Origin of the sequence: Thermobifida cellulosilytica TB100, from assembly GCF_001517975.1 — a bacterium.
GTDB classification, from domain to species: domain Bacteria; phylum Actinomycetota; class Actinomycetes; order Streptosporangiales; family Streptosporangiaceae; genus Thermobifida; species Thermobifida cellulosilytica.
Genome location: NZ_KQ950185.1, coordinates 179739 through 237075, shown reverse-complemented (window position 1 = coordinate 237075; position 57337 = coordinate 179739). Strand labels below are relative to the sequence as shown.

The window sequence follows — 57337 nt, the reverse complement described above, 5'->3', positions numbered from 1 at the left end:
CACCTACGGCGTGGGAAGCCGCTTCGACCTGCGCCGCGACAGCGGGGTGTTCCTCATCAGCACGCAGGTGGACGCGCCCACCACCGCCCACTCGATCACCGTGACCCTGGAGCAGATCGCCAAGCTCCAGCAGGAGGGGGTCACCGAGAGCGAGCTCCAGGCGGTCCGCGAGTCCCACACGGTGGGGCTGCCCGTCGCCTACGCCAGCGCGGGCCGCATGGCCTGGGCGCTGATCGAGATGGTCGTGTACGACCTGCCCGAGGACCACGTGGACCGGATGCGCGCCGGCTACGAGCAGTTGACCATCGAGGACCTCAACAGCTCGGCCCGGGAGTACCTGCGGCCGGACGACGCGGTGGTGATCGTCGTGGGCGACGCCGCTTCGCTGCGGGGGCCGCTGGAGGACCTCGGCGTCGGCCCGGTGGTCGTCCAGGACCCCGAGACGCTCTGGGCCTAGCCTGGTTGCGAACCGTTGCGAGGGGCAAAACTCTCCAAGAGGCGGAAAGTGTGACGTGTGATGCAGCCCGTAGGAGATAACAAAAGTGGACCTAGCCGGCTGTAATGTGGCAACTACCTGCCCTGACGTCTGTTGGCGTTGGTATAACCAGAAGACGCGTTCTCTGCCCGTCTCGACCGTCGTGAACAGTCCACAGGAGGCCGCCATGGCCCACGATCTGATGTTCTGAAGCCGTGTCCATCGAACAGCCTCCCACAGAGCGGCCGAAAAACGAGTCTGCCGAGCAGGCGCCCCCTGCCGTCGCAGTCGACGAGCAGTCCGGCGGCGAGCGTGTCCTCGCGGGCCGCTACGCGCTGCGTGAGCCCATCGGCCGGGGCGGAGTCGGCACCGTATGGCGGGCCACCGACCTCGTCCTCGACCGCGAGGTCGCGGTCAAGGAACTGCGCCTTCCCGACGACCTGACCGAGGACGAACGCGCCGCGCTGCTGCGCCGGACCACCCGCGAGGCGCGGGTGGCCGGACGGCTCAGCCACCCCAACGTGGTCACCGTCCTGGACGTGGTCAACGAGGACGGCCGCCCTTGGATCGTGATGGAACTGGTCGTCGCGCGCACGCTCGCCGAGATCATCGACATCGCGGGGCCGCTGCCCTATCCGCGGGTGGCCGAGATCGGCCTGCAACTGATCAGCGCCCTCAAGGCCGCGCACGACGAGGGCATCGTGCACCGGGACGTCAAACCCGAGAACGTCATGATCAGCGAGAACGGCCGGGTCGTGCTGACCGACTTCGGCCTGGCCGCCTGGACCGGCGAGTCCGCGCTGAGCAGTTCGGGGCGGATCATCGGCTCCCCGTCGTACCTGCCGCCCGAGCGCGCCAAGGCCGGTCCCGTGGGTCCGCCCTCGGACCTGTGGTCGCTGGGCGCGACCCTGTACGCGGCGGTCGAGGGGCACCCGCCGTACGACCGCAAGGGCTACATCGCGATCCTGCGCGGAGACCAGTTGGAGGAGCCCGCGCCCGCCGCCAACGCGGGGCCGCTGGCCCCGGTGCTGGCCGGACTGCTCAAGGTCAACCCGGACGAGAGGCTCACCGCGGAGAGCGCCACCGCGATGCTGCGGATCGCCTCCCTGGCGCCGTGGGCGCCGGAGACCAGCCCGGAGACCGCGGCGCGCAGCGCCGAGGCCGTGCGCCGGGAGGGCCAGGAGAAGCTGTCCGCGGTCGACCACTTCCGGGCGGGGGCCGAGGTCCTCCGGCACAACCTGCACGAGCAGGTCAGCCAGGTCTCCGACGCGTTGCAGCGGCACCGCCCGGAGTCGGTGAGCGCCCTGCTCACCTCCATCCGCGAGTCGACCAACGCGCTGGGGCTGACCAGCTCGGGCAAGCACCGCAGCGAACCGAGCCGCACGAAGCGGGCGGCGGTGGCCGCGTCGGCGGTGTGCGCCCTGCTGCTGCTCCTCGTGGTCCTGTGGGCGCTGGTGTTCCGCGGCTGAGCGAAGGACCGCGGGGCTGCCAGGCAGCGCCGAGAACGACAGAACCGGCCGGGGAAGCGGGAGAACCCGCTTCCCCGGCCGGTTTCTCGTGTAGGGCCGGCGGGATTCGAACCCGCACTGTACGGCACCTAAAGCCGCCGCCTCCTGCCGTTGGGCTACGGCCCCGGGCTCCCGTCTCCGGTGGCTGTCGGAGAACCGAGAGAGCTTCTGTCTGAGACTGGCAGTTTAGGCGGGGGAAATGCAAGTCGTGCGGGTGGACCGCCGATGGCGGTCTCGGGTGTGCGGGGAAGTCCGTGCGGGTGGTGCGGGGGGATCGGATCCGCGGTGCGGCGGGAAGTCGTCACAGTCCCAGGTCGCGCATGAGCCGTTCGACGTGGCCGGAGGCCCGCACGTTGTAGTAGGCGTGCTCCACGGTGCGCCCGGCGGAGACGACGAAGGTGGAGCGGATGACGCCCTGCACGATCCGGCCGTAGTTCTTCTTCTCCCCGAAGGCGCCGTAGGAGGTGAGAACCGAGCGGTCGGGGTCGCTCAGCAGCGGGAAGGTCAGACCTTCCTGTTCCACGAACTTGGCCAGCCGGGTCAGGGAGTCGGGAGAGATCCCCAGTACGGCCAGCCCGGCCTTGTCGAAGGCGTGCAGGTTGTCGCGGAAGTCGCAGGCCTGTGTGGTGCACCCCGGCGTCATGGCCGCCGGGTAGAAGTACAGCACCACCCGGTCGTGCTCTTTGAGCACTTCGCTGAGGGTGACGGTAGTGCCGTCCGCGCTGTCCAGGGTGAAGTCGGGGGCGATGTCACCGGGCTGGAGCCGGATCGTGTTCTCGCGCAACGTGGACTCCTCAGGATAGGGGACTCTGCGCCAGTTGTGTGTTTTCCCACCCTAGTCCGCAAAGAGGACGACATGGGCAAGAAGTCCGGAGTGGTCTGGCCGAAACTCCACAACCGGGGCAGAGGAGGCCCGGTCGCTGCGGTGGAGAGGGGAAACGCTTTGGCCACGACGGCCCGTGACGGATGTTCTTCGTCTTAAGGTTAACCAAGCCCTCCTGCGCCAGACCGGGCATCCGGGACGCGGGAGGCGGGCGCGCCGGCTTCGCGGTGAGGGCGGTCGCCGACGGGGTGGCTCGAAGCGTTCCCCAGGCTTCGTGTTCGAGGAGATGACGATGCCCAGCTACACCCTGGACCAGGTCCGCAGCCGCGTGTGCCGGGAGCGCGATTCCTGGTGGACGGTGTGGGCGGTCGATCCGATCGCGATCCGCCTGGTCCGTCTGGTCGCCAACCGGACGTCGATCACGCCGAACCAGTTGACGGTGGCGGTGCTGCTGCTGGGGCTCGCGGCGGCGGCCTGCTTCGCGGTGGGGCTGTGGCCCTTCCTGGTCGCCGGGGCGGTCCTCTACTACCTGTGCTTCCTCGTGGACTGCATGGACGGCAAGCTGGCCCGGCTGACCGACCAGGAGTCGCTCTTCGGGTCCTGGATGGACTACGTCTTCGACCGCTTCCGGGTGCTGGTGTGCGCGATCGCGCTCATGGGCGGCCAGTACGTGCTGACCGGACGGGTCGTCTTCGTCTGGCTGGCGCTGGCGGTGGTCTTCTGCGACATGCTGCGCTACCTGAACGCGCTCCAGGTGTACAAGGTGCGCAGGGAGATGCGGTCCCGCCTGGCCGGGGTGCTGGAGTGGGCGCGGGCGACGCTGTCGATGCTGGAACCCGGCGAGGCGGCCGCGGTGGGGCAGCCGATGAGCGACACGGGGGAGCAGGCGGTCCTCAGGCACGGCATCTCGGTACTGGAGCAGTTGCTGCGGTCGCAGACGGAACGGGAGAACCGCGCCGACCGGGACTCCGGCAAGCAGCCGGACGTGCGGCTGCCGCGCGTGGACCTGCACGAGGGGTTCCGGCACCGCTTTCCCTGGTACCAGAGGTTCTGGGAGTTCCTGCGGGCGCGGCGCATCCGCACCCACCTGGTGAGCGGGATCGAGTTCCAGATCGCGGTGTTCGTGCTGGCGCCGCTGGCGGCGGTGTTCTCGGCCACGGCGATCGTCTGGATCACCGTGGTGGCCGGGGCTCTGCTCCTCGCGTTCGAGATCTTGATCGTCTATAAACTGTGGTTGTCCACGCTGGACTTCTTCCGGGTGGTGGACGGGATCGAGAGCGCGCTGCGGTTCACGCGCACGCCTGGCGAAGAAGGCATCAACCAGACCCCGGATGAGAGTCCGCCGCAGGCCAGCCTGCGGTAGCGAAGGAGGCGGCGGTATGAGAGGACGCGGTTCCGCGAGGCGGCAGCGTGACCCGGCGGCCGTGCAGGCGGAGATCGAGCAGGTCCAGCGGCAACTGGCAGCGTCAATCGACGCGCTTGTCGACCGGGCCAGTCCCAGGAGCATCGCCAGGCGCGGGTTGCAGAAGGTGCGTCAGGCCGGCGGCCACCTGGCCGAGGAGGCGCGGGCGATCGCGGTCGGCGACCCGGTGCGGCGCAGGAGCAGCAGGCCGGTCGAGCCCCCGGAGGGGGCCGTCCTGGTCGGCGGCGAGAACGAGGTCGTGACCGAGTACGAGCTGCGCCAGCCGCCCTCTCCTGCGGTGCTGATCGGAGTGGGCGTCGGAGTGGTCGTGGCCGTGGGCGTGCTCATCGCGCTGCGACGGCGCAGCAGGCACTGAAGCGCTGACACGGCGGTGCCGGAGCGGTCCGGCACCGCCGTTCGTGTTCACAGGAACGTCTTGCCCTCGCCCCGGTAGGTGGGCACGGAGGCGACCACGCGCTCCCCGTCCACCAGGTGCAGCCGGTCGAAGTGCTCGCACAGTTCTCCGGCCTTGGCGTGACGCAGCCACACCAGGTCGCCGACGTCGAGGGTGTCGGCGACGGCGCCGAGCAGCGGGGTCTGGACCTCCCCCGCACCCTCGGACGGGCTGAACCGCAGCCCGGAGGGCAGGTAGGGCTGGGGCAGCCGGGTCCGGTCGGGGACGCCCGAGGCGAGGTAGCCGCCGCCCAGGGCGGTGGCCACGCCGGGAGCGGGGCGGCGGACGACGGGAAGCGCGAAGAGCGCTGCGGGACTGCGGTCCACCGACCGGTAGTGGTCGAAGAGCCTGGGCTGGTACAGGCCGGAGCCCGCGGCGACCTCGGTGACGGCGCGCTCCCGGCTGGTGGTGTGCAGGCTTCCGGTGCCGCCGCCGTTGACGAAGCGCAGGTCGGCGACGTCGCGGACGGCCCGTACCACGGCGGCGCGGCGGCGGGCCAGTTCCCGGCGGGAGCGGCGCTGCATCCAGCGCACGGCGGCGCTGTAGAGGGGACGGCCGGGGAGAGCGTCGCCCACCCCCGCGATCTGGGCCTCGTAGGCCATGATGCCGTCCAGGCGCAGTCCCGGGCGGCGGACGACGGCCCGGGCCAGTGCCGCGGCCTGCTGGGGGGTGCGGATCGGGGACCGGTGGGCGCCGATGCGGACGGCGGGGCCGAGCGGCTGCCAACTGGTGTCGATGTCGAGGCACACCCGCACGGGGGCGGCCGGGTCGGGTGCGGCGGCGGTGATGAGGTCCAGGTGGCGCACCGAGTCGACCATGAGGGTGATCCGGGCTGCCGCCTCGGGGGAGGCGGCCAGGCGGGCGATGGCGTCGGTGTCGACGGTGGGGTAGGCGACCAGGACGTCGGTGGCGAAGTCGGCGCTGCCGGGGTCGGTGGCCAGCCAGAGCGCCTCGTCGAGGGTGTAGGCCATGATCCCGGAGAAGCCCGGCATGGCGAGGATCTCGCGGAGCAGGGGGCGGCAGCGCACGGACTTGCTGGCGACCCGGATCGGGGTGCCCCGGGCGCGGCGGACCAGGTCGGCCGCGTTGGCGCGCAGGACGGCCAGGTCGACGATGGCGAAGGGGGCGCGGAGATGGGAGGTGGCCGTCTCGTACCGGCGGCGGAGGCTGCTCATGGGGGGAGCATCCCACATTTGTGTGAAAGTTATTCACATTCTGCTCGGCGGGACGGTCCGGGGCGCGGCGGGTTGGTCGTCACCCGGCACCGTGAGCCCGGTTACTCTGGAAGTTCCCGAGACCGAGGAACCGAGGATGGGTGCGGCCCGTTTCCCTGTCGAAAGTCCCCTTGGAACATGAGTGATCGCGAGTTCGTGCTGACGCTGTCGTGCCCCGACAGCCGTGGAATCGTTGCGGCGGTGGCCAGCCTGCTGACCGCGTACAAGTGCAACATCGAGGAGAGCCAGCAGTTCGGCGACCACTACACGGGCCGGTTCTTCATGCGGGTGCAGTTCGTCGCCGAGGATCCCGCGGTGGACGAGGACACGCTGCGGGGCGCCCTGGCGCCCGTGGCGACGGAGCACCGGATGGAGTGGAACCTGTGGCGGCGCGACGTGCGCACCCGGGTGCTGGTGATGGTCTCCAAGTACGGGCACTGCCTGAACGACCTGCTCTACCGGCAGCGCAGCGGCCTGCTCAACGCCGACATCACGGCCGTGGTGTCCAACCACCCGGACCTGGAGTTCCTGGCCGACTCCTACGGGGTGGACTTCCACCACCTGCCGGTGACCCCGGAGACCAAGAAGGAGCAGGAGTCGCGTCTGCTGGAACTGGTCCAGTCCTACAACGTCGACCTGGTGGTGCTGGCCCGGTACATGCAGGTGCTCTCCGAGGACCTGTGCCAGAAGCTGGCGGGGCGGGTCATCAACATCCACCACTCCTTCCTGCCGAGCTTCAAGGGTGCGCGCCCCTACCACCAGGCGCACGCCCGCGGGGTGAAGCTGATCGGCGCGACGGCGCACTACGTGACGGCCGACCTGGACGAGGGGCCGATCATCGAGCAGGAGGTCGTGCGCGTGGACCACACCTTCAGCCCGGAGCAGCTCACCGCCGTGGGACGCGATCTGGAGTCGGTGGCGCTGGCCCGCGCGGTGAACTGGCACGCCGAGCATCGCATCCTGCTCAACGGCAGCAAGACCGTGGTGTTCCGGTGACGTTGCGCTGATCCCGTCCGGGGCCTCCCGAGCCCCGGACGGGCGCTGTTCCCGCCCCTGTCCTGCGCCGACTCACGGTAGGCGGCAGCGGGTCGTCCCTCCTCCTGCGATAAGTTGATTACGCTGCGTGTTTGACTGGGTGTTGCGAGTGGCATAGGAGTCTGGTGCGTGGGTGAGTGGTGAAACTCACAAAGATTGGTGTGCCGTGGTAGGCGTAGGCGGCGGACCCACGGGCGAGAGGAGTCCGAGAGCTGTTCGGAATTTTGCCGCCCGGATCCGGTGGGCGGCCGAGGACGCCCCGGAGCACTGACAACGGTCGGTGTGGGTAGACGGAAGAGCAATGCTTCCCGCGGCACCGATCAAAAGACGGAAAAACGGGTAAAGCACACAGACTTCGCGAAGTACCGGGGCGGAAGAGCAAGCCGGGGCGTCGCCCGCACTCGACGCCCAGAGATTGGGGGGACAGGCATGACGACGGTGGAAGAGGTGCTGGGCCGTTCGGAGTCGGGCACCGCCGGACGGGCCGACCACGCGGCCGTGCGCACACTCCGGCCGTACCGGTCGTGGGCGATGGTGGCGGTCGGCGGGGTGCTCGTGGCGGTGACCGGACTGGCCGCCGCGGAGGTCGTCTCCGCGCTTGCGGGAAGTCCGCTCAGCCTGCTGCCCGTGGACCGGGCGGGCGAACAGGCGGCCCGGTGGAGCAACCCCGCAGTCCAGGCAGCCTCCGCGGTCCTCATGCTGGTCAGCCTGCTGCTGATCGCCCTCGCACTGGTTCCCGGCTGGGGGCGCGGAGCGACGTGGCAGCCCCAGGACCCGGCGTTCGCGGCCGGGATGTCCCGGGGGGCGCTGCGCCGGATCCTGGCCGCGGCGGCCTGCGAGGTGGACGGGGTGCGCGACGCGCGGGTCACCCTGACCCGGCAGCGCGTGAAGGTGCGCGCCGACGCCGAGGCGCACCGCGCGGCCGAGGTCACCCCGGCGGTCCAGAGCGCGGTGGAGCGCAAGCTCGTCGAACTGGCCCTGGCCGGGGAACCCAAGGTACGGGTCCACGTACGTCCCGCCAAGGCGTGACCGTGGGCGCGCGGCGGCCGGGACGGCACCGGGCCCCGCAGCGGTTCCGGTGCCGTCTCCGTGGACCCGGCGCCCCCGGGCGGTCCCGAAGGGGCGAGGACCCACGACCGCAGGGCCCCGCGCCGGCCGCGCGACGGCCGGAGCGCAGCTCCGCGGGCAGCGGGCGCGGAGGACGCGACGGGGCGCAGCCGCCGCGACGGACGCCCGCCGCCCCCGCCGCGGGAGGACGGCCATGACCCGCAAGAGCTTCGTGAACCTGCCCGTCAAGGACCTGAGGAGGTCCCTGGGCTTCTTCGCCGCCCTCGGGTTCCGCTTCGACCCCCGGCTCTCCGACGACGCCGCCGCCTGCATGGTCGTCAACGACGGCAGTTTCGTGATGCTGCTCACCGAGCCTGCCTTCCGGCGCTTCACCACGAAGGAGCTGGCCGACACGGCGAGGCGCACCGAGGTCGTCCTGTCGATGTCCGTCGACCGCCGGGACGAGGTGGACGAGCTGGTCAACAGGGCCTTCATGGCCGGGGCACGGCCCTCCCTCGACCCCGTGCAGCACGAGGGCGTGTACTCCTGGGGCTTCGAGGACCTCGACGGGCACCTGTGGGAGGTGCTCTGGACGGACCCCGACCTTCGCAACGGCCGCCGGACGGCGGACCGCTGACGACGAAGGGGGCCTGACCAGGTCAGACCCCCAGAAAGCCAGAACCGGGACGGGTTACAGCCCCGGGTAGAGCGGGTGCTTCGCGGCGAGCGCCCGGACCCGGGAGCGCAGCGCCGGGGCATCGAACTCCGGCTTGAGCGCCTCGGCGATGACGTCGGCGACCTCCGCGAAGTCGGCGTCGCCGAAACCGCGGGTGGCCAGGGCCGGGGTACCGATGCGCAGACCCGAGGTGACCATGGGCGGACGCGGGTCGTTGGGCACCGCGTTGCGGTTGACCGTGATGCCGATCTCGTGCAGCCGGTCCTCCGCCTCCTTGCCGTTGAGCTGGGAGTTGACCAGGTCGACCAGGACCAGGTGCACGTCGGTGCCGCCGCTGAGCACCCGGACCCCCGCCTCGGCGGCGTCGGGGCGGGTGAGCCGCTCGGCGAGGATGCGCGCGCCCGACAGGGTGCGCCGCTGGCGCTCGGCGAACTCCTCGCTCGCCGCGACCTTCAGCGCCACGGCCTTGGCAGCGATCACGTGCTCCAGCGGGCCGCCCTGCATGCCCGGGAACACCGCCGAGTTGATCTTCTTGCCCAGGTCCGCCTTGGCCAGGATGAGACCGCCGCGCGGACCGCCCAGCGTCTTGTGCGTGGTGGTGGTCACCACGTCGGCGTAGGGCACCGGGTTGGGGTGCAGACCGGCCGCGACCAGGCCCGCGAAGTGCGCCATGTCCACCATGAGCAGGGCGCCCGTCTGGTCGGCGATCTCCCGGAAGCGGGCGAAGTCGAGCTGGCGCGGGTAGGCCGACCAGCCCGCGATGATCAGCTTCGGCTGGTGCTCCTTGGCCAGCGCCTCGACCTCGTCGTAGTCGACCAGGCCGTCGGACTCGCGCACGTGGTAGGCCACGGCGTTGAGGATCTTGCCGGAGTAGTTGATCCGCATGCCGTGGGTCAGGTGCCCGCCGTGCGCCAGGTCCAGGCCCAGGATGGTGTCGCCCGGTTGCAGCAGCGCGAAGTACACCGCGGTGTTGGCCTGCGCACCCGAGTGCGGCTGCACGTTCGCGTGCTCGGCCCCGAACAGCGCCTTGGCGCGGTCGATGGCCAACTGCTCGACGACGTCCACGTGCTCGCAGCCGCCGTAGTAGCGGCGGCCCGGGTAGCCCTCGGCGTACTTGTTGGTCAGGACCGACCCCTGCGCCTCCAGGACCGCCCGCGGGGCGAAGTTCTCGGAGGCGATCATCTCCAGGGTGTCGCGCTGGCGGGCGAGCTCGGCGTCCACGGCGGCCGCGACCTCCGGGTCGAGCTGCGCCAGCGACTGGTTGAGCGGATTGCTCTGGGCGGTCATGAGTTTCCTAACCTTCGCCTTCGGTGAGCTGCGTGTACTGCTCCGGGGTGAGCAAATCGGCGGGCTCGTCCGCGAGCTCCACCTTGAACAGCCAGCCCCGGCCGTAGGGGTCGGAGCCGATCAGTTCAGGGTCGTCCACCGCGGCCTGGTTGACATCGACGACCTCCCCGGAGACCGGAGAATAGATCTCGCTGACCGACTTGTGCGACTCGATTTCGCCGCAACTGTCACCAGCGGTGACGGTCGAACCGACCTCCGGCAGTTCGACGTAGACGATGTCCCCCAGCGCCTCGGCGGCGAAGGCCGTGATACCGACGGTGGCGATGTCCTCGTTGACAGCCACCCACTCGTGCTCCTTGGTGTAACCCAGCTCTGCGGGAACGCTCAATTCGACTCTCCAGGAGTGTTGTCCATTATTCAGTAGGAGCGGACGCCGCCGTGCGCCGCCCCGGCAGCTCCGGTTCTGCCCCGCCCGGCAGGGCGGACCGTACCGGCAAGGGCGGGGCGCCTACGCCTTCCGCTTGTAGAAGGGCAGGTCCACCACGTCCACCGCCTCGGCACGGCCGCGGACGTCCACGGTGAACTCGCCGCTGGACAGGTCGGTGCCCGCGTCGACGGCCGCGATCGCGATGGGCTTGCCCAGCGTGGGGGAGGGGGCGCCGCTGGTGACGACTCCGACGTGGACGCCGTTGCGCAGCACCCCGTGCCCCTTGCGGGGCACCCGGCGGCCGCGGCCGACCAGGCCGACGAGGACCTGGGTGGGACCGGATGAGCGCCGCGCGGTGAGTGCCGCGCGGCCGACGAAGCCTCCCGGCTTGTCGAGCTTGACCAGACGCCCCAGGCCGGCCTCGTAGGGGGTGAGGTTGGTGTTGAGCTCGTTGCCGTACAGCGGCATCCCGGCCTCCAGACGCAGGGTGTCGCGGGCGGCCAGCCCCGCGGGCAGCAGGCCGAGCGGCCTGCCTGCCTTGTAGAGCGCCTCCCAGACGGCGGGCGCCTCCGCCGCGGGGCGGACGAAGAGCTCGAAACCGTCCTCCCCGGTGTAGCCGGTCCGGGCGAGCAGCACCGGGGCCCCCGCGACGGTGCAGTACCGGGCGGCGTAGTAGCCGAGGTCGGACAGGTCGGCGTCGGTGAGCGGGGCGAGGATCTCCGCGGCCCTCGGCCCCTGGAGGGCGATCAGGGCGTACTCGGCGGACTCGTCGGCCACGGCCACGTCGAACCCGCCGGTGCGCTCGGCCAGCGCGGCCGTGACGACGTCGGTGTTGGCCGCGTTGGAGACGACCAGGTACTCGTCCTCGGCCAGCCGGTAGACGATGAGGTCGTCGAGCACCCCGCCGTGCTCGGCGACGATCATGGTGTAGCGGGCGCGCCCCGGGGCGAGCGTGGACAGCAGCCCCACCAGCGCGTGGTCGAGGAACTCGGCGGCCTGGGAGCCGCTGACCCGGATCTCCCCCATGTGGGACAGGTCGAACAGTCCGGCGGCCTCGCGCACCGCCTGGTGCTCGGCGCTCTCCCTGGTGTAGCGCAGCGGCATCAGCCAGCCGGCGAAGTCGACCAGGGTGGCGTTGAGTGAGAGGTGCGTCTCATGCAGTGGGGTGGTGCGGGCACCGCCGCTCGAGGCCTGGGACATGGACACTCCCGAAAGAGGGTGGGTGTGAACGAAGGCTGCTGGACGTCATCCTCCCCCTCGGCCTCCACAGCCGGAGGACAGCGCCGCGCCGACGGTCCGTGCCTCCGGCGAGGGACGCGTCACACTGGGCGGTCCGCTCTGCCGGGGAGCTTCCGCCCGCGCGGCCGACGGGTCCGGAGTACGGGTGAAGACGACGGTTCGATGGATCGCTCAGGCCACCCGGGCGCTCCCCCCGCACGGGTGTCTGGTGTTCTCAGCCTAGCAGTGCGTGGTCGTCGGACAAGAAGCACGGGGAGGCGGCGGGCCGGACGTCCGGCCCGCCGCCTCCCCGTCACGCGGCAGGGCTCAGCCCACGGCCTTGCGGCGGCTGCGCACGGCGTCGGCCAGGTGGGCCAGCACCTCCTCGGTGGTCTCCCAGCCCATGCACTTGTCGGTGATGCTCTGGCCGTAGGTCAGCTCGGCCGGGTCGCCGAGCTTCTGCGCGCCCGGCACCAGGAAGCTCTCCAGCATCACCCCGATGATGCCGGTCTGCCCCTCGGCGACCTGGGCGGCGATGTCCTGCGCCACGCCCGGCTGGCGCAGGTGGTCCTTGCCGCTGTTGGCGTGGCTGGCGTCGATCATCAGGCGGCGCGGCAGCCCCGCGGCCTCGATGGTGTCCAGCGCGGCGGTGACGTGGGCAGCCCTGTAGTTGGGGCCGGAGCGCCCTCCGCGCAGGATGACGTGGCAGTCGGGGTTGCCGGAGGTGGACACGACCGCGCCCGAGCCGCTGGGGTCCACCCCGAAGAAGGTGTGGGAGCTGGCGGCGGCCGCGCAGGCGTCCACGGCGACCTGCACGTCGCCGTCGGTGCCGTTCTTGAAGCCCACGGGCATGCTCAGGCCGCTGCTGAGCTGGCGGTGCACCTGGCTCTCGGTGGTGCGCGCCCCGATGGCGCCCCAGGTCACCGCGTCCGCGATGTACTGCGGGGTGATCGGGTCGAGGAACTCGGTGCCCGCCGGGATGCCCAGCGAGCCGATGTCGAGCAGCAGCTTGCGCGCGGTGCGCAGCCCTCGGTGCACGTCGAAGCTGCCGTCCAGCCCGGGGTCGTTGATCAGGCCCTTCCAGCCCAGCGTGGTGCGCGGCTTCTCGAAGTACACCCGCATGACCACGCACAGCTCGGAGGAGAGGGAGGGGATCAGCGCCTTGAGGCGGCGCGCGTAGTCCAGCGCGGAGACCGGGTCGTGCACCGAGCACGGGCCGACGACGACGAGCAGCCGGTCGTCCTCGCCGTCCAGGACCCGTTTGACCGCGGCTCTGGACTCCTCGACCAGTGCCGTGCGCTCCGGGCCCATCGGCAGCTCGGCCAGGATGTCGTGGGGGGCGACGAGCGGCTGGTAGCTGACGACCCGTGTGTCGTTGGTACTCGGCATGGGCGATTCCTTCATCCTTCTCCCCTGACTGGCAGGCTCGGTGGCTGTCGCGAGCCCCGGTGAGACTCCGGGCGGACGCGTCACGGGATCTGTGCGTCAGCTCCGGCACCCGACGGTGACACACCCGCGCCCAGGCGTTTTGCGGCTGGGACGAAAAGCGTGGTCGGCAGACGCTCAAAAGAACCCTAACGCGCTCGTAACGCAGCCTATTGCGACAACTCTGCGTCTGTGACAGGTGCCGTGCAGTGAAGAACCCCTCTTCGCTCCGGGGGCGGTCTAGGATGGACCGACGGGCGCGTGGTGGTCAGACCGCACGACAGGCACGCTGCCCCGTCGCCTGTCGCCCCGGCCCCACCGACCGCACCGGTGGCGCCGCGCGGCCGGAGGACCGCGGCTCCCGTCCACATCGCGGCCGACCGCGCCGGGTCCGCTGCCCGCCCCCACGGACGGCACCCCACGCTCCCGACGCGGGACCCCGAGTCCTGCCTCCTCGCAGCGCCCGTGCCGAGAGCCCGGCGTCGCCGCCGGGGTGACGTCCGACCTGGCACGACAACCCCGACCCGAAAGAGGGGCGCTTCTTGATGCGCACGCTGTACCCGCCCATCGAACCGTACGACAGCGGGATGCTCGACGTGGGCGACGGCAACCGGATCTACTGGGAGCTCGTGGGCAACCCGAACGGAAAACCAGCGGTCTTCCTGCACGGGGGCCCCGGAGCAGGCTGCACCCCCGACCACCGTCGGCTGTTCGACCCCGAGCGCTACCGCGTCCTGCTGTTCGACCAGCGCAACTGCGGACGCAGCACCCCGCACGCCAGCCGGATGGACACCGACCTGCACGCCAACACCACCTGGGCGCTGGTGGCGGACATCGAGCGGCTGCGGCGCATGATCGGCGTGGACCGGTGGCTGGTGTTCGGCGGCTCCTGGGGCAGCGCCCTGGCGCTGGCCTACGCCGAGGAGCACCCCGAGCGGGTCAGCGAACTCGTGCTGCGCGGCATCTTCACGCTGCGCAACGAGGAGCTGCGCTGGTTCTACCAGAGCGGGGCCTCCTTCCTCTTCCCCGACGCCTGGGAGCACTACCTCGCCCCCATCCCCGAAGCCGAGCACGACGACCTCATCGGCGCCTACGCCCGGCGGCTCAACTCGCCCGACCCGCAGGTGCGGCTGGAGGCGGCCCGGGCCTGGAGCGTGTGGGAGGGCAGCACCCTGACGCTCTACCCGGACGAGCGGCTGCGCGCCGTGCACGCCGAGCCGGAGTACGCGCTGGCCTTCGCCCGCATCGAGAACCACTTCTTCGTCCACGGCGGGTTCTTCACCCCCGGGCAGCTCATCGAGAACGCGGACCGGATCGCCGACATCCCCGGCGTGATCGTGCAGGGCCGCTACGACGTGTGCACCCCGCCCAAGACCGCGTTCGACCTGCACCGGGCCTGGCCGAAGGCGGAGTTCCACCTGGTCGACGACGCCGGGCACGCGTTCAGCGAGCCCGGCATCCTGCACCGGCTGATCGAGGCCACCGACCGCTTCGCCGAGCAGTGACGCGCCGGGCTCAGCGCCCCGCCGCGGCCAGGGCGTCCTCCCAGGAGGTGGGTTCGGCCAGCAGCGGGCGGTAGCGCATCACCTTCGGGGTGGAGCGCAGCCCCAGGACGCCCACGAGCCGGCCCGCCCTGCCGAAGAAGGCCACGAACTTGCGGTCCTCCGCCGAGCCGTGCACGACCTCCACGGTGTCGGCGGGGGACGCCTGGCCGAGCAGTTGGATCTTCATGCCGTACTGGTCCGACCAGAAGTAGGGCACCGGCCGGTAGGGCTGCCGGGCGCCCTCTCCCGCCAGCAGGTTGTGCGCGGCCGCCCGCGCCTGCTCCTCGGCGTTGGTCCAGTGCTCCAGGCGCAGTCGGCCCCCGTAGCGCGGGTGGGGCCAGGACGCGAGGTCGCCGACGGCGTACACCCCCGGCAGGGAGGTGGCCGAGTACTCGTCGCAGCGCACCCCGCCCCCGGGGTCAAGGGCCACCCCCGACCCGGCCAGCCACTCGGTGTTCAGCGCCACGCCCAGCCCCGCCACGGCCAGGGGCGTCTCCACCGCGCTCCCGTCGGCCAGGCGCACCCGTTCCAGGCGGCCGGTGCCCTCGAAGGCGGTCACCGGGACGCCCAGGCGCAGCTCGACGCCGTTGTCGCGGTGCAGTTCGGCGAGGACCGCGCCGATCCGCGGGTCCACCACCCTCGTCAGGGGGGTGTCCGCGGCCTCCAGCAGGGTGACCTCGGCGCCCAGGCTGCGGGCGGACGCGGCGACCTCCGCCCCGACGAAGCCCGCTCCGACCACCACGACGCGTCCGTGGCGCAGCAGGCCGGCGCGGACCTCCTCGGCGTCGTCGAGGGTGCGCAGGACGTGGACGCCGGGCAGGTCGGTGCCGGGGCGGCGGGCGCGGGCGCCGGTGGCGACGACCACCCCGTCGGCGGTGAGCTCGCTCCCGTCGGACAGCTCCACCGCCCGCCCGCCGGGGCGCAGCGCGACGGCGCGCACCCCCAGGCGCAGGTCCAGGTCGAGCGCGGCCAGCTCGGCCTCCGAGCGCAGGTCCAGGCTGCGGCCCGAGCCCCGCCCGGTGAGGACCTCCTTGGACAGCGGCGGGCGCTCGTAGGGGGGACGGGCCTCCTCGCCGACGAGGACGATCGTCCCGTCGAAGCCCTCCTGCCGCAGTGCTTCGGCGGTGGTGAGGCCGGCCAGCCCGGCCCCGGCTACAACGATGGTCTGCAACTGTCGCTCCGCGGATCGGTGACGTCGTGCGCGGTGCCGAACGTACCAACAGCGCGGCGGCACCGGCGGACCCGCCCGGGCGCCGTCGGCGTCCGGGCCCCACAGGGGGCAACGCCGGCGCCTGCGGCGCCGCTTCCCCGACCCCCGACGGGGTGTTCCCGCACGTGCTGCTGGGCACAAGCGGCACGTGCGGAGGGGGAGCGTCACCGATGGCGGGTAAGGTCAGGGCGGGCCCGCGGAGTACTGCGCGACACGGGCTGCAGGACGAGGCGAGGAGACGGACGTGCCGCACGAGAAGCGCGCGGGCCACGAGGCCGTGCGAATGGGGGCGCTGACCCGGCGCCGGAGCGGGTGCCGCGCGCGCGACCTGGAATACGCGGTGCTCGACGTCGAGACCACCGGGCTGCGGCCCGAAGAGGGAGCCAGGGTCTGCGAGATCGCCGTGGTCCGGATGCGCGGGGACGGCACGGTGGTGCGCGAGTTCACCACGCTGGTCGACCCGCGGACCCCGGTCACCGGCCGGGAGTTCCACGGGATCGCCGACGGCGACGTGGTGGGGGCGCCCCGGGCCGGGGACCTCGTGGCGGAGTTGCGGGCGCTGTTTTCCGGGGCGGTCCTGGTCGGCCACAACCTGGAGTTCGAGAACACCTTCCTCACCAGCGAGTTCGTCCCGGCGGGGCTGCCGACCGGCCTGCCCGGCCTGTGCACGCTGCGGACCCTGCGCGCCCAGGTGAGCCTGGAGCGCTACTCGCTGGCCCGGGCCAGCCACGCGCTGGGCGGCGACTGGCCGACCGGGCAGCACACCGCCCTGGGGGACGCGCGGGCCTGCGCCCAGCTCCTGGCCGAGCTGCTGAGCAACGCGCCCGGGACGCTGTACTACACGGGGCCGACACCGGTGGAGCTGGCCGCCGGGCCGGGAACCGTGTCGGCCAAACCGCGCCGCGCCTCGGCCGGCGCGCTGCGGCTGGCGGGGCCGCAGCCCCGCCCGGTGCCGGTGCGGGGGCTGCGGCCCTGGCCCCGGGTGTGGCGGGAGCTGGAACTGGACCCGCGGCTGTGCGGCGGCCGGTTCGACGAGGCCGAGCGCGCCCGGGCGGAGACCCGTGCCCGCGCCGCGGTCCGGAGGCGGCGGGCGTTGCTGGCGGGGGCCGCGTTGACCGGCCTGGCGGCGGCCACGGCGCTGGCGGTGGCCCTGGCGCGCCCCCGGGGCGGCGTGCTGGCCACCGGGGTGCGGCGCGGGGGGCTCACCGTCCCGACAGGGTGAGGAAGAACGCGGCGATCAGCATGCTGCCGCCCAGCGTGGTCAGGGTGGCGCGGCCCCGCTCGGTGAGCCGGGCGGAGACGGTGTACGGGCGCGGCAGACGGCCGCGGGAGGAGCGGCGGCTCCACCGCGGAAGGCGGTTGGTGAGCGCGATCGTCACCAGGACGGACCCGAGTGCGGCCAGGAGGAGCGACACCGTCGGCTTTCCCTTCGTGGCAAACGGCACCGGTGGTCGTCGCCGGTCCCGCGGGGCGGGTCCGGCTCGCGGCGTCCCCGCTCAGGCGGGACGGGCCGCCGCGGCGGCGCGCTCCCGGTCCACGCCGAGCGCCCGCAGCGCGAACTCGGTCACCAGGGAGCGCGCTTCGTCCAGCCTGACCTCCCCGCGTACCAGGGGGAGGCGCTGGGAGCCGATGAGAGCCAGCAGCAGCTTGGCGGTGGGCTCGGCGGGCACCGGCTCGAACTCGCCGCTGTCCGTCCCCTGTTGCAGGATCTCCACCAGCAGCCGGTGCATCGGCGCGACGTGGTCGGCGAGCTTCTGGTACGCCTGCGGGCCCAGGCTCGCGCCGAGCTCGGCCGCCGCCGGGTGGGGGTGCTCGACGACGGCCTCCAACTGGAAGTCCACGAACCCGGCCAGCCGCTGCACCGCGGGGGCGTCCCGGGGCAGTTCCTCCCGGCAGCGCCGCACGAAGTCGGCGGTCACCCGTTCGGTGAAGGCCAGCAGCAGGGCGGGCTTGTCGGGGAAGTAGTTGTACAGGGCGGTACGGGTGATGCCGGACACCGTCGCCACGTCCGTCATGGAGATCTCGTCGATCCCCTGGTCACGGGTGAGGACGGCCACCGCGTCCAGGATGCGGTCGAGCACCTGGGCCCGGTGTGCGGCAATGGTGGGCGCCGAGATCTTGGGCATGACTCTATCGTGACACGTCTCACCGCGGAGAGTGTCCGAAATCGCCGTTATGCCTGGTGGGCCTCAGGAGGCCGGGACGAAACCGCTCAGTTCGTTCATCATCTCGGTGTTGAACCGGTAGGCCACGTGCGCCTCTTCGATGATCCGCTGCTGTTCGGCCTCGTCCAGGTTCAGGGCGTCCACGGCCGCGCGGTAGCTCTTCTTGAACCGGGGCAGGCTGCCCAACTGGTCGAAGACGTAGAACTCGATGCCCGCGCCGTCGTCGAAGCCGTAGGTCTGCTGCACCACCCTCTTGATGAACTGCCCGCCCGACAGGTCGCCGAGGTAGCGGGTGTAGTGGTGCGCGATGAAGCCGCCCGGCCAGTCGGCGGTCCAGCGGATGCGCTCGGCGTAGGCCCGGGTGGAGGGGAGGGGGGTGATGGTGTCGCGCCAGTCGGGACCGCACAGGAAGGCGAGGTCGCGTTCGAGGGCGGGGACCCGGTGCAGTTCGGGGAAGTACACGGCGCCGCCGACCGGGTGGGTCGCCAGGCTCTGGGCGACCTCCTCCAGCGCGGTGTAGATGAAGTAGTGCTGGACGGCCAGGGCGGTGTACCCCTCACGGGGGAGGGTGCCGGCGAGCAGGGCTTTGGCGAAGCTGTTGGACTCGGCGGAGTCGTGGTCCTGCCGGGTGTCGGTCCTGAGCCGCTCGGAGAGGGAGAGAGAGGAGTCGGGGCGCTGCTGCGTGGCCTGTGCCGTGCTCATGGGGCCGTTCTTTCTGTCGGCTGCTTTCCGGACAAAGGATAAGGGTCTATACGACATGATGTCGTTTAAAGTCGGATAAGGCAACACTTTGCTGACAAGCCGTCAAAAAGGCTGGTCTTCGTGGTGCGCTTCGGTACGTCACAGGAACCTCGGAGGAACGGCGAGTATCCTGGCCGGGGCGGACGGCACGACGTCCCATGAGCCCGGAGCCCGGCCGTCGTCCCCCGGCCGGAGGTCGGCCGCCCGCGGCCTGCGCTGCTGGCGGTGCAGAGAGCCGGGCCATTATCGTTTGACTGGCACGAACTGTTCGCGAACCAGCCTGGAGGGAGAGGAGTCGGGCTGGACCACCGCGACCCCCGGTGCGCTCGCCCTGCCAGGTGCCCAGCACGCCGGTGTCGGAGGGGAGGAGCCATGACGCCGGACCCCGCACGGATCTTCCTTTTTCCCGGGTGCTGAGAGACAGTCGACCTAGAGGCGATGTGGACATTGGAAAGACAGAGCACGAGTCGCCGAACGTGCCCTTATCCCCAGGCACGCCAAGCGCACCCCTCAGAGGCGCCGTGGAATCAGTAGACATCCTCCTGATCGAGGACGACCCTGCGGACAAGCTCCTCGTCGAGGAGTTCCTCGCAGACACCGCACTCAACGCCAAGATCACCTGGGTCACCACCCTGGCCGAGGCCCGTCCGCACCTGTCCGACTTCCGCGGCTGCGTACTGCTCGACCTCAACCTGCCCGACGCGCGCGGCATGGACCTGCTGCGCGAGGTCCTCGACGCCGCGCAGTCCGCCGCGGTCGTCGTCCTCACCGGACTGGACGACGAGCACGAAGGCATCGCCGCGGTGGCCGCGGGAGCCCAGGACTACCTCGTCAAGGGCCAGGTCGACGGCTCCCTGCTGGCGCGCAGCCTGCGCTACTCCGTGGAGCGCCAGCGCGCCGACGAGAACGCGCGCCAGTTGCGCGAGGCCGAACTGCACGCCCGGGAGAACATGCGTCTGGAACGGGGCCTCCTGCCGCAGCTGCTGCTCGGCGAATCCCGCATGGTGCCCCGGTCCTTCTACCGGCCCGGCCGCAAGCGGGCCCTGGTCGGCGGCGACTTCTTCGACGCGGTGGACCGGGAGGGCACCACCCACCTCATCGTCGGCGACGTCAGCGGACACGGCCCCGACGAGGCCGCGCTCGGCGTCAACCTGAGGATCGCCTGGCGTGCCCTGGTCATGGGCGGGGTCGCCGAGGAGCGCCTGCTGCCCGCCCTGGAGAAGATCCTCCTCTCCGAGCGCGCCCAGGAGGAGATGTACGCCACGCTCTGCCAGGTCAGCATCGACCGGGGCACCGAGGAGGCGCGCATCCGGCTGTTCGGCCACCCGCCGCCGCTGGTCCTCAGCCCCGACCTGCGCGTCACCGAGGTGAACGCCGAGCCCCGACCGCCGCTGGGGATGTTCCCCGACGCCGAGGCGGAGGTCGAGCGCTTCCCCTTCCCCCAGGGGTCGACTCTCATGCTCTACACCGACGGACTGGTGGACGCCTACGCCGGCAACGGCTCCGACCGGCTCGGCGTCACCGGTCTGGCCCGCATCGTCGAAGCCGCGCTCGCCGCGCAGACCCCGATCGGGGAGCTGCCCGAGCGCCTCGTGGACGAGGCCGAACAGCACAACGGCGGCCCGCTCCAGGACGACGTCGCGATGCTGCTCGTCACTTATGGGGAATGACTACGTGAACTCCGGCACCGAACCACGGGACGGGACCGTTCCGGCCGCGGGGGGGATCCTCACCCGCCCATGGTCGCTGCGGCGGCGCGTCACGGTACTGCTGATCTCGGTGGGCGTTGTCCTCATCGCCTCCATGGCCACCATCGTCATCACCGCGCTGGAGGCGCGCGAGGCGGTGGTCCGCCAGGTCGAGCAGCTCACCCCCGCCCAGAGCGCGCTCCACCAGACCATGGCCGCCTACTACAACCAGGACAGCGGTATCCGCAGCTACGCGGAGACCAGAGAACTCGATTCCCTGGAGCCCTACGAGCAGGGGCGCCGCACCCTGGAGGAGAGCCTGCCCCAACTGGAGCAGGCCGCCCGCGACAACCCCGCCATCGACTCCGAGATCGAGGCCCTGCTGGCCGCCGGGGAGGCGTGGAGCACCGAGTACGCCGCGCCGGTCCTGGACCGGCTGCGCGAAGGAGAAGACCCCGGTCCCGCCGCCAACCAGATCGGCGACGAGCGCTTCACCTACCTGCGGGAGGCGTCCAGCAGCGCCCAGGGGCGCATCAGCGCCGAACTACAGGAGGCCCAGGACGACCTGGCCTCGGCCACCCAGCAGCTCGCCGCGCTGCTGATGCTCGTCGGCGTGGTCATCGTGGTGCTGTGCGGCTTCCTGTGGGTGATGCTCCAGCACTGGGTGCTGCGCCCGCTGGACGAACTGGGCCGCCACCTCCAGCAGGTCTCGGACGGCTACTACACCCACCGCATCGAACTGGAGGCGCCGCCCGAGATCGAACGGGTCGCCCGCAACGTCGACGCCATGCGCGAACGCATCGTGCACGAGCTCGACGAGGTCGGCACCGCCCGGCGCACCCTCCAGGAGCAGTCGGAGCTGCTGGAACGCCAGACCGAGGAGCTGCGCCGCTCCAACCTGGAGCTGGAGCAGTTCGCCTACGTCGCCTCGCACGACCTCCAGGAGCCGCTGCGCAAGGTCGCCAGCTTCTGCCAGCTGCTCAAACGCCGCTACCACGGACAGTTGGACGAGCGAGCCGACTCCTACATCGACTTCGCGGTCGAGGGCGCCAAGCGCATGCAGACCCTGATCAACGACCTGCTGGCGTTCTCCCGCGTGGGACGGACCAAGAACTTCACCACCGTCGACCTCAACAGCGTCCTCGACGACGCCCTCGCCAGTCTCGGCTCGGCGCTGGAGGAGGCCGAGGCCGTGGTCACCGGGGACCAGCTCCCCGAGGTCCAGGGCGACCGGACGCTGCTGACCCAGGTCTTCTTCAACCTGATCGGCAACGCCGTGAAGTTCCGCGGCGAGGAACCGGCCCGCGTGCACATCAGCGTCCGTCGGGAGGGGACCGAATGGGTGTTCTGTTGCGCCGATAATGGAATCGGCATCGAGCCGCAGTACGCCGAGCGGATCTTCGTGATCTTCCAACGGCTGCACACACGCGACAAGTACGGCGGAACGGGGATCGGCCTGGCCATGTGCAAGAAGATCGTGGAGTTCCACGGCGGACGCATCTGGCTGGACCACGAGTCGGACGAGCCGGGGACCCGGATCTGCTGGTCGCTTCCGGTAGACACGGACAAGGACGACGACCTTCCCGAGGAGGAGGCGTCGCCGCTGACCGCGCCGCCCGGACGGGGCTCCGCTGGCGCCGACACGAGAAGGTTTCGGGATTGAACGAGGTCCGCATGGTGCAACCTATCGAGGTGCTGCTGGTCGAGGACGACCCCGGCGATGCCCTCATGACCCGGGAGGCGTTCGCGGAGCACAAGGTCGGCAACCGCCTCCACGTGGTCTCCGACGGGGTCGAGGCCCTGCGCTTCCTCCGCCGGGAGGGCGAGTACGCCCAGGCTCCCCGGCCGCACCTCGTGCTGCTCGACCTCAATCTGCCCCGCAAGGACGGGCGCGAGGTCCTACAGGAGATCAAGCAGGACGAGGACCTGGCCCGCATCCCGGTCGTGGTGCTCACCACCTCCGAGGCGGAGGAGGACATCGTCCGCAGCTACCAGTTGCACGCCAACGCCTACGTGACCAAGCCCGTCGACTTCGACCAGTTCATCAAGGTGGTCCGCCAGATCGACGACTTCTTCGTGACCGTGGTGCGCCTGCCGCAGCGGTGAGGGGCGGCGGGGCGGGGGACCGGCCGCGCCCGCGGAGCCGGGCGGACTCCCGCGCACCCGGGCGGGTTCTGGACTACGGTTGGTCCCATGAGCCTGCCCGAACCCCGTGACTCCTCCGGGCCCTACCGCATCTGCGTGGTGTGCCTGGGCAACATCTGCCGCTCCCCCATGGCGGAGAAGATCCTCATCACCGACCTCGCGCGTGCCGGACTCGCCGACCGGGTCGAGGTGGACAGCGCGGGAACGGGAGACTGGCACATCGGCGCGGACATGGACCCCCGGGCCGCGTCCACCCTGCGCAAGTACGGCTACCCGACCGGACACGTCGCCCGCCAGTTCTCCCCCTCCTGGTTCGCCGAACGCGACCTGGTGCTGGCCATGGACACCGACAACCTGGACGACCTGGTCCGGCTCGCCCCCGACGCGGAGAGCCGGGAGCGGATCCGCCTGTTCCGCTCCTTCGCCCCCGGAGCGGGCCCCAACCCCGAGGTGCCCGACCCCTACTACGGGGGCGACGACGGCTTCGTCGCCGTGCTCACCATGATCGAGGCCGCGTCCAAAGGGCTCACCGGCGAACTCGCCCCGCTGTTCGGTCCGTGAGAGGGGAGGGCCTGTGCAGTCCGTCGCCGCCAGGGTCGCCGAACTGACCGGCCGTGAGGTCGCCGCCGTCACCGAGATGGGCAGCAGCCACAGGTGGCGGCTGTACCGGGCCGAACTGGCCGACGGGACGCCGCTCTTCGTCAAGGCGTTCCCCGACGGGGACCCGGGAGCGGACGGGCTCTTCCGCGCCGAGGCGCTGGGCCTGGACTGGCTGGGCCGCTCGTTCGGCTCCCCGGTGCCCGACGTGGCCGGGTGGGACGACCGCGCCCTGGTGCTGGCCTGGGTGGAGGAGCGCCCGCCCACTCCTGAGGCGGCCGAGCGCTTCGGCCACCAGCTCGCCGCCATGCACCTGGCGGGCGCCGACTCCTTCGGTGCGAGCTGGAACGGCTACATCGGCCCGCTGCCCATGGACAACACGCCGCGGTCGACGTGGCCGGAGTTCTACGCCGAGCAGCGGATCCTGCCCTACCTGCGCCGCGCCGCCGACCGGGGTGCCCTCACCCCGGCTGACGTGCGCCTGGTCGAGAAGGTGCTCGCCGCGATCGACGACCTGGCGGGCGATCCGGAGCCCCCCGCCCGCATCCACGGCGACCTGTGGAACGGCAACGTGCTGTGGCAGGACGACGGCGCGGTGGTGGTGGACCCGGCGGCCCACGGCGGCCACCGCGAGGCGGACCTGGCGATGCTGGCGCTGTTCGGGCTGCCGTACCTGGACCGGGTGCGCGACGCCTACAACGAGACCGCGCCGCTGGGCGCGGGCTGGCGGGCGCGGGTCCCCCTGCACCAACTGCATCCGCTGCTGGTGCACGTGTGCCTGTTCGGGGCGGCCTACCGCACCATGGTGCTGGAGACCGCCCGGGCCGCGCTGCGGGCGTGACCGGCCGCGACCGGGGATTAGCCACGGCACGGAGGCTGCTCTAGAGTCGGGGACGTGAACCGGCCACACCCCCCGCAACCGACTCCTGACCCGTGGGGCCGCCCGACCCAGCCCCCGACACCGACACCCCCCGGCACGCGGGGAAGTCCCGCGCCGTACCTCTTCCTCGCGTTCGTGCTGGCCGCCGCCCTGACCGTCGCGATCGTGGTGGTCGTGGTCTCGCTGGGCGGGAGGACCGGGTCGCAGGCCGCACCGCCCCCGTCCCCCGAGCAGCGGCCCGTCGACACCGCCACGCCCGAGCGGACCGCCGAGCCCACCGAGGACGACGAGAGCCTCATGCAGCAGGGCTGGCAGCGCGCCGACGTCCCCAAGTGGGGACTGGTCTACGAGGTCCCCGGCGAGGAGGGGTGGCGGATCGCCAACCCCGTGGAGGTGCACAGCTTCGAGGGCGACGACGGCACCGCCCTGGGCATGAGCGGCGTCTCCACCTACCTCGACTCCCCCTGCGCGGGCTGGGGCAGCCGGGCGCTGCTGGGCGCTCAGGGCATCACCGACGCCGAGGACACCGACACCGAGGAGATGGCCGAGGCGACCGCGCGGGCCTGGGCCTACTACGGCTACCGCAGCGACGGCGAGAAGCCCGAGGTGACGACGCGCTCGGTGGCGGAGTTCTCCGCCAACGGGCTGGAGGGCCACCACGCCGTCGTGGACGTCACCGTGCCGGGCAGCGACGGCGAGTGCGTTCCCGCCGAAGCGGTGGTGCACGCCGTGGTCGTCCCGGCGCAGGAGGACGAGGAAGGGCTGCGGGCCTTCGTCATGCTCCTGGACCAGGGGCTGCCCGACACCCTCGACGGGGAGACCGTCGGCACCATCCTCTCCACGCTGCGCGACGCCGACCACGAGGTCTGAGCACGGTCCGCACGGGAACGGCCCCGGTCGGCGTGCCGACCGGGGCCGTCAGGAGAGGGATCAGCCCTTCACGCTGCCCGCGAGCAGGCCGCGGACGAAGTACCGTTGCAGGGCGAAGAACACGATCAGCGGGACCACCATGGACACGAACGCACCGGCGGTGAGCCGCTGCCACTCGTTGCCCCTGGTGCCCGCCAGCTCGGCCAGCCGGACCGTCAACGGCGCGGTGGAGACGTCGCCGCCCGCGAAGATCAGCGCCACCAGCAGGTCGTTCCACACCCACAGGAACTGGAAGATCGCCAGCGACACCAGGGCGGGCACGATCAGCGGCAGCACCACCCGGCGGAACAGCACCCCGTGCCCGGCGCCGTCCACCCGCGCGGCCTCGAAGAGGCTGTGCGGCAGTTGTGAGATGAAGTTGTGCAGCAGGAAGATGCCGAGCGGAAGACCGAAGATCGTGTGCGCCACCCACACGTTGGTGAACGCGAACGCCCCCGGCAGGTCCCACGCCGGCAGCACCTGGACGTCGCCGATGGTCACCCCCTGGGAGAAGAACCGCAGCAGCGGCACCAGGGACATCTGGAGGGGGACGATCTGCAACGCGAAGACCCCGAGGAACACCCAGTCGCGGCCGGGGAAGTTCACCCAGGCCAGGGCGTAGGCGGCCAGGGCCGCCAGGACCACCACGAACACCGTGGACGGCACGGTGATCACGAAGGAGTTCACGAAGTAGCTGGCGAGCTGCCCCTGGTTGGCCGAGAACAGCACCTCGCGGTAGTTGTCCAGGGTCAGTTGCGGGTCGGTGAACATCGTCCACCAGCCGGTGGTCTTGATCTCCTGTTCGGGGCGGAACGAGGAGATGAACAGGCCGGCGGTGGGCAGCGTCCACAAGGCGGCGATGACGATCGCGACGAGGCTCGCCGTGGTGGTGGACAGCCGCTTGCGCACCCGGGCCGCGGCCGACTCGCGCGACCCGGGGCTGCCGGACGCGGCGGGGGACGCGACGCGGACGCCGGGGCCTCCGGATGCGGGGGCGACCGGAGAGGACGCGCGGCCCCCCTCCTCCTCGGCGGCCGAGGACTGCGTCGTGCTCATCGCTGCTCCTCCCTCAGACGTCGGTTGGTGCGCATCTGCACGATGACCAGCGGAATGACCAGGATGAACAGGAACACCGCGAGCGCCGAGCCCATGCCCAGCTCGCCGTAGCGGAACGCCTGGGCGTACATCTCGTTGGCGATGACGCTGGTCTCGTACTGGCCGCCGGTCATCGTGCGGACGATGTCGAACACCTTCAGGGTCTGCACCGAGATGGTGATCAGCACGACCGTCAGCGTCGGCCACACCGAGGGCAGTGTGATGTTCCAGAAGTGCGACCACACGCTGGTGCCGTCGATCCGAGCGGCTTCGATGATGTCGTCGGGGATGGCCTTGATCGCGGCGGAGAGCACCACCATCGCGAACCCGGCCTGCACCCAGATCAGCACCACGATCAGCAGCAGCGTGTTGAGCGGGGTCTCCAGCAGCCACAGCCGCGGTTCGCCGCCGAACCACACGATGAGCTGGTTGAGCAGGCCGATCTGGTCGGCCTCGGCCGGACGGTAGGCGTAGACGAACTTCCAGATGATGCTGGCACCGACGAACGAGATCGCCATCGGCATGAAGATCAGCGACTTGGCCACGGACTCGAACCGCCTGCGGTCGACCAGCAGCGCGTAGAACAGTCCGATCGCGGTGGCCAGCACCGGTCCGAACAGCACCCACAGCAGGGTGTTGCGGAGGACGACCAGGATCTCGGGCTGGGTGAACATCCGGACGTAGTTGTCCAGACCGACCCAGGACGTGCCCTGGCCGTTCATGAAGGACAGCAGGGTGGTACGGATGACCGGGTAGACCAGGCCCAGCAGGAGCAGGACCAGTGCGGGTGCCAGGAAGAGTGCGGCCTGCCACCACTCGGTCTTCGTCTTCTTGGGGCCGGCGTCCACGAAGAACAGCAGGACGCCGATGACGGCCAGGAAGCCCGCGACACCGATCACCAGCCACAGGAGCTTGGGGAGCTCTTCGACAAGGGAGAAACCCATTCCCGTCCTCTTCCGATCGGGTCGGTCCGGGGCCGGAGGGAACCAGCCCCGGACCAGCGGACTGTGTCAGGAAGACCAGGAGTTCTCGATGTAGTCGAGGGTGGCGTCGGTGTCCTCGCCGTTGATCCAGTTGACCATGCCTCGCCAGAACGTGCCGGCGCCCACCTCGGCGGGCATCAGGTCGCTTCCGTCGAAGCGGAACACGGTGTCGGGGTCGCGGAGGATCTCCGCGCCCAGGCGGTCGGTCGGTACCTCCAGAATCTCCAGGTCAAGGCCCTGGTGTGCGGAGAACCAGGCGCCTTCGGCGGCACGGTTGTTAGCGTACTCCGCGGTGGCCAGATATTCGCGGACCGCGACGACCTCGGGCCGGTCGGAGAACGCGCCGACGAACTCGCCGCCGCCCATGACGGGAGTCCCCTGCTCGGGGTTGATCGGCGGCAGGTTGAACGCGTACACGTCGCCGGTCTCCGAGACCTCGGTGCCCTCCGGCCACTGTGCGGCGTAGAAGGAGCCCATCAGGTACATGCCGCACTCGCCGTCCAGGATGGGCAGCCCGGCCTCCTGGAACGAGGTGATGGCGATGCTCTGCACGTTGCCGAAGCCGCCGTTGACGTAGTCCGGGTTGCGCAGGATCTCGTCGGCCCGGTCGAACGCGGCGGCGATCTTGGCGTCGTTGAACGGGATCTCGTGGTTGACCCACTGGTCGTAGACCTCGGGGCCGTTCTCGCGCAGGATGACGTTCTCGATCCAGTCGGTGGCCGGCCAGCCGGTGGCGTCACCGGACTCCAGGCCCGCGCACCAGGGCTTGACGCCGTCGTCCGCGATGGTGTCGCTCAGCTCGATCAGCTCGTCCCAGGTCTGCGGGACCTCGTATCCGTTGTCGGCGAAGAACGTGGGCGAGTACCAGACGAAGGACTTGAAGTTGGCGCCCAGGGGAGTGGCGTACAGTGTGCCGTCGATCGTGGCGTAGTCCAGCCAGTCCTGGCTCCACCCCTCCTCGGCCAGTTGCTGGACGCTCTCGGGGGCCGCGACCAGGTCGCCGGAGGCGGCGAAGCGCTCGAGCAGTCCGGGTTGCGGGAAGAAGGCGATGTCGGGCGCGTTGCCGCCGTCCACCTTCACCTGGACCTGGGCCTCGAACTCACCGCTGCCCTCGTACTGGATGTCGATGCCGGTGCAGTCGATGAACTTCTGCCACGAGCGCCTGAGGCGTTCGGCCTCCTCGTCGCGGATGGAGGCGTAGATGGAGACGCTTCCTCCGATGTCCTGCCACTGGGCGTAGGGCTCGCACTCCGGGGAGTCCGGGTCCGCGCCCGCCGACCCGCCGCCTCCGGACAGGTAGGCGCAGCCTCCGGTCAGCAGGACCAGGGAGAGTGTCGCGGCGATTGTGGTGCGCGGGTTAGGGAACTTGGGCATTCATGTACCTCCAGTACAGCCCGGTCATTGTGTGACCTGCTCCGTAGACATCCGATGCAAGTGGTTCTGTGTGTGAATGTCCACACATTTGGCCAATGACTGCCGTAACGGTTTTGTCACGTAGGAAGAGTCCCAGTTGGTAACGGATTGCCGAGATAGCGGACGGTTAGTGCCGTGATCGCTGAGAGTGAACAAGGTTGAGCGGGTTCGAGGCCCGCTCCGCCCCGGGACCGGCCGGTGCGAAACGCCGTTTCCGACGGCGGATCCGCAGCTCAGAGCGGGTCTGTACCCGGGGACGGCCGCGGGGGGCGCCTCCGGGGCCGGGGGGAGCGCCACCGGCTCCGCGGTCGGGGTTCCGGAAGGACCCCCAAGGACCTTTCGGCCTTTTCGGTGTACGGGGTGCATCTCCGATAATCGGACCATGAACACCGACCACGGCACCGGGCCGGACCTGCACGTCGCCCTCATCGGCTACGGCAGGGGCGGAGCGGTCTTCCACGCCCCGCTCATCGACGCCACCCCCGGACTCCGTCTGGCGGCCGTGGTCACCGCCGACCCCGGGCGCGGCGCGGCGGTCCGCGCCCGCTACCCGCACACCGAGGTCATCACCTCCGTCGACGAACTGTGGCGCCGCGTGGGCGAGTTCGAGATCGTGGTGGTCGCCACCCCCAACCGGACGCACGCCCCGCTGGCCCGCGCCGGGCTGGAGGCCGGGCTGGCAGTCGTCGTCGACAAGCCGTTCACCGTCACCGCCGCCGAAGCCCGGGCCCTGCGGGACGAGGCCGAACGCCGCGGCCAGGTCCTCACCGTGTTCCACAACCGGCGCTGGGACAGCGACTTCCTCACCCTGTGGTCGCTGGTCGAGGGGGGCGAACTGGGCCGCGTGCACCGGTTCGAGTCCCGGTTCGAGCGGTGGCGGCCCCGGGCCGGGGACACCTGGCGCGACAGCGGCTCCGTCGACGACGGCGCGGGCCTCCTCTACGACCTGGGGTCGCACCTCATCGACCAGGCGGTCAACCTCTTCGGCCCGGTGCGCACCGTCTACGCCGAACTGGAGTCGCTGCGCGGCGGCGCCGACGACGACACCTTCGTGGCCCTCACCCACACCAGCGGGGTCCGCTCCCACCTGTGGGCGAGCGCCCTGGCCGCCCAGAACGGACCGCGCTTCCGGGTCCTCGGCGACCGCGCCGCCTACACCGTGTACGGACTCGACGGGCAGGAGGAACGCCTGGGCGCGGGGGAGCGGCCCGGCGGAGCGGACTGGGGGGTCGAACCGGAGTCGGCGTGGGGGCGGCTCGGCGTGGCCGGAGACACCAAGGCCGTGCCCAGCCTCCGCGGCGACTACCCGGCCTTCTACGCGGGGGTGCGCAACGCCGTCGGCGAGGGCGAGCCGGTGCCCGTCGAGGTGCACGAGGTCGTCCACGGGCTCGACGTCATCGAGGCCGCGCTGCGCAGTGCCCGCACCGGCCAGGTGGTCGAGCTGCCGCGGGACTGAGGACCCCGCCGCCCGCTCCGGGGCGCGCCGCACCCCGGCGGTGCACTAGAAATGGAGGGGTGGCACAGGTACTCGTCATCGCGGACGATCTCATCGGCGCGGCCGCGACCGCCGCGCGCTTCGCCCGGGCCGGGCAGCGCGTCACCACGGTCGCCCCCGAGCACGTCACCCGCGCGGCCGAGGAGTACGACGTCGTCGTCGCCAACCTGGACAGTCGGCACATGCCGCCGGGCCAGGCCACCGACCTCGTCGCCGACGTGGTCGAGGCGGTGTGGCCGGTCGGCCTGGTGGTCAAGCGGTTCGACACCACGCTGCGCGGCAACCTCGGCGCGGAGACGGAGGCCGCCTGGGCGTCGGTGCGGGAGCGCTGCCCGCGGCACACGCGCCTGCGGGTGCTGCTGGTCCCCGCCTTCCCCGCAGCAGGCCGCACCACCGCCGACGGCGTGCAGCTCCTCGACGGCGTCCCGGTGGACCGGACCGAGGCGGCGCTCGACCCCCTCACCCCCACCGTCACCGCCGACGTCGCCGCGGCGTTCGCGCAGCAGAGCGACCTGGCGGTGCGCCGCGTCCCGGTCCGCCAGGTCACCCCCGAGCTGCTGGCCGCCGAACTCGCCGCCGGGGACGAACCGGTGGTGCTGTGCGACGCCCACACCGGCCCCTACCTGGTCGAACTGGCCGACGCGGCAGCCCGCGCCCACCGGGAGCACGGTGTGGTGTGGCTGACCGCCGACCCGGGGCCGTTCGGCGCGCTGCTGGCCGAGGCACTGCACCTGCACGGCCAGGGCAACGTCGCTGGGCCGCTGCTGGCCGTCGTCGGCAGCGTCACCGAACTGACCGGCCGCCAGCTCGACGCCGTCGCACGCACCGGGCCGGTGCACTTCGTCGACGCCGACCCCGCCGACCTGGCCGACGACGACGGCCAGGACAAGCTCTCCCGGGCCCTGGCCGACGCCCTCGCCGGCCACGTCTTCCCCGACGTGGTGGCGTTCCGGCTGCGGGTCGGCGCCGCCGAGGCCGCGGCGCTGCCCCTGCAACAGCGTCGCCTCCTGCCGGACCGGCTGGCCGAGGTGGTCGCCGCGGCCGTCGCCGACGCCCAGGGCGCCGGACCCGCGAACCTGCCCAGCGGCCTGTTCACCACCGGGGGCGACCTCACCTCGGCCGTGCTGGACGTGCTGGGCGTGCGGGCCTTCGACGTCGGAGGCGAGGCGCTGCCGCTGACCGTGTACGGCGTCCTCGTCGGCGGGGTGCTGGACGGTGTGCCGCTGGTCGCCAAGGGGGGACTGGTCGGCGACGACTCCGCCGTCGCCGAGTGCCTGGGACGGCTGCGCCGCGCCGTGCAGACGAGGCTGCGCACGGTGCGCGCGGAGGTGTTCGAGCACTTCCCGTTCACCGCGGGCAGCGAGCCGGGAGTGCCGGGGAGCCGGTAAATCCGTTGTGCTCCGGCGGAGGGGGCCGTAGCGTGCGGCAGCACGGCCTTCCGGTGCGAAGTCGACGGTTACTTCGGTTCATCTGGTTCAACTCCCAGAAACACCGCCACGGCGGTGCAGCCCGTCGGCGCCCTGGTCTCGGGAGGCCCGGCACGCACGGCGGAGTCCGGTGCGCCGGTGACGGGTACTTCCCGGAGCCGCCGAGGTCCTGGGCGTGTCCTGCCACTCCCAGGGCCGTACGGTTCCGAGGAATGCGCGGCCGCCGCCCCGGTACCGGGGTCCGCGGTCCCATGACCGCCGCCTTCCCGATCTCGGACTCCCCGGCGTGCCCTGGACTGTCCTTTCTGGGGCTATATGCACAGAAAATTCCTGGCGTCCGGAAAGTCCTCTCCGTTACTGTCAGGGCCGTGCGCCCCCGCCGGGCGGGGCGGCGTGCGCGGTGGGACGTCCGGTGCGCAGGCTGCGGATACTTCCCTCTCCAGGCGGAGACGCGGGTTCGAATCCCGTCGCCGGGACTCCTCCCGGCGTAGCTCAGCGGTCCAGAGCGCCGAAACTCCGCGGCCGTCCCGATCTCGGACGTCCCTCTCCGCACGCCGCCCCGCCCGGCGCTTCTCCCCCCTCCCCTCCCCGAGCGAGGTGCAGTATGGCCAAGTTCAACCGGGTCACGGCGACCACGATCGGGCGCAGTCCTGTCAGGTCCGAGGCCGTCGCCTCCGGCACGACCTACGAAGGAGCCCTCGGCCACGCGCGCGACGCGCGCTCCGAACTGTTCCTGCTCGCAGTGTCGAACATGGTGGGCGAGGGAACCTTCTACGAGAAGGCGCACGACCGCGACCGGCGCTACCGCGACCTGGTCGCCCGACTGGCCGTGGGCGACTTCGACTGGCTGCGCGGCCTGCTGCGCTGGCTGCGCAGCCACGTCGGCCTGCGCTCGGCGCCCCTGGTGGGCGCGCTGGAGGCGGTGCAGGCCCGCCTGGCCGCGGGGGAGCACGGCGGGAACCGGCAGCTCGTCGACTCGGTGCTGCTCCGTCCCGACGAGCCCGGCGAGGCGCTGGCCTACTGGACCGCGCACTACGGGAGGGCGGTGCCCAAGCCCGTCAAGCGCGGCGTCGCCGACGCCGTGGTCCGCCTCTACACCGAGCAGTCGCTGCTGAAGTACGACACCGACTCCCGGGCCTTCCGCTTCGGCGACGTCATCGAGCTGACCCACCCGAGGGCCGCCGACGCCCGGCAGGGCCTGCTGTTCCGGCACGCGCTGGACCGCAGGCACGGACGCGGCAAGCCGGTCCCCAAGGGGCTGGAGATGCTGCGCGCCCGGGCCGAGCTGACGTCGCTGCGTCCCGCGACGCGGCGCGCGCTGCTGCGCCGCGCGAACGCCGCCAGGAAGCTGGCGCAGGCCGGCATGATCTGGGAGTCCGTGGCGGGCTGGTTGCAGGGGCCGATGGACGCCGTCGCGTGGCGGGCCGTCCTGCCGTCCATGGGGTCCATGGCGCGGCTGCGCAACCTGCGCAACTTCGACCAGGCGGGGCTGAGCGACGAGAAGGCCGAGCGGGTGGCCAAGTACCTGGCCGACCCGGCGGAGGGGGCGCGCTCCCGCCAGTTGCCCATGCGCTACCTGTCCGCCTACCGCGCCGCCGGTCCGCGCTGGGCTGCGGCGCTGGAGCGGGCGTTGCAGGCGTCGCTGGCCAACGTGCCCCGACTGCCCGGACGCACGCTCGTCCTGGTGGACCGCTCCGGGTCGATGTTCTGCAACACCTCCGCGCAGTCCGCGCTGACCTGGGCGGACGCCGCAGCGGTGTTCGGGGCCGCGCTGGCGATGCGGGCCGAGCGGGCCGACCTGGTCGAGTTCGGCACCACCCACCGGCCGGTCCGGTTCCGCGCGGACGAGCCGCTGCTGCGGGTGGTCGAGCGGTTCGGCGAGCTGGGCGGCACCGACACCGCGCGGGCGGTCCGCGACAACTACCGTGGCCACGACCGCGTCGTGATCGTCACCGACGAGCAGGCCAGGGGCGGGGACCCCACGGCGGAGGTGCCCGGACGGGTGCCGGTGTACACCTGGAACCTGGTCGGCTACAGGTACGGCCACGGCCCGTCCGGCACCGGCAACCGGCACACCTTCGCCGGGCTGAGCGGGCCGCCGCGGCGTCCCCGGCGGCCCGCCCTGCACGGAGGTCAGCCCTCCGCGCAGGGCGGGGAGGCGTCGGCGCGCGCTGCGGCGGGATCCGCCCCGTTCCGCGCCGCCGGACCGGGCGCCAGCGGCAGCGTGGTCCGGCGGGAGAACCGCAGTTCGGCGAAGGCCCCGGCGGGGACGGCCGGGTTCTTCGGGTAGACCGGCGCCACCCGCCGGTAGGGGGAGCCGGGAGCGGGCCGCGGGTCGGGCTCGCCCCGGTTGGGCCACAGCGCCATGGCGCGCTCGGCCTGCGCGGTGATCGTCAGGGACGGGTTGACCCCCAGGTTCGCGGTGACGGCCGAGCCGTCCACCACGTGGATGCCGGGGTGCCCGTAGAGCCGGTGGTAGGGGTCGACGACCCCCTCGGCCGGGGTGGCCCCGATCGGACAGCCGCCCAGGAAGTGCGCGGTCAGCGGGATGTCGAAGATCTCGCTGACGCTGCTGCCGGGAAATCCGTCGATCTGCTCGGCCATCCGGGTGGCGAACTCCTGGGCGGCGGGGATCCAGGTCGGGGTGGGCGCGCCGTGGCCCTGCCGGGAGGTGAGCACCTGCCCGCCGAACAGCCCCCGCCTGGTGTAGGTGGTCAGCGAGTTGTCCAGCGACTGCATGACCAGGCCGATGATGGTCCGCTCCGACCAGTTGCGCACCGACAGGCTGCGCAGGAACACGGCGGGGTGCGCGACGGCGGCGCCGAGGAAGCGCAGCCAGCGCGGCACGCTGCCCCCGCCGGGGACCTGCATGGTGGTCAGCAGTCCCATCGCGTTGGAGCCCTTGCCGTAGCGGACCGGTTCGATGTGCGTGTGCGGGTCGGGGTGCATCGAGGAGGTGATCGCCACCCCCCTGGTGAAGTCCTGGGGCGGGCGCACCGCCTTGGTCATCGCGCCGACCAGGGACTCGGAGTTGGTGCGGGTGAGGGTGCCCAGTCGGGAGGAGATGCGGGGCAGCAGGCCCGAGTCGCGCATGGCGTGCAGCAGGCGCTGGGTGCCGTAGGTCCCGGCGGCGAGCACCACCTGGCGGGCGGTGAAGGTGCGGGCGTTGCGCCGGGTCCGGGGCGCCCCGGTGACCAGGGTGTCCACCGCGTACCCGCCGCCGTGCGAGGCGGGGCGCTCCCGCAGGCGCACCACGGTGGTCATGGGGTGGACCACCGCGCCGTTGCGTTCGGCGAAGTACAGGTAGTTCTCGGTGAGCATGTTCTTGGCGCCGTGCCGACAGCCGGTCATGCACTCGCCGCACTCCAGACAGGCGCGCCGCACCGGTCCCGCGCCGCCGAAGTAGGGGTCGCCGCCCGCCTCTCCGGGCGCGACGGGGCCCTCGGCCGCGCCGTCGCGCCCGTCGCCGAAGAAGACGCCCACCGGGGCCAGGCGGAAGGTCGAGCCGACCCCCATGGCCTCGGCGGCCTTGCGGAGCTGGACGTCGGCCGGGGTGACGGTGGGGTTGGTCCGCACCCCCAGCATGCGTCTGGCCTGGTCGTAGAAGGGGGCGAGCTCCTCGCGCCAGTCGGTGATGTCGCGCCACTGCGGGTCGTCGTAGAAGTCGTCCAGCGGCTCGTACAGGGTGTTGGCGTAGTTGAGGGAGCCGCCGCCCACGCCCGCCCCGGCCAGCACCATGACGTTGCGCAGCAGGTGGATGCGCTGGATACCGAACAGGCCCAGGCTGGGGGCCCACAGGAAGTTGCGCAGGTCCCAGGAGTTCTTCGGCAGGGTCTCGGGGGTGAAGCGGCGTCCGGCCTCCAGGACGCCGACCCGGTAGCCCTTCTCGGTCAGGCGCAGCGCGCTGACCGAGCCGCCGAACCCCGAGCCGACGACGATCACGTCGTAGTCGAACCGGTCGTCGTCCGCTGCGGCGGGGGTGTGTTCGTGGGGCATGGGTGACTCCCGGACAGGTACGGAGAGGATCGGATGCGTCGGCCGCGGGGGAGAGCGCCGCCCGGCGCGGAGCCAGTTCTTACTGGTCAGTAGAGGTGCTCTATGTAATACACCCTCCGCGCACGGGCGCAAGTCCCCGCAGGCAGCGGTGCGTGCTCCGGCGCCGGGAGCCCGGTCGGCACCGGAACAGGGGCGGCGACGGCCCCGCCCCGGTGCCGATGACGGGGCGTCGCGGCGCGTCGGCACCGACGGAGCCGGAACGCCGACCGCCGGGGCCGTACGGTTCGCCCGGCGGCGCGACCGGACGCACGGCGGTCGGCCCGCCCCGGAGCGGGACGGGCCGACCGCTCCCGCCGGATCAGCGGGCCAGGTGCACCGACTCGGGCAGCAGTTGGCTGGGCGCGCCCACGTAGGAGACGTACAGCGCGTCGCGGGCGCGGGTGCAGGCGGTGAAGAGCAGGTTGCGCTCCTCCTGGTAGACCTGCTCCAGCGCGACCGGGTCGCCCTCGGCGCCGCTGATCGCGGCCTTGGGCGGCAGCAGCGGCTCGCTCAGCCCGACCAGGGCCACGTAGCGGAACTCCTGCCCCTTCAGGCCGTGCAGGGTGCCCAACCGCACCGCGTCCACGTCCGCAGAGGCGTCCAGCGGCGCGGTCGCGATACCGCTGACGTGCAGCTCCTTGGCGATGTTGCGCACCACCCACTGGTTGCGCCCGGCCACCGCGACCGACGACGGCTGCGCGCCCGCCTCCAGTTGCGCCTGGATCCACTCGCTCAGCGCGGCCCACTCCTCGGCGCGGCTGACGCAGCCGCGCACCACCGGCTCGGGCCCGTGCAGCACCGAGGAGTAGCCCTCGGAGCCCGGCCCCGTGGAGCGGCCCAGGATCGGCAGCGCCCAGTCGAGGATCTCCTGGCTGACCCGGTAGCTGGTGCGCAGCCGGTGGCCGCGGCCGCGGACGTTGATGCCCAGCGAGGCCAGCGAGACCCGGGTGTCGACCAGCCGCTGCGCGGGGTCGCCCACGATGAACAGGTCGTCGGGCCCCTCCGGCACCATGGCGCGCAGCAGCCGCCAGTGCGCGGGGTGCAGGTCCTGGGCCTCGTCGACGACGACGTGCCGGTAGCGCGGCCCCGAGCCGCGCAGCAGCCGCGCCGCCTCCTGCGCCACCTGCGGGTAGGACCACTCGCCCGCGGCGCGCATGGCGCCGGTGTAGCGCTGGACGGCCTCCCACACGTGCGGGCGGAACTCGGGCGCCAGGTGCAGCATCCGGCCGCTGCGCTCGCAGCGGACGTAGTCGGGCAGCGAGGCGAGGTCCTGGGCGAGGATCACCTGCTGCCACTCGTCGACGAGGAAGCGCCCGGAGAACGGCAGGCCGTCGATGCGGGCCGCCGAGCGCCACCGCTCGGCGAGCTCCTCGTCGCCGAGGGTCTGCGGCGGCGTCCCCGTACGCTCCTGCAGGATGCCGCGGGCCAGGCTGTCGACGGTGACCACCTCGATGCGGGCGCGCACGTCCGGCGCGGACACCAGCCGGTTCAGGTGGGCGGCGAGGGTCTGGGCGAGCAGGCGGCTGCCGGTGGTGAGCAGCACGCTGGGGCGGGCCGCGGGCCCGTGCTCGGCCGCGTCCAGTTCGGCCAGGTGCACGGCGCGGTGCAGGGCCAGCACCGTCTTGCCGGTGCCGGGGCCGCCGGTGACCTGGGTCGACCCGGCGAAGCGGGCGGTGGCCAGGTCCCGGTGGTCGGGGTGCGGGGTGAGGACCCAGTCGCTGAAGGGCAGCGCCAGGGCGTCCGCCAGCTCCACCGGGCCGCGCACCGGCGGGGCGGCCTCGACCGGCTCGGGCGGCGCGGGCATCTCCACCAGCTCCAGCTCGGGGCCGGTCTGCGCCCGGTAGACGCGGGCGTAGGAGACGGCCTCCTCGCGGCGGCGGACCCCGACCAGGCAGTAGGAGCCCTCGTGCGAGGGGGCGACGATGCCGGACCAGTCCGGGCTGATCTGGAGCACCCGGACCCGCGGGTCGGAGGCGTCCGAGACGGCCTCCAGGTGGTCGCCGTCGCCGGCGAGGTAGGACCGCACCGCGGTCAGGACCGTGTGCTGGGCCCCGGAGTCCAGCCGGGAGAAGTCGTTGAGGAAGGTCGGGGCGATCGCGAGTTGCGGCACGGGCTGATTCCCTCCGGTCACCGTGTTGACGTGGGACATCGCGTGGGGAAGAAGGCTGGCGGCCACCGCTTCTACTGAGAGGTCTACACTTCCCGGAATTCCGGCAAACCACTTGTGGACGACAGGAACCGGAAGCGGCGCGGTCCCCCTCTCGTACGGTAAAACACCAGGTCAGGGCGGTTGATTCCGCTGCTTTCGAAGGTATGTCCGAAGAATTTTTCGCGGTCCGTCGCGACCTGCGGGTTTGTCCGGCCTCCCGGTGTCCGTAATTTGGTTTATCTGATGTCCGTAACGCGGGTGCGGGGGAGGGGAGGGCGCCGGGAGCGCCGTGCCCGCCCCGGTCGGGGCGGGCGGCGGCCCGCGGGCCGCACCGGCCGGGGAAGGCGGTGTTCTCGCCGGTCCGGACCGTCCCGTGGCGGATCGCTGCGGTCGGGACGACCCCGGTCCGACCGGGGCGGCCGGTGCGGCGTGCGCCGGGGCGGGGTCCGGGACGGCGCGTCGGTTTTCGGTCAGCCTTCCGCGGCCGTGCGGCCCGCCCGGGACCGGGTGCCTGGCCGCGCCGGGAGTCCGCGGGTCGACCCGTGCCCGGGCCGCCCGCACCCGCTCCGGAGCACGGACGCGGCACCGGGCGGCGTTTCCGGCGGGGGAAGCGGGAGGATCAGCCCTCGTCGTCCATCAGGTAGGGGTGCACGGCCGGGTTGCGCACCTCCGGGTACGGGGCGAACCAGGAGTGGGCGTCCTGGGAGAGGAACCCCAGCGGATCGGCGGAGGAGTCGTTCGGGTCGGCGGCGTCCAGGTCCTCCAGGTAGAGCCAGGCGTAGTCGTGGCGGGAGTGGGCGCGGCTCTCGAAGACCGCGAACATCGCGGTGACGTCGTCGGGGTCCACCGCGGCGAAGGACACCAGCAGGTCCTTGGCGTTCTCGATCAGGATGTGCAGGGCCAGCGACTCGGCGGTGGACGCGGGCGGCACCCACGGGGGGGAGGTCAGCCGGGAGTAGACCACGGCCGAGGCGACGAGGAACCTCTTGGCGAAGCCGACGTCGTAGTGGTGCCGGTAGCGGACCGGCAGGTCGTGCAGGACGAACAGGCCCTCGGAGTCGTCGGCCGTCCAGTTGGACTCGTCCTTGTCCAGGGACTCGGCCTCCTCGTCCAGCGTCATGATGTCCATGAGCAGTTCCTCGGTCAGCACCGAGGCCCGGTCGACGAGCGCGCCGGCGGCGAGGAACCGTGCGTCGGGGTCCTCCGTGGACGGGCCGAAGGCGTCGAGGTCGAACGCGCGCAGCCGGGGACCGAGCGCGAACAGGCGGCGGCGCTGCACGGTGACGTCCTCGATCGGCAGGCCGAGCCCGGGGGAGACCAGGCTCTCGTCCGAGCCGCCTTCGAGGGCCTCGGCGAGTTCGGCGTCGCTGACGGTCACCTCGCACTTGCCGACCCGCCACTCCGCGAGCAGCTCGGTGCGCTCCAGGATCTCGTAGAGCAGCGCCTCGGCGCCGTTCTCGGCAAAGCTCAACGCGGGAGCGTCCACCAGCAGCTCGACCACCGCCCCGGTGGGGCCGACCTCCAACCGGTGGTCGTAGGGGGTGATCTCGACCCCTTCGGGGCCCTCCACCGTCGCCACCCGGTCAAGCCATTCGGAGAGCAGCGCGGCGGCTCCCTGCTGCTGGAGCTCGTCGAGTCCGGGCGTCCCGACGGGAAGCGTCAGCTCGGCGGTGATGCGGTATTCCAAGGAAGGCTCCCAAAGCGGCTCGATAGATGGAATTAGAGCATGACCGGGGGCCTGTCGGGTACGGTCCCCCGGCCCGCCGCGACCCGCGCTCCCACCAGGGAAGCTGACCGGAGCCGGGCAGATGTGACCGCGGACGGGCAAAGACTTCACAACCGCTGGTCAACACGGTGCCGGAGCCGGGATGGCGGTGCGGGCGCCGGGTAGCGAGGAGGGTTCGACACGGCCGACAGAACATCCGAGCGCCCGTGCGCGGTGGGGAGCATCCGGCATGACGGACGGTTCCGGCCAGGGACCCCGAACCGGCGACGGCCGTCTCCGCTGACCAACCGGCAGGGACACCCGGTCTACGACAACCAGAACCAGCGCACGGTCGGCCCCCGGGGCCGGCGACCCTGGAGAACTACCACTTCCTGGAGAAGATCAGCCACTTCGACCGCGAGCGGATCCCCGAACGCGTCGTGCACGCCAGGGGGACCACCTCCTTCGGCTACTTCGAGTCGTACGGCACGTGGGGAGACGAGCCCGTCGACCGCTACACGCGCGCCAGGCTCTTCCAGGGCAGGGGCAAGCGCACCGACGTCGCGGTCCGCTTCTCGACCGTGATCGGGGGGCGGGACTCCGCGGAGACGGCACGCGACCCGCGGGGCTTCGCGGTCAAGTTCTACACCGAGGAGGGCAACTGGGACCTCGTCGGCAACGACCTGGCGGTGTTCTTCGTCCGCGGCGCCATCAAGTTCCCCGACGTCATCCACGCGCTCAAACCCGACCCGGTGACCTTCCGCCAGGACCCCAACCGGACCTTCGACTTCATGTCGCAGACCCCGGAGTCCATGCACATGCTCCTCAACCTGTTCAGCCCGCGCGGCATCCCCGCCGACTACCGGCACATGCAGGGCTTCGGCGTGAACACCTACAAGTGGGTCGACGCCGAGGGGCGGACCCGCCTGGTCAGGTACACCTGGATGCCCCGGCAGGGCGTCCGCAGCATGACCGAGCAGGACGCGGCCAACGTCCAGGCCACCGACCTGGGCCACGCCACCCGGGACCTGCGCGAGGCCATCGACCGCGGGGAGTACCCCGAGCGGGAGCTCCTGGTGCAGATGATGAGCGACGACGAGCACCCGGAACTGGACTTCGACCCGCTCGACGACACCAAGACCTGGCCGGAGCAGGACTTCCCGCCCAGGCCGGTCGGCCGCACGGTGCTCAACCGCAACGTCTCCGACCACTTCCTGGAGAACGAGCAGATCGCCTTCGGCACCGGGGTGCTCGTCGACGGCCTGGACTTCTCCGACGACAAGATGCTCGGGGGCCGCACCTTCTCCTACAGCGACACCCAGCGCTACCGGATCGGGGCCAACTACCTGCAACTGCCGGTGAACCGGGCGAAGAACGCCCCGGTGCGCACCAACCAGCAGGGCGGCGCCATGGCCTACGGGGTGGACGACGTCGGGGACAACCCGCACGTCAACTACGAGCCGTCGATCACCGGCGGCCTCCGCGAGGCGCCGCGCTCCGGTGTCGGGGCCCGGGGACCCGAGATCACCGGGCGGCTGACCCGCAGCCGGATTCCGCGCACCGACGACCACAAGCAGGCCGGGCAGCGCTTCCGCCTCATGGAGCAGTGGGAGCGCGACGACCTGGTCGCGAACCTCTCCCAGTGCGACCCCGCCGTCCAGGAGCGCATGGTGTGGCACTTCCTGCTCGTCGAGGACGAACTGGGGCTGCGCGTGAGCGAAGGGCTGGGCGTCAGGCCGCAGGACGTGGCACACCTGGAGCTGCTGCGGGGCCGGGTGCTGACCGACGAGGACCGGGCGCGCCTGGCCAACCTCGGCCGCAACGGCCCCCGCGACGTCTCGGGACTGACCATGACCCACTGCGTGCCCAACGAACGGCACGTGGTGAAGCACTGACTGGGTCCGGACGCCGCAGGCCCGTGGACGGTCCGCCCGGGACCGGCCCGCGGACCCTACACGGGCTGCGGGCCGGCCAGCACACCGCAGCGCCGCAGCAGTGTCACCGCGTGCCGCCCCAGCGGGGTGAGCGCGCAGCACTCGCCGAGGTCGAGGTCGTAGCGGAGCCGCACCAACCCCAGCGACTCCAGGGCCTGGAGCGCGGCCGCGGCCTCACCGCGCACCGTGCCGAAGGCCCCGTCGGCGGCGCCCAGCACCCCCAGGGGGAGGAGGCCGTCGGCGGCGTGCAGCCGCTCCAGCCACCGGGCCGGAAGCGGGCACCCCGGGGACGCCCCGGGGACGCGGCAGGCCCACAGCAGCGGCAGCAGCTCCACCCCCGTGCGCCACACCCGTGCGGCGTCGTCGGGCAGCAGCGGGTACGCGGGGCCGGGCAGCACCCAGGCGTGCTCCCGCACCCCGCCGCCGGTGCGGCGCTCCCGCCGCCCCACCACCACCTCCAGCATCCGGGCGGCCAGCAGGAACTCCAGCAGCGCGGTCTCCTCCTCGCCCAGAGCGGTCGCGGTGCGGCCCTCCGCCCACGAACCGAGGCTCAGGTAGGTGTGGCGGCGCGCCCCCGGCCGCCCGGGCAGCGGTTCGCGCGACAGCGGCCGCTGCTCGCCCAGCCAGCACAGGAACTCCTGGACCCGCAGCACCAGCGGCGCCGCGCGGACCGCCCACACCAGTTCCCGAACGTCCATGCACAGCCTCCAGGGGAGTCGAGGGTGTGCCGCGTGGGACGCGGAGAACCACCCGGGACGGGTGACGCGGCGTGGGACCCACACTAGGCGGTCGCGCCGCAGGGCGGCAGCGCCGCCCGACAGCCTGTGGACAACACGGGCCGCACCCCGCAGCGGGGCGCGGCCCGGAGCTGGTCAGCCGCCGGGCCGTCCGCAGCAGGGTCCCGCCGACCCGCGGCGCCCCCACGACGGGGAGCCCCGCCGCGACCACCCGCCCGCCGCGCGCGGCCACCCGTCCTGCACCACGTCCTCGGCCGTGCCCACCCCGCCCGGCAGCCGGTAGGCCACGCCGGACCCGACGCCGCGGGGCGACTCCCGCTCGGCGTCGGGACGGTCACGCGGCCCGGGGCCGCGGCCTCCTGCTCCGTGCCTCCTCGCTCGGTCCGGCGAACCGGGGCAGGGGAGGCAGGAGGTCAGGGCCGCCGGGCGCCGTCGCCGGTGAGGCGGTGCAGGGCGGTGCGGGCCGCCCTGCGGACCCCGGCGTCGGGGTGCTTCTCCCCGAACCAGGTGAGCAGGAACCGGGCCTCGGGGTGGCGCAGGGACAGGGCCAGGTCGAACAGGGAGGCGCCTCCCACGCGCAGCGGCATCTCCGCCAGGTGCTCGGCGTCGAGCAGGTCCAGGCGGGCCAGCGCGGCGACGTTGTCGAGCATCACCCAGGGCAGGTCGCCCGCTCGGAGGTCGCTCTCCTTGAGGAAGCCCGCGTCGAAGAGCCAGCTCCGGGCCTGGGCGCCGAACCCGGGGTCGTCGCGCAGCTCCTCGTAGACCGGACGGGCCTCCGCGGCCCGCTCGGCGGTGACGGCGCGCACCGCCGCCCGGTGGGTGCAGTCGTCGGTGCGGCGCGCCACCGCGACCAGTTCGCGCACGGCGGCCGCGGGGCCGCGGGCGGCGATCCAGGCGTCCAGGTCGGCCTCGCCGAACGTCTTGCCGGTCGCCGCGCGCTCCAGCAGCACCTCGGCGTCCTCCGCCATGAGTTCGTCGAACTCGCGGATGCGGTAGCCCTCGAAGGTCAGCTCGTCGAACGCCTTGGCGACCCCGAGCGGGGTGAGCCGGTAGGCCGGTTCGTCGAGCGGGTCGGCGTCCTCGCCCGAGGGCTCCTGCTCCACCGCGCCGAGCTTCTCCAGCTCGCCGAGGACCAGGCCCACGGCCGTGGTGAAGCGGGCCTGCTCGACGTCGTCCAGCGTCCCGCCCAGGCCGATCCGCTCGCCCAGCACGGCCACCGTCTCCACCAGCAGTGCGACGGACAGCGGGGCGCTCTCGATGAACAGCGCGGTCAGCGGGGCGACGGCGAACTCGTCGGGGGCGAGGCCGAAGACGTCGGCGAAGGACTCCTCGTCCAGGTCCAGTGCCGCGGCGACCGTGCCGCTCACCTCGGCGAAGGCCGTCTCCCACACCTCGTCGGGATCCTCGGGCAGGCCGCCCTCGGACCGGGCGCGCAGGCGGGCGACGGCGGGAGCGGCCTCGATCGCCGCCTCCCGCTCGCTGTCGGAGGGCAGCCGGGGCGCCTGCCAGGAGTACCCGGCCCGCCCCGGGCCGGCGAGCAGCGGCTTGAGGCCGACCGCCTCGCCCTCGGCGACGGCCGTGAGGATCTCGTCGTCGAGCGGGATCTCCCCGGACTCGGTCCGCTCCTCGAACTCGGCGACCTGGTCGGGGTCGTCCACGTCGTAGCCCAGTTCGGTCATCAGCCGGTGGAGGTAGGCGCCGACCCGGTGCTCGGCGGGGTCGGCGACCGCCTTCCGGTAGGGCTCGGCGAGCTCGTCGACCGCGTCCAGCAGCTCCGCGCGCGGGTCGGAGCGCCTGTCGAGCAGGCCGCGGTCGTCGAGGAAGCGCAGCCAGGCGTCCAGCGCGGCGCGCACCTCGGCGACCCGGGGCGCCGGTCGGCCGCCCTCGGGCAGCCAGTGCAGCATCAGCGCGGCCACGTCGTCGACCTGCCAGCGCGCCAGCAGCCCGTCGCCGCCCTCGTTGAACTCGCCGTACTTGAAGTCCAGCAGCTCCTCCAGGGCGCGCCGGGGGACTCTGGCGCCTCGTCCGCGCCCGTGGCCGAGCACCCGGCGGACGAACCGGTCCCGGTGTTCGGCGAAGGTGTCCGGATCGGCGTTGGTGAAGACCACGCGCATGAGCTAACGACCAACCTGAGACGTAGGAACAGCACGAGCACAAGAGACAATGCCCGGGAAACCCCGGCGAACCACGCGCGAACCGGGCGGCAGCCTGTGACCGGACCTCTCGCACTCTACCTTCCGCCCGTGGGGGAAGGCGGTCCCGTGCGCGGCGCGAGAAGGCCCGGAAGTCGCGTCCGAAAAGATCTACAAGGTACAGTTGTCCGGTTTTGTCGCTGTGGGGGGGCAGGGAGGCGCGGCGCCCGTACGGCCCGACCGCGCGGACACCGCGTCAGTCCCGCGGCAGGAACGGACTGGGCTCGCCGTGCCAGCTCACGTACAGCGCCTCGCGCGCCCGGGTGCACGCCACGTACAGCAGGCTGCGCTGCGCGGCCAGGTCCGAGCGGTGCTGGTTCTCGTCCAGGTCGGGACTGGTGACGTGCTCCATCAGCGGCAGCGCGGCGGCGGTCACCCCCGTCACCGCGACGGCGCGGAACTCCAGCCCCTTCACCCCGTGCATGGTGGTGACCCGCACCGCGTCCGCGGAGTCGTCCACGGTGTGCTGCTGCGGGTTGAAGCGGGCGGCGGGCAGGCCGTGGCCGCGCAGCGCGCTGACGACCTCGGTGACGCCCCGGCGGGTGCGCGCGGTCACGCAGATGTCGCCCGGCGCGATCCCCGCGGCCCGCCAGGAGCGGACCTGCCCGGCCAGGGCCGCCAGCTCGGCCGCGGCGTCGGGCGCCCCGTGCAGCACCGGAGGGGCGCCCCGCAGCAGGGAGTGGGTGGAACCGGGCGGCTCCGGGGCGCCCGTGCCCGGTTCGGTGCTCCCCCGGCCGCGCATGATCCGCTCCGCCCAGGTCAGGATCTCGGTGGTGGTGCGGTAGTTCACCCGCAGCGGATGCGACCGGCCGACCACGTTGATGCCCAGTTGCCGGAAGGAGACGGTGTTGTCGTAGATGCGCTGCCGGTTGTCGCCCGCGATGAACATGTCGTTGGGGCCGGGCGCCACCGCGGCGCGCAGCGTCCGCCACTGCGCCGGGTGCAGGTCCTGGCCCTCGTCCACGACGATGTTGGTGTACGGCTTCTCGGAGCGCGCGCCGAGGATGCGGGCGGCCGCCGCGTGCAGCTCCAGCGTCGGCAGTTGCTTGGTCCGCCGCATCCAGGCGCGCGCCACGGAGATGGCGCTCCAGATCTCGCGCCGCTGGTCCGTGCTGAGCGGGGTGGAGCGGCCGCGCCGCGCGTCCGGGTCGAGGTAGCCCTCGACGGTGGTGATGCCCTGCGCCATCACCACGTGCCGGTACTCCTGGAACACGAAGTCGGCCGACCAGGGCAGCCCGTGCTTGCGGACCACGTTGGCGAACAGGCCGCGCGCGTCGGAGTCGAGGCGCAGCCCGACGTCAGGCCACTCCTCGCGGACCACGTTCAGCGCCAGCTTGTCGGCGGTGACCACGTCCACGTCGGCGAGCAGCTCCTCGTCGAGCAGCAGCGCCAGGTCGCGCCGGAGCGACTCCACCAGGGCGTTGGTGAAGCTGGTCAGCAGCACCCGGCCGCCCAGCGGCAGGTGCTCGGCGAGGTGCTTGACCCGGTGCAGCGCCACCACGGTCTTGCCGGTGCCGGGGCCGCCGTACACCAGCGCCGGGCCGTGGAACACCGGGCGGTAGGCCAGCGAGCGCTGGGTGGGGTGCAGGAACACCCGCCAGGCGTCGAACTCGCGGCCCAGCACCTGCTCGATGTCGCTGTCGTCGTCGACCAGCACGACGCGGTGCCGGGTGTTGCGGATGGCGGTGTCGTAGTCGTCGGGGGCCACCGGCCCGCCCGACACCGCGCGGCGCGGCTGCACGACCTCGCGCATCACCTGCTCCACGGGCATGCCGTCGGCCAGGTGGAGCAGCACCTCGAACTGGTCCTGCGGGACGGCGGGACCCCAGTCCACCAGCTCCTCGCGGGAGGTGAGGGTGCGGCAGAACCGGACGGTCTCGGCGTCCACGCCGAGCTGGCGCAGCGCCTCGTCGCTGACGTCGGCGAACAGCGCGGGCTCGGGCGGCTCGGGTGGGGCGGGGGAGGGCGCTGCGGTGCGTTCCCCCAGGGCACTGGCGTCGCGCCGCTCCAGGGTGCCCATCACCGGGTTGACGTCGTGGCGCTGGTCGGCCGCCCACTGCGCGGCGCTCTCCCGGGGCAGCAGGTGGACCAGCAGGAACGTCTCGCCGGACTCGGGGGCCAGCAGCACCCCGGTCCAGGAGTCGCTGATGCGGAACGTGCGGATGCGCGGGTCCTGGCCCTCGGGAAGCGCCTGGATGAGCAGGTCGGGGTGGGCCAGCAGCTCGGGCAGCGGCAGCTCCCGGAACTTGCGGGTGATCGCGGCCAGCCGCTCCCGGGTGGGCCGGTCCAGCTTCTCGTACTGGGGAAGGCACGTCGCGTCGACGGCCAGTCGCGGCATGAGCCTCCCTTCACCCGTGTTCCTGCGCGCGGCGGAACCGCACGGTCATCGTTCCCCATCACATGCTCCTCCGATCATTAGCAGCGGACAGTGACAGGAAGGCCGGTCCGGGGCGGGGCGGGTGCGAACGCGGCGAACGCGGGTAGCGGCGGTGGCGACAGAGCGGTGCGCGAGAGAGGAGCGGCATGAGGGCCGTCGTCTACGACTCCTACGGGGGACCCGACCTGCTGAGGACCGCCGAACTCCCCGAGCCGAAGGTGGGACCCGACTCGGTGCTGGTCCGGGTACGGGCCGCCGCGGTGAACCCGGTGGACTGGAAGATCCGGGAGGGGCGCATGGACCGGCTGCTCGACGTCTTCTTCCCGGCGATCCCCGGCTGGGACGTGGCCGGGGTGGTGGAGCGGCCCGGAGTCGCGGCCCCGGAGTTCGCGCCGGGCGACGAGGTGGTCGGATACGTGCGGGAGGACGTGGTGCGGCGCGGCACGTTCGCCCAGAAGGTGGCCGCCCCGGTGCGCACGCTCGCCCGCAGGCCCGCCGGCCTGTCGTGGGCGCAGGCGGCGGCCCTGCCGCTGGCGGGGCTGACCGCCTACCAGACGCTGGTGCACCTCCTGGGCGTGGGCGGGGACGACACGGTGCTGGTGCACGGCGCCTCGGGCGGGGTGGGGTCGATGGCCGTCCAGATCGCCGCGGCACGGGGCGCCCGTGTCATCGGCACCGCCTCCCCGCGCAACCACGACTACCTGCGCTCGCTGGGAGCCGAGCCGGTGGCCTACGGGGACGGGCTGGCCGCCCGGGTGCGCTCGGTCGCCCCCGACGGCGTGACCGCCGTCCTCGACCTGGCGGGCGGTGCGGCGCTGGCCGCCACCCCCGAGGTCGCCGCCCCCGGCGTGCGGCTGGTGTCCGTCGTGGACCCCCGCGTCACCCGGTACGGTGGCCGGTACCACTTCGTCCGCCCCGACGGCGCCGACCTGGCCGCGCTGGGGGAGCTGGTCGAGGCGGGGAAGCTCACCGTCGAGGTCGCCAGGGTGTTCCCGCTGGAGCAGGCCGCCAACGCCTACCGGTTCGCCGAATGGGGGCACACCCGGGGGAAGATCGTCGTGGAGGTCGAGTGAGCGCGCGGCGCCCGGACGGCCCGCGGGCGGCATAATCGCGGGTATGGACGGCAACCGCGGATCTGACCCGCTGCACGGGGTGAACGACGTCGACTGGGCTGCGCTGGCCCCGGAGCGAGGGAGGGAGATCCCCGGTCTGCTGCGCGCGGTGCGCGGCGCGGACCAGGAATCGGCCCTGGTGGCGCTGCACGAGATCCTCGCCTGGCCCGGTCCGGGCTACACGGCGGCGCCCCAGGTGGTCGGCTTCCTGCTGAACCTGGTGGAGGAGGGCGTGCCAGGCCGCCACCTGGTGATCAACCTGGTGCAGGAACTCGCCGTGCCCGCGATGGCCGACCACCTGCCGGACCGGCGGGACCTGGCGCTGTGGCGCGACGAGATCGCATGGCTGTCCGGCACCGACCTGCCCACGGCGCGCGACCGCTACGCCGAGTGGCTGGCGGAGGCCCCCGACGAGCAGGAGCGGCGCCGGATCTCCGGACGGCTGCGGGCGCTGGAGCACGCGGACGGCATCGCCGTGGTCACCGCCGAGCTCGCCGCCTACGAGGCGGTCCGCGACCGGTTGGGCGTCCTGCTGGGCGTGCTGGAGGGCGCGGCCAACCGGGGCGGGGACTCGGTCGCCGAGTGGGCGAGCTACCTGCTGGCGTGGTACCCGGAGGAGGCCGACCGGATCGTGCCCGCCCTGCTCAACGCGGGCGACCCCCGGCAGACCCACCCCGACCTGCGGCCGCTGCCCGCCGAGGTGTGGGCGCTGGGCATGCTCTCCGCCCCCGACGACGTCACCGTCACCGTGCACCTGGGGCAACTGCTCAACGACGCCGACGACGACCTGGTGTTCGCCGCCGCGCTGGCGCTGGGCCTGCGCCACGGCCCGGCAGCGCCGGAGCAGGCGGTGGCCCGCCTGCTCGACGCCGAGTTCTGGGACGACCACTTCGGCACCTGCCTGCCGCAGTCGGGGCCGGTCGAGCCGGCCCACCTGGGCATGCTCGCGATCGGCGCGATCGACGACCCGGAGATCCGCGCGGCCAAGGCCGAGCGGCTGCGCCGGGTGCTCGCCTACACGGGGGCCGCGGGCTGGGGGATCGTCGTCGCCGACGCCCTGGAGACGGTCTTCGGCCCGCGGCCCGGTACGCCGGACTCCGCCGCCGTCGACTTCGCCTCCTGCGACGAGGAGCAGCGCACCGTGCTGGAGGCCGTCGCGGCGGTCGACGACGCCGGCTGGGCGGAGGGCGGACTCGCCGAGGTCCTGGCCGCCTGGGGGCTTCCCGCGGAACGCGCCGCGCTGCGCTCCTTCGTCGGGGCGGCCCAGGAGGCGCCGTCCGGTGCGACGGCGCCGCCGCGGCCGGAGCCGGGCGGAGGGCTGCTCGGCCGACTCTTCGGCGGTCCCCGGTAGCGGTGGGACGCCCCGGAAAACCGGGAACACGACGCCCGGTTGGTTCGTCTCACCGATCGTGACGATCTCAGAGGAACACCGAGACACGGTCCGCTGGCTGGGGCAGGCCGTGCGGTGGAGACGGGCGGCGGTGGTCGTCGCCGTGCTGCTGGCGGTGGCGGCGCCCGTGCCGCTCGTCTGGCTGCGTGCGACCACCGCGCAGTACCGGTACTTCCCCGAGGAGGTGCCGTACCGGCCGGTGGCGCTGGTGCTGGGCGCCGGGATCACCTCCGACGGGAAGCCCACCCGGCTGCTGGAGCGCCGCCTGGAGCTGGCCGCCGAGCTGTACCACGCGGGCCGGGTCGAGGCGGTGCTGGTGAGCGGGGACAACAGCCTGGAGCACTACAACGAGACCGACGCGATGTACGACTACCTCGTCGGCGTCGGGGTGCCGGGGGCGAAGGTGGCGCGCGACTACGCGGGGTTCAGTACCTGGGAGTCGTGTGTGCGGGCACGTGAGGTCTTCGGGGTGCAGGAGGCCACCGTGGTCACGCAGACCTTCCACCTTCCCCGTGCGGTGGCGCTGTGCCGGGCGGCAGGACTGGACGCGGTCGGCGTCGGCGATCCGGCGTGGGACGACCGCGCCCCGGCCATGGCGTACGGGCACGTGCGCGAGGCGCCCGCCGCGGTCAAGGCGCTGTTCGACATGGTGGTGCGTCCCGACCCGACCTTCCTCGGCCCCCGTGAGACGACGGTGGACGAGGCGCTGGCCGCCGAACGGCCGGAGTGACCGGCCCTGCCGGGCACTCCCTCACGGCCCGGCGAGGGCGCGCAGCGCCGCGCGCACCGATCCGTGCGCGGCGTGCAGGGCGTCGGCCGCAGTGGGCACGTCCACGCCGGTGAGCAGGCAGACCAGGGCGATCCGGGTGTCGCCGTCGGCGCGGTTGAGCGCCTCGGCGCACTCCTCCTCCGAGAGCCCGGTGGCCTCGGTGAGGATGGTGACCATGCGTCCGCGCAGCTTGGCGTTGGTGGCCACCACCCCGACCATCAGGTTGGAGTAGGTGTAGCCCAGACGCACCATGACCGCGGTGGAGAAGGCGTTGAGCACCAGTTTCTGCGCGGTGCCCGCCTTCATCCGGGTGGAGCCCGCGATCACCTCGGCCCCGGTGGCCACGCCGACGTGCACGTCCACGTCCGCGGCGAGCGCGGAGTGCGGGTCGGCGGTGACCAGCACGGTGCGCGCGCCCGCCTGGCGGGCGCGGTGCAGCGCCCCGGCCACGTAGGGGGTGCGACCGCTCGCGGTCAGGCCCACCGCCAGGTCGGCGGAGGTCACGCCGGACGCGTCGGCGCATCCGCAGGCGAAGTCGTCCTCGATGCCCTCGCGGGCGTGGACCAGCGCGCTGGGGCCGCCCGCGTGGTGGGCGATCACCCGGTCGCGGGCGATGCCGAAGGTGGGCGGCAGTTCGGCGGCGTCCATGGTGGCGAGCCGCCCCGAGGTGCCCGCGCCGAAGTAGTGCACCCGCCCGCCGCCGCGCAGCGCCGCCACACCGAGGTCGACGGCCCTGGCGAGCTCGGGCAGGACCGCCGCCACGGCGTGGGGCACGGTCGTGTCCTCGGCGTTGATCAACCGCAGTATGTCCACGGTGGGCAGTAGGTCGATGTCGTTGGTGCCGCTGTTGCGCGCCTCGGTGGGGACACGCACGATCTCTATCGGTGCGGATCGCATCTCGTCTCCTTCGCCAGTGGCGACCGTGCTCCGGTCACCGCCTACCGCTTTCTCGTGTCCGTGCTGCTCAGGTCCTCCACGGCGGGGCACTCACGCCTCCTAGGATCTGCGCCGGTCCTCCCGTGAGACCCGCAGGCCGCGCACCGCCTCATAGGTGGCTTCCAGCGCTTCGCGGGTGTCGGTGTAGCGCAACTGGGCGAGCCCGACGAACACGCAGTCGACGACCGTCAGTTGGGCGAGCCGGCTGGCGGTGGCGCCGGAGCGGAACGTGGTCTCGCGGGCCGCTGTGGTGAGGATGTGGTCGGTGACCTCGCTGATGGGCGAGCGGGGGAAGTTGGTGATGGCCACGGTGGAGGCGCCCCTGCGGCGCGCCTCGGCGAGGGCGTTGACGGTGTCGCTGGTGGCGCCGCTGTGGGAGATGCCGATGGCGACGTCGCCGGGACGCAGCACCGCGGCGCTGGTCAGCATGGCGTGGGCGTCGGTCCAGGCGTGCGAGATCATGCCGATCCGGTGCAGCTTCTGCTGGAAGTCGGAGGCGACGAAGGCGCTCGCTCCGACGCCGTAGACGTCGATGCGGTGGGCTCCGGCGAGCAGTTCGATGACGTGCTGGAGGGTCTCCACGTCCAGTTGGGAGCCGGTGTCCTCCACGGCGCGCGCGTCGGCGTAGGCGATCTTCTGGACGACGGTGACCAGGGTGTCGTCGGGGTTGATGTCGCCGGTGAGCTCCTGGGCGCTCCCGCGCGCGCCCCGCGCCTGGCCGGCCTCGGAGGCCAGGCGTAGCCGCAGTTCCCGGTAACCGGCGAAGTCGATGGTGCGGCAGAACCGGATGACGGTCGCTTCGGAGGTGTCGCAGTCCCGGGCCAGTTGGGTGATGGAGGAGGCGGCCACCCGTTCGGGGTCGTCGATGATCCGCTGGGCGACGCGCTGTTCGGCCGGGGCCAGTGAGGGCAGCAGTGAGCGAATCTTCAGCACGGTGCTGGGGGTGGCGCCGTCCCCGGCGGAGGGACCCCCGTTGCCGTCGCTTCTCTTCGCCATCTGGTTCATGTTGGAAAGTTTCTTTCTCTCGTGAGCTCCCGTCAACTGATGCAGGGGAGCAAAGGTCGGTTTTGGTCGCTACATAAGTGTGATTCGGTGTTTTCCCGGCCGTGTCCGGGGGATCCGGTCTGTCGAGGTCGCCCCTACCCGCGGTGAGCCGCCTCAGTGGGGAACGGCCGGACGACAGTGGCCGGGGAGAAAGAAGCGTACGTGCTTGGTGCGGACAATGTGCCGTATACATCTCCTCCTGTGCCGGAGGTGACGGATACGGCCGGGCACGGAGGGCGAGGAGCCGAAAGCCGGAAGTTCCGTCCGCCTTCGACCACGGAGCGTCGCCAGGACGACGCGGATCACGTATAGGGTTCGGGGCATGGGAGACGAAGTCGTCCTCGGAGTGGACGCGGGCGGCACGCACACCTGCTGCCTCGTGGTCGGTCTCGACGGCAGGGTCCGCGGGCACGGCCGGGCGGGCGGGGCCAACCAGCGCTCCAGTGCCGACCCCGCCGCCGCCTTCGTGGACGCGGTGGCCGCGACACTGCACGAGGCCGGGCCGGTCAGGGTCACGGGCGCGGTGTTCGGAGTGGCCGGAGCGGGAGCGGCGGGCCTGGCAAGGGCCGAGGAGACCGTGCAGCGGGCCTGGTCCGCCCTGGGACTGCCGGGGCGCCCCGAGGTCGGCGACGACATCGGGGTGGCGTTCGCGGCCGGCACCGCCGAGGCCAGCGGTGCGGTGCTCATCGCGGGCACCGGAGCGGTGGCCGCGGCCGTCCGCGACGGCCGGATCGAGCGCCGCTGCGACGGGTGCGGGTGGCTGCTGGGTGACGAGGGGTCGGCGGTGTGGATCGGTATCGCCGGACTGCGGGCCGCGCTGGCCGCCCTCGACGGCCGCGGATGTGACACGGTTCTCACCGAACGCCTGCCCGCCGCCCTCGGCGTTCCGGTCGGCGACCAGCAGGCGCTCATCGGCGCAGCCTACGCCGTGGCCCCGGCCGAACTCGGCGCGCTGGCCCCTCCGGTGTGCGCCGCGGCCGAGGACGGGGACAAGGCCGCCGCGGAGATCGTCGCCGACGCGGCGGCGCGGCTGTTGCAGAGCCTGGCCGCGGTGGTGGCCGAGCCGGTCCGCCCGCCGCTGGTGCTGTCCGGCGCGGTGCTGCGGGAGGGGCCCGTGGCCGAGCGGGTGCACGAGGCGCTGCTGGAGCGCTACGGCGTGCGCCCCGTCGTCGCAGCTCCCGGCGAGTACGGGGCCGCCGCCCTGGCGCTGCGCCGGGCCGGGCGTCCGGCCCGGCTCCACGAGGAACTGCTCGACCAGGCCCGCGCCGGATGAGCCGCGCACCCCACACGAAGAATCCTCGGCCGAACCGTCTGGGACGGGTCGAGCACCCCATCGGAGTCGCTAAGGTCTGAAACATGTCTCACAACGAGGAACAGCAGACCGACCCGGCCGGTTCGACCCAGAAGTTCCAGCGCTTCGTCGCGGAGAACAAGGAGGCCGAGACCGAGCCCCGCCGTCCGATCCTGCCCTACGTGCTCGTCGGCGTCGGTGTGGTCCTGTCGATCGCCATCATCCTCACCGTGGTCCTGACATGGTCCTGACCACCGAGAGGCCGGGCGCCCGCGGTACAGGCGGGCGCCCGGCCGCAGAACCGCTCCGTTCGCGGCGGGCCCCGGGTCCTGCTAAAGTTTCCAGGGACGGAACGGCAGACCTCCTGGTCCGAAACGTCGCGCGCCATTAGCTCAATTGGCAGAGCAGCTGACTCTTAATCAGCGGGTTCGGGGTTCGAGTCCCTGATGGCGCACCCACCCTCCCCGGTGTGACGGCTCGTCCGAGCCGCAGCACCGGGGTTTTTGCTGTTCCGGAGAGAGACACGCCCTGTCCCGCCGTCGGCGGGAACCGGCCTCTCCGGGTGCCGGAGAGGCCGGACCCGCGCTGCGGACCGCGGCCGAGCACCCACCCGGGCAACGGGCAGCAGGACCGGACCCTCTATCGTCCTGTGATTGGACGTCTGGAAGTCCGGCGTCCCGGCCATCGGGAGAGGTGTATGGCGCGACCGTCCACAACAGCCCCCGTTTCCGCGTCCCGGGTCATCGCGCCGCTGGTGCTCGCCGCGTTCGCCTACGCCACCGCGCAGACCACGATCGTTCCCGTCGTCCCTCACGTCCAGGAGACCACGGGAAGCACTCCCAGCCAGGTGGCCTGGCTGGTCACCGGTTTCTTCGTCTCCTCGGCCGGGCTCACCGTGCTCGCCGGGCGCTTGGGCGACCTGTTCGGCCGCAAGCGGGTGCTCTGCGCGGTCCTCGCGGTCTTCACGGCCGGCGCGGCGCTCGCGGCGGCGGGGGAGACCCTGGCGCCGATCGTCGCGGGGCGGGTGGTCATGGGGATCGGGGGCGGGGTGTTCCCACTGGCCTACTCCATCCTCGGCGCCCGGCTGCCGCGCGACCGTGCCGCCCTGGGCATGGGGATGATCAGCTCCATGTTCGGCGTCGGCGGGGCTCTCGGCCTGCCCCTGGGCGGCCTGGTCGCGGCCGCCACCGGACACCACGGGCTGTTCGGCGGCACCGCCGCCGTGGCGCTGCTCGCGCTGCTCGCCGTCGCGGCCCTGGTCCCCGCCGACCACGGCGGGAGCGGCGGGAGCGGCAGCGTCGACTGGCTGGGCGCGGTGCTGCTCAGCGCGGCCCTGGGCGGGCCGCTCGTCGCGGTCAGCCGGGCCGAGGAGTGGGGGTGGAGCGGACCGTGGACGCTCGGCCTGCTCGCCGGCGGCGCGGTGGCGTTCGCGCTGCTGCTCGTGGTGGAGGGCCGGGTCGCCCAGCCCCTCGTCGACCTGGCGGTGATGCGGCGGCGCGACGTCTGGGCGGCGAACCTGATCACCCTCCTGGTGTCCGCGGGGCAGGGCACCATGTTCTTCCTCGTCCCGCAGGCGGTGCAGTTGCCCGAGGCCAGCGGGGTGGGACTGGGCGTCGGGGTGGACCGCGCGGGGCTGTTCCTGCTGCCGACGGCGCTGCTGGTCGTCGTCACGGGGCCGGTGACCGGGCGGGCGGTCGCCCGGTTCGGGACGCGGCCGCCCCTGCTGTTCGCCGCGGTGACGGGGGTCTGCGGGGCGGCGCTGCTCGCCGCGGGCGCGGGGAGCCCGGTGCTGCTGGTGGTCGGCAGCGCGGTGACCGGCCTGGCGGGCGGGGTGACCTACGCGGTGCTGCCCGCGCTGCTCGCCGACGCCGTCCCGCTCGACCAGCTCGGCGGCGCCAACGGCGTCAGCACCATCGTGCGCCACGTGTCCCTGGCGGCCGTGGCGCAGCTCGCCGCGGCCGTGCTGGTGCTGGGCACCCCGCAGGAGGCCCGGTACCCGCAGGAGTGGGCCTTCACCCTGAGCTACGCCGTCTCGGCCGTGCTGTCCGCCCTGGCGCTGGTCCCGATCGGGCTGCTGCGCTCCCGCCGCGCCGCTGGGGCCGACCCGGCGGCGGGGAAGCCCGGCGGATCCGAACCGGCCGCACCGTCCACTCCGCAGATCAGGTAAAGTTCTGTACGTCGCCACGGAGGACAGCGCAACTCCGGGCGGGCGCCATTAGCTCAATTGGCAGAGCAGCTGACTCTTAATCAGCGGGTTCGGGGTTCGAGTCCCTGATGGCGCACTCACGGCCCCGGCAGGGTGAGCAGCAGTGCCGCTCCGCCGGGGCCTTTTCAACGTCTACTCCGCGCGGCGCAGCCAGCCCAGCAGCGGCGGGCGCGGCGGCTTGGGCGGGCGCACCGACACTCCCGTCCACTCGCGCGCCAGCAGCTCCCGGACCCGCTGCCGCCGCGTCGCCCCCGGCGCGGCCTCCGCCCCGGCCAGCGCCAGGACCTCGTCGAGCAGCTCGCCGGGGAGCGGGCGGTCCGCGGGGTTCTTGGCCATGGCCGCCAGCACCAGCCGCTCCAGCCCCGGCGGCAGGCCGTCCAGGTCGGGCTCCTCGGCCACCACCCGGTGCGCGAGCTCCTGGGGGGAGCCGTGCCCGAACGGGTCGTGGCGGGCCGCGGCGAACGCCACCAGAGCCCCCCACAGGAACACGTCGGAGCGTTCGGTGACGGGCTGCCCCCGGTACTGCTCGGGGCTGATCCACCCGGGCGTGCCCACCAGCGAGCGGCGATTCCGCGCGGCGGCCGGGCGGCCGGGGCGCAGCGGACGCCGCGGCGGGGAGACCCCCCGCTCCCGCGCCCGCCGGTACATGCGGCGCAGCCTCAGGTGCAGGGTGGGGTCCTCGTCGGCCTGGGCGATGCCGAAGTCCACCACCTTGGGCCCGGTGGCGGCGAGGATCACGTTGCTCGGCTTGAGGTCGCGGTGCACGATCCCCGCGGAGTGGATGGCGCACAGCGCCTCCACCGTTCCCGCGGCCAGCCCCAGCAGCATGCCGCCGCGCAGCGCGGAGAACCGCTCCACGTGGTGGCGCAGGGTCGGCCCGGCGACGAACTCGGTGACCAGCCACGGCTGCTCGGCCTCCACGTCGGCGTGGACGAACCGGGGGACGCAAGGGCTGTCCACCCGCACCATCAGCCTGGCCTCGCGAGCGAAGTTGCGGCGGAACTCCGGGTTGGCCGCGTGCTCGCGGTGGATCACCTTGACCGCCAGATAGCCCTCGATGCCCTCGGCGACCCCCGCGTAGACGGTGCCCATGCCGCCCGAGCCGATCCGTCCGATCAGCCGGTAGGGCCCCATCGAGGGAGGGTCGTCCGGCTGTAGCGGCTTGAGGCGCCGGGGACCGCGCGCCTTCACCGTGCACCCCGGGGGAGGCGGAGGCGACGGGCAACTGCGGTGCGGCGCGGAGTCGGTGTCACGTGAACGGTCCCTGGGTGTGCTGGGGCGGTGGAGCTTCGAGCTTAGAACGCGGCGGCCGTCCCGCGCACCCAAGGCAGAACTTCGCGTTCTACGCGAACCAGACAGGGGTGGCGCGCAACTCAAGAGGTGGTAAAAGGAAGGGACTACTGGGCGCGTCCAGGCGCGGGACCAAGAGAGGGGCCATGATGGTCGACGTCCGGCACACCGAAGAGGCCCGTGCCAGGGCACTGCGCTCCCTCGTCGCACGGGGGATCCTCTCCGCGGAGCAGGCACACGCGGTCGAGGTCGAGCTGCGCGCGGCCGAGGGCGGCAGCGCCCCGGCGCGCTGGACCGAGATCATCGGCTTCGTCGGCGGCGGACTGGTGTTCGCCGGAGTGGTCGCCCTGGTGGCGGCCTCCTGGGAGGACCTGGAGCAGGTCGTCCGGGTCGGCCTGCTGACGGCGGTGGCCGTGCTGGCGGGCCTCGGCGGCCTCGCCGCGGCGGGCACCCGGCTGCTGCGCCGCGGCCCCCTCCCCGACACCCGCCGCCGCATCGGCGGCACCCTGTTCGTCCTCACCTCGATCGCCGCGACCATGGCCGTGGGCGTGGCCCTCGAACCCGAGAGCACCACCGGACCCGCCCTGCTCGGCCTGGTGCTCGCGCTGCTCGGCTACGCCGCGGCCCCCACCGCGATCGGCCTGCTGACCTGCGGGGGCCTCAGCGCCTGGGCGCTGTGGTCGGTCCTGGAGGACCTCGACCTGATCAGCAACGAGATGCTGCCCTACGGGCTGGCCACGCTCGCTCTCGGGCTGCTGTGGGGAGCGGTCGCGCTGCGGCTGCCCAACCAGCGGACCGGCCTGGTCGTCGCCGCCTCGTTCGCGCTGTTCGGCGCGCAGGCCCCGCTGTTCGACGGCGAGAGCTACGCCCCGCTCGCCTACGCGCTG

46 protein-coding genes, 3 tRNA genes and 2 pseudogenes (1 of these 51 running past the window's edge) are annotated in these 57337 nt (G+C 72.6%); 28 read left to right on the top strand and 23 right to left on the bottom strand.

The features are described from left to right. Together AC529_RS16790 and AC529_RS16785 are read left to right on the top strand one after the other, a co-directional pair. On the top strand, positions 1-457 hold the end of the coding sequence (locus AC529_RS16790) for a M16 family metallopeptidase (RefSeq protein ID WP_068758307.1). 896 nt of this gene lie to the left of the window's left edge; the window shows 457 of its 1353 coding nt (coding positions 897-1353); its start codon lies off the left edge, out of view; its stop codon occupies positions 455-457. 233 nt (positions 458-690) lie between these two features. Beyond that, complete coding sequence (locus AC529_RS16785) at positions 691-1944, top strand: serine/threonine-protein kinase (RefSeq protein ID WP_198156464.1); 1254 nt, start codon at positions 691-693, stop codon at positions 1942-1944. A gap of 91 nt (positions 1945-2035) precedes the next feature. On the opposite strand, the gene AC529_RS16780 is transcribed toward AC529_RS16785, so the two are convergent. Together AC529_RS16780 and bcp are read right to left on the bottom strand one after the other, a co-directional pair. Beyond that, positions 2036-2109 (bottom strand) — tRNA-Leu (locus tag AC529_RS16780). Between the two features lie 175 nt (positions 2110-2284). Further along, positions 2285-2767: a thioredoxin-dependent thiol peroxidase gene (bcp, locus tag AC529_RS16775; protein WP_068758306.1), complete on the bottom strand. Its 483-nt coding sequence runs from the start codon at positions 2765-2767 to the stop codon at positions 2285-2287. Positions 2768-3098: 331 nt separating this feature from the next. Between bcp and AC529_RS16770 the strand changes: the two genes are divergently transcribed. After that, positions 3099-4169 carry a CDP-alcohol phosphatidyltransferase family protein gene (locus AC529_RS16770; protein WP_068758305.1) on the top strand — a complete coding sequence of 357 codons (1071 nt, stop codon included), beginning with the start codon at positions 3099-3101 and terminating at the stop codon, positions 4167-4169. Positions 4170-4185: 16 nt separating this feature from the next. Then, positions 4186-4584: a DUF3618 domain-containing protein gene (locus AC529_RS16765; RefSeq protein ID WP_068758304.1), complete on the top strand. Its 399-nt coding sequence runs from the start codon at positions 4186-4188 to the stop codon at positions 4582-4584. A gap of 47 nt (positions 4585-4631) precedes the next feature. Here the strand turns inward: AC529_RS16765 and AC529_RS16760 are convergent, their stop codons facing one another. Continuing rightward, positions 4632-5837 (bottom strand): alanine racemase, encoded by a 1206-nt coding sequence (locus AC529_RS16760; RefSeq protein WP_068758303.1) that lies wholly within the window; start codon positions 5835-5837, stop codon positions 4632-4634. Positions 5838-6014: 177 nt separating this feature from the next. Between AC529_RS16760 and purU the strand changes: the two genes are divergently transcribed. The 3 genes from purU (at position 6015) to AC529_RS16745 (ending at position 8595) form a co-directional block, all read left to right on the top strand. Further along, positions 6015-6872, top strand: a complete 858-nt coding sequence (purU, locus tag AC529_RS16755; protein WP_068758302.1) for a formyltetrahydrofolate deformylase — start codon at positions 6015-6017, stop codon at positions 6870-6872. Between the two features lie 468 nt (positions 6873-7340). After that, positions 7341-7940, top strand: a complete 600-nt coding sequence (locus AC529_RS16750) for a DUF6286 domain-containing protein (protein ID WP_068758301.1) — start codon at positions 7341-7343, stop codon at positions 7938-7940. A 232-nt stretch (positions 7941-8172) separates the two neighbouring features. Further along, positions 8173-8595 carry a VOC family protein gene (locus AC529_RS16745; protein WP_068758300.1) on the top strand — a complete coding sequence of 141 codons (423 nt, stop codon included), beginning with the start codon at positions 8173-8175 and terminating at the stop codon, positions 8593-8595. A gap of 54 nt (positions 8596-8649) precedes the next feature. Here the strand turns inward: AC529_RS16745 and AC529_RS16740 are convergent, their stop codons facing one another. From AC529_RS16740 to AC529_RS16725, 4 genes are all read right to left on the bottom strand, one after another. After that, positions 8650-9921, bottom strand: coding sequence for a serine hydroxymethyltransferase (locus tag AC529_RS16740; protein WP_068758299.1), 1272 nt, complete (start codon positions 9919-9921; stop codon positions 8650-8652). A 7-nt stretch (positions 9922-9928) separates the two neighbouring features. After that, positions 9929-10309, bottom strand: coding sequence for a glycine cleavage system protein GcvH (gene gcvH, locus AC529_RS16735; RefSeq protein ID WP_068758298.1), 381 nt, complete (start codon positions 10307-10309; stop codon positions 9929-9931). 120 nt (positions 10310-10429) lie between these two features. Continuing rightward, entirely contained in the window at positions 10430-11548 is a 1119-nt protein-coding gene (gene gcvT, locus AC529_RS16730) for a glycine cleavage system aminomethyltransferase GcvT (protein ID WP_068758297.1), read from the bottom strand. Between the two features lie 345 nt (positions 11549-11893). Next, a complete protein-coding gene (locus tag AC529_RS16725) occupies positions 11894-12955 on the bottom strand; it encodes a 3-deoxy-7-phosphoheptulonate synthase (RefSeq protein WP_068758296.1) in 1062 nt (353 codons plus the stop codon). A gap of 581 nt (positions 12956-13536) precedes the next feature. Between AC529_RS16725 and pip the strand changes: the two genes are divergently transcribed. After that, on the top strand, positions 13537-14496 hold the full coding sequence (pip, locus tag AC529_RS16720) for a prolyl aminopeptidase (RefSeq protein ID WP_068758295.1): 960 nt from the start codon (positions 13537-13539) through the stop codon (positions 14494-14496). 10 nt (positions 14497-14506) lie between these two features. Here the strand turns inward: pip and AC529_RS16715 are convergent, their stop codons facing one another. Further along, the gene (locus AC529_RS16715; protein ID WP_068758294.1) at positions 14507-15706 is read right to left on the bottom strand and encodes an NAD(P)/FAD-dependent oxidoreductase; all 1200 of its coding nucleotides are present in this window, start codon (positions 15704-15706) and stop codon (positions 14507-14509) included. A 322-nt stretch (positions 15707-16028) separates the two neighbouring features. Here AC529_RS16715 and AC529_RS16710 point away from each other — a divergent pair, with 322 nt between their 5' ends. Further along, positions 16029-16967 (top strand): 3'-5' exonuclease, encoded by a 939-nt coding sequence (locus tag AC529_RS16710; RefSeq protein ID WP_068758332.1) that lies wholly within the window; start codon positions 16029-16031, stop codon positions 16965-16967. Here the strand turns inward: AC529_RS16710 and AC529_RS16705 are convergent. From AC529_RS16705 to AC529_RS16695, 3 genes are all read right to left on the bottom strand, one after another. After that, positions 16948-17160 (bottom strand): hypothetical protein, encoded by a 213-nt coding sequence (locus AC529_RS16705; RefSeq protein WP_068758293.1) that lies wholly within the window; start codon positions 17158-17160, stop codon positions 16948-16950. The genes AC529_RS16710 and AC529_RS16705 overlap by 20 nt on opposite strands. A gap of 81 nt (positions 17161-17241) precedes the next feature. Further along, complete coding sequence (locus AC529_RS16700; protein ID WP_068758292.1) at positions 17242-17871, bottom strand: TetR/AcrR family transcriptional regulator; 630 nt, start codon at positions 17869-17871, stop codon at positions 17242-17244. Positions 17872-17934: 63 nt separating this feature from the next. Next, positions 17935-18612 carry a biliverdin-producing heme oxygenase gene (locus AC529_RS16695; RefSeq protein ID WP_068758291.1) on the bottom strand — a complete coding sequence of 226 codons (678 nt, stop codon included), beginning with the start codon at positions 18610-18612 and terminating at the stop codon, positions 17935-17937. 515 nt (positions 18613-19127) lie between these two features. Between AC529_RS16695 and AC529_RS16690 the strand changes: the two genes are divergently transcribed. The 6 genes from AC529_RS16690 (at position 19128) to AC529_RS16665 (ending at position 24831) form a co-directional block, all read left to right on the top strand. Then, a complete protein-coding gene (locus AC529_RS16690) occupies positions 19128-20321 on the top strand; it encodes a PP2C family protein-serine/threonine phosphatase (RefSeq protein ID WP_068758290.1) in 1194 nt (397 codons plus the stop codon). Positions 20322-20325: 4 nt separating this feature from the next. Beyond that, on the top strand, positions 20326-22002 hold the full coding sequence (locus tag AC529_RS16685) for a sensor histidine kinase (RefSeq protein WP_068758289.1): 1677 nt from the start codon (positions 20326-20328) through the stop codon (positions 22000-22002). Between the two features lie 11 nt (positions 22003-22013). Beyond that, positions 22014-22445 (top strand): response regulator, encoded by a 432-nt coding sequence (locus AC529_RS16680; RefSeq protein ID WP_068758331.1) that lies wholly within the window; start codon positions 22014-22016, stop codon positions 22443-22445. A gap of 87 nt (positions 22446-22532) precedes the next feature. Further along, on the top strand, positions 22533-23045 hold the full coding sequence (locus AC529_RS16675) for a low molecular weight protein-tyrosine-phosphatase (protein WP_068758288.1): 513 nt from the start codon (positions 22533-22535) through the stop codon (positions 23043-23045). 13 nt (positions 23046-23058) lie between these two features. After that, the gene (locus tag AC529_RS16670; RefSeq protein WP_068758287.1) at positions 23059-23922 is read left to right on the top strand and encodes a fructosamine kinase family protein; all 864 of its coding nucleotides are present in this window, start codon (positions 23059-23061) and stop codon (positions 23920-23922) included. A gap of 174 nt (positions 23923-24096) precedes the next feature. Further along, positions 24097-24831 (top strand): hypothetical protein, encoded by a 735-nt coding sequence (locus AC529_RS16665; RefSeq protein ID WP_068758286.1) that lies wholly within the window; start codon positions 24097-24099, stop codon positions 24829-24831. Positions 24832-24891: 60 nt separating this feature from the next. Here AC529_RS16665 and AC529_RS16660 read toward each other — a convergent pair whose 3' ends face one another. From AC529_RS16660 to AC529_RS16650, 3 genes are all read right to left on the bottom strand, one after another. Further along, positions 24892-25926 (bottom strand): carbohydrate ABC transporter permease, encoded by a 1035-nt coding sequence (locus AC529_RS16660; protein ID WP_068758285.1) that lies wholly within the window; start codon positions 25924-25926, stop codon positions 24892-24894. Further along, positions 25923-26909 (bottom strand): carbohydrate ABC transporter permease, encoded by a 987-nt coding sequence (locus tag AC529_RS16655; protein ID WP_068758284.1) that lies wholly within the window; start codon positions 26907-26909, stop codon positions 25923-25925. Before AC529_RS16655 ends, AC529_RS16660 begins: the two co-directional genes overlap by 4 nt. A gap of 66 nt (positions 26910-26975) precedes the next feature. Further along, on the bottom strand, positions 26976-28322 hold the full coding sequence (locus tag AC529_RS16650) for an ABC transporter substrate-binding protein (RefSeq protein WP_068758283.1): 1347 nt from the start codon (positions 28320-28322) through the stop codon (positions 26976-26978). A gap of 421 nt (positions 28323-28743) precedes the next feature. Between AC529_RS16650 and AC529_RS16645 the strand changes: the two genes are divergently transcribed. From AC529_RS16645 to AC529_RS19755, 3 genes and pseudogenes are all read left to right on the top strand, one after another. After that, positions 28744-29817 carry a Gfo/Idh/MocA family oxidoreductase gene (locus AC529_RS16645; protein WP_068758282.1) on the top strand — a complete coding sequence of 358 codons (1074 nt, stop codon included), beginning with the start codon at positions 28744-28746 and terminating at the stop codon, positions 29815-29817. A 59-nt stretch (positions 29818-29876) separates the two neighbouring features. Then, positions 29877-31244 carry a four-carbon acid sugar kinase family protein gene (locus AC529_RS16640; RefSeq protein WP_068758281.1) on the top strand — a complete coding sequence of 456 codons (1368 nt, stop codon included), beginning with the start codon at positions 29877-29879 and terminating at the stop codon, positions 31242-31244. Positions 31245-31887: 643 nt separating this feature from the next. After that, positions 31888-32859, top strand: a pseudogene (locus AC529_RS19755) (TROVE domain-containing protein); the annotation flags it as partial. 557 nt (positions 32860-33416) lie between these two features. Here the strand turns inward: AC529_RS19755 and AC529_RS16625 are convergent. The 3 genes from AC529_RS16625 to AC529_RS16615 form a co-directional block, all read right to left on the bottom strand. After that, complete coding sequence (locus tag AC529_RS16625) at positions 33417-35279, bottom strand: GMC oxidoreductase (protein ID WP_157080237.1); 1863 nt, start codon at positions 35277-35279, stop codon at positions 33417-33419. A gap of 358 nt (positions 35280-35637) precedes the next feature. After that, positions 35638-37428: a UvrD-helicase domain-containing protein gene (locus tag AC529_RS16620; protein ID WP_068758278.1), complete on the bottom strand. Its 1791-nt coding sequence runs from the start codon at positions 37426-37428 to the stop codon at positions 35638-35640. A gap of 658 nt (positions 37429-38086) precedes the next feature. Further along, positions 38087-39154, bottom strand: coding sequence for a hypothetical protein (locus AC529_RS16615; RefSeq protein WP_068758277.1), 1068 nt, complete (start codon positions 39152-39154; stop codon positions 38087-38089). 268 nt (positions 39155-39422) lie between these two features. On the opposite strand from AC529_RS16615, the pseudogene AC529_RS16610 reads away from it, so the two are divergent. Further along, a pseudogene (locus AC529_RS16610) lies at positions 39423-41067 on the top strand (catalase). A gap of 56 nt (positions 41068-41123) precedes the next feature. On the opposite strand, the gene AC529_RS16605 reads toward AC529_RS16610, so the two are convergent. The 3 genes from AC529_RS16605 to AC529_RS16595 form a co-directional block, all read right to left on the bottom strand. Beyond that, positions 41124-41804 carry a hypothetical protein gene (locus tag AC529_RS16605; protein ID WP_068758276.1) on the bottom strand — a complete coding sequence of 227 codons (681 nt, stop codon included), beginning with the start codon at positions 41802-41804 and terminating at the stop codon, positions 41124-41126. Positions 41805-42256: 452 nt separating this feature from the next. Beyond that, positions 42257-43951 (bottom strand): hypothetical protein, encoded by a 1695-nt coding sequence (locus tag AC529_RS16600; RefSeq protein ID WP_232306789.1) that lies wholly within the window; start codon positions 43949-43951, stop codon positions 42257-42259. A gap of 280 nt (positions 43952-44231) precedes the next feature. Next, complete coding sequence (locus AC529_RS16595) at positions 44232-46373, bottom strand: UvrD-helicase domain-containing protein (protein ID WP_068758274.1); 2142 nt, start codon at positions 46371-46373, stop codon at positions 44232-44234. 185 nt (positions 46374-46558) lie between these two features. On the opposite strand from AC529_RS16595, the gene AC529_RS16590 reads away from it, so the two are divergent. The 3 genes from AC529_RS16590 to AC529_RS16580 are packed head-to-tail and all read left to right on the top strand — an operon-like array spanning position 46559 to position 49644. After that, positions 46559-47485, top strand: a complete 927-nt coding sequence (locus AC529_RS16590) for an NADP-dependent oxidoreductase (protein WP_068758273.1) — start codon at positions 46559-46561, stop codon at positions 47483-47485. Between the two features lie 43 nt (positions 47486-47528). Next, positions 47529-48875: a hypothetical protein gene (locus AC529_RS16585; protein WP_068758272.1), complete on the top strand. Its 1347-nt coding sequence runs from the start codon at positions 47529-47531 to the stop codon at positions 48873-48875. A gap of 58 nt (positions 48876-48933) precedes the next feature. Beyond that, positions 48934-49644, top strand: a complete 711-nt coding sequence (locus tag AC529_RS16580; protein ID WP_394326453.1) for a SanA/YdcF family protein — start codon at positions 48934-48936, stop codon at positions 49642-49644. Between the two features lie 21 nt (positions 49645-49665). Here the strand turns inward: AC529_RS16580 and murQ are convergent, their stop codons facing one another. Together murQ and AC529_RS16570 are read right to left on the bottom strand one after the other, a co-directional pair. Further along, complete coding sequence (murQ, locus tag AC529_RS16575) at positions 49666-50580, bottom strand: N-acetylmuramic acid 6-phosphate etherase (RefSeq protein WP_068758271.1); 915 nt, start codon at positions 50578-50580, stop codon at positions 49666-49668. Positions 50581-50679: 99 nt separating this feature from the next. Further along, positions 50680-51615, bottom strand: coding sequence for a MurR/RpiR family transcriptional regulator (locus AC529_RS16570; RefSeq protein WP_068758329.1), 936 nt, complete (start codon positions 51613-51615; stop codon positions 50680-50682). Positions 51616-51985: 370 nt separating this feature from the next. On the opposite strand from AC529_RS16570, the gene AC529_RS16565 reads away from it, so the two are divergent. The 5 genes from AC529_RS16565 (at position 51986) to AC529_RS16545 (ending at position 55236) form a co-directional block, all read left to right on the top strand. Beyond that, positions 51986-52936, top strand: a complete 951-nt coding sequence (locus AC529_RS16565; protein WP_068758270.1) for a BadF/BadG/BcrA/BcrD ATPase family protein — start codon at positions 51986-51988, stop codon at positions 52934-52936. An 83-nt stretch (positions 52937-53019) separates the two neighbouring features. Beyond that, positions 53020-53205, top strand: a complete 186-nt coding sequence (locus AC529_RS16560; RefSeq protein WP_068758269.1) for a hypothetical protein — start codon at positions 53020-53022, stop codon at positions 53203-53205. 130 nt (positions 53206-53335) lie between these two features. Next, positions 53336-53408: transfer RNA gene (locus tag AC529_RS16555), tRNA-Lys, on the top strand. 243 nt (positions 53409-53651) lie between these two features. Further along, the gene (locus AC529_RS16550; protein WP_068758268.1) at positions 53652-55121 is read left to right on the top strand and encodes an MFS transporter; all 1470 of its coding nucleotides are present in this window, start codon (positions 53652-53654) and stop codon (positions 55119-55121) included. 42 nt (positions 55122-55163) lie between these two features. Further along, a tRNA-Lys gene (locus tag AC529_RS16545) sits at positions 55164-55236 on the top strand. A gap of 56 nt (positions 55237-55292) precedes the next feature. On the opposite strand, the gene AC529_RS16540 is transcribed toward AC529_RS16545, so the two are convergent. Continuing rightward, positions 55293-56351 carry a serine/threonine-protein kinase gene (locus AC529_RS16540; RefSeq protein ID WP_068758267.1) on the bottom strand — a complete coding sequence of 353 codons (1059 nt, stop codon included), beginning with the start codon at positions 56349-56351 and terminating at the stop codon, positions 55293-55295. A 245-nt stretch (positions 56352-56596) separates the two neighbouring features. Between AC529_RS16540 and AC529_RS20615 the strand changes: the two genes are divergently transcribed. Next, positions 56597-57337: DUF2157 domain-containing protein (locus AC529_RS20615; RefSeq protein WP_068758266.1), on the top strand; the 741-nt coding region annotated here is incomplete at its 3' end.

Bases quoted from the DNA above. Each gene is read 5' to 3' on its own strand.
- AC529_RS16725 (WP_068758296.1), bottom strand. From the start codon at position 12,955: ATGCCGAGTACCAACGACACACGGGTCGTCAGCTACCAGCCGCTCGTC.
- AC529_RS16660 (WP_068758285.1), bottom strand. From the start codon at position 25,926: ATGAGCACGACGCAGTCCTCGGCCGCCGAGGAGGAGGGGGGCCGCGCG.
- AC529_RS16585 (WP_068758272.1), top strand. From the start codon at position 47,529: ATGGACGGCAACCGCGGATCTGACCCGCTGCACGGGGTGAACGACGTC.
- AC529_RS16760 (WP_068758303.1), bottom strand. From the start codon at position 5,837: ATGAGCAGCCTCCGCCGCCGGTACGAGACGGCCACCTCCCATCTCCGC.
- AC529_RS16595 (WP_068758274.1), bottom strand. From the start codon at position 46,373: ATGCCGCGACTGGCCGTCGACGCGACGTGCCTTCCCCAGTACGAGAAG.
- purU (WP_068758302.1), top strand. From the start codon at position 6,015: ATGAGTGATCGCGAGTTCGTGCTGACGCTGTCGTGCCCCGACAGCCGT.
- AC529_RS16750 (WP_068758301.1), top strand. From the start codon at position 7,341: ATGACGACGGTGGAAGAGGTGCTGGGCCGTTCGGAGTCGGGCACCGCC.
- AC529_RS16700 (WP_068758292.1), bottom strand. From the start codon at position 17,871: ATGCCCAAGATCTCGGCGCCCACCATTGCCGCACACCGGGCCCAGGTG.
- AC529_RS16765 (WP_068758304.1), top strand. From the start codon at position 4,186: ATGAGAGGACGCGGTTCCGCGAGGCGGCAGCGTGACCCGGCGGCCGTG.
- AC529_RS16560 (WP_068758269.1), top strand. From the start codon at position 53,020: ATGTCTCACAACGAGGAACAGCAGACCGACCCGGCCGGTTCGACCCAG.
- AC529_RS16675 (WP_068758288.1), top strand. From the start codon at position 22,533: ATGAGCCTGCCCGAACCCCGTGACTCCTCCGGGCCCTACCGCATCTGC.
- pip (WP_068758295.1), top strand. From the start codon at position 13,537: ATGCGCACGCTGTACCCGCCCATCGAACCGTACGACAGCGGGATGCTC.
- AC529_RS16655 (WP_068758284.1), bottom strand. From the start codon at position 26,909: ATGGGTTTCTCCCTTGTCGAAGAGCTCCCCAAGCTCCTGTGGCTGGTG.
- murQ (WP_068758271.1), bottom strand. From the start codon at position 50,580: ATGCGATCCGCACCGATAGAGATCGTGCGTGTCCCCACCGAGGCGCGC.
- AC529_RS16570 (WP_068758329.1), bottom strand. From the start codon at position 51,615: ATGGCGAAGAGAAGCGACGGCAACGGGGGTCCCTCCGCCGGGGACGGC.
- AC529_RS16650 (WP_068758283.1), bottom strand. From the start codon at position 28,322: ATGCCCAAGTTCCCTAACCCGCGCACCACAATCGCCGCGACACTCTCC.
- AC529_RS16745 (WP_068758300.1), top strand. From the start codon at position 8,173: ATGACCCGCAAGAGCTTCGTGAACCTGCCCGTCAAGGACCTGAGGAGG.
- AC529_RS16710 (WP_068758332.1), top strand. From the start codon at position 16,029: ATGGGGGCGCTGACCCGGCGCCGGAGCGGGTGCCGCGCGCGCGACCTG.
- AC529_RS16605 (WP_068758276.1), bottom strand. From the start codon at position 41,804: ATGGACGTTCGGGAACTGGTGTGGGCGGTCCGCGCGGCGCCGCTGGTG.
- AC529_RS16590 (WP_068758273.1), top strand. From the start codon at position 46,559: ATGAGGGCCGTCGTCTACGACTCCTACGGGGGACCCGACCTGCTGAGG.
- AC529_RS16565 (WP_068758270.1), top strand. From the start codon at position 51,986: ATGGGAGACGAAGTCGTCCTCGGAGTGGACGCGGGCGGCACGCACACC.
- AC529_RS16770 (WP_068758305.1), top strand. From the start codon at position 3,099: ATGCCCAGCTACACCCTGGACCAGGTCCGCAGCCGCGTGTGCCGGGAG.
- AC529_RS16625 (WP_157080237.1), bottom strand. From the start codon at position 35,279: ATGCCCCACGAACACACCCCCGCCGCAGCGGACGACGACCGGTTCGAC.
- AC529_RS16740 (WP_068758299.1), bottom strand. From the start codon at position 9,921: ATGACCGCCCAGAGCAATCCGCTCAACCAGTCGCTGGCGCAGCTCGAC.
- AC529_RS16645 (WP_068758282.1), top strand. From the start codon at position 28,744: ATGAACACCGACCACGGCACCGGGCCGGACCTGCACGTCGCCCTCATC.
- AC529_RS16695 (WP_068758291.1), bottom strand. From the start codon at position 18,612: ATGAGCACGGCACAGGCCACGCAGCAGCGCCCCGACTCCTCTCTCTCC.
- AC529_RS16550 (WP_068758268.1), top strand. From the start codon at position 53,652: ATGGCGCGACCGTCCACAACAGCCCCCGTTTCCGCGTCCCGGGTCATC.
- AC529_RS16680 (WP_068758331.1), top strand. From the start codon at position 22,014: ATGGTGCAACCTATCGAGGTGCTGCTGGTCGAGGACGACCCCGGCGAT.
- gcvT (WP_068758297.1), bottom strand. From the start codon at position 11,548: ATGTCCCAGGCCTCGAGCGGCGGTGCCCGCACCACCCCACTGCATGAG.